Source organism: Oceanobacillus sp. FSL K6-2867 (assembly GCF_037963145.1).
Lineage (GTDB): Bacteria > Bacillota > Bacilli > Bacillales > Amphibacillaceae > Oceanobacillus.
The window spans coordinates 3,862,085-3,919,755 of the sequence record NZ_CP150144.1 but is presented as its reverse complement, the minus strand read 5'-3'; the positions used below and the strand labels follow the sequence as shown (position 1 = coordinate 3,919,755).

Sequence of the window (57,671 nt, the reverse complement as noted above, 5' to 3'; positions counted from 1 at the left end):
CTTTAGAAGCTAATGCAGATGACCTGCTTACCCTTGGATTCACCTCAATAATATAGTAATTAAAACTATCCGGATCAAGTGCTAGTTGCACATTACAACCACCTTCAATGGATAGTGCACGGATAATTTTTAACGAAGCATTTCGGAGCATTTGATACTCGCGATCACTTAATGTTTGTGATGGTGCAACAACAATCGAGTCACCAGTATGAATACCGACGGGGTCTACATTCTCCATATTACAAACGACGATTGCCTGGTCGTTCTTATCTCGCATTACTTCATATTCAATTTCTTTATATCCAGCGATATTTCGTTCGATAAGACATTGATTGGCAGGCGACAATGCTAACCCATTCTTTGTTATCTCTTTTAATTCCAGCTCGTTATAGCACATTCCACCACCAGTACCACCTAGTGTATATGCTGGTCGAACAATTAATGGATAACCAATTTCTGCGGCAAAATCAAGCGCTTGTTCCACCGTATTGACGATACTACTTTCTGGTACAGGCTCCTTTAATTCGTGCATTAAATCTCTAAATTTCTCACGATCTTCTGCCTTTTGAATTGCCTCTAAAGTTGTTCCTAATAGCTCAACATTGTACTGGGAAAGAGCACCACTTTGTTCTAATGCCATTGCTAGATTCAGTCCAGTCTGACCGCCAAGTGTTGGAAGCAATGCGTCAGGCTGTTCTTTACGAATGATTTTTGTCAAAAATTCTACAGTTAGTGGTTCCATATAAACTTTATCAGCTACCGTATGGTCTGTCATAATCGTTGCCGGGTTTGAGTTTGCAAGAATAACGCTATATCCTTCCTCCTTCAATGCTTGGCAAGCCTGTGTACCAGAATAATCAAATTCCGCTGCCTGACCGATTACAATTGGTCCAGAACCGATAACTAATATTTTTTGGATCGTTGTGTTTTTAGGCATATACTTCTTCCCCCCTTTTCACTTGAGCCTCTTCAACCATTTGCAAAAATACATCAAAAAGATCGTTTGTATCCTCAGGTCCTGGTGACGCTTCTGGGTGATATTGTACAGAAAAAGCAGGATAACTCCTGTGTCGGATACCTTCTACGGAATTGTCATTCAACGCTACTTGCGTTAGCTCAAGTGCTGTATGTTCCAACGATTCTGCTTTAACTGCATAACTATGATTCTGTGAAGTAAGGTACGTTCTTTCATTCTTTAAATCTTTCACGGGATGATTCGATCCACGGTGACCAAATATCATCTTCTCTGTATCTGCACCACATGCCAGTGCTAGTAACTGATGACCGAGACAAATCCCGAATAACGGAACCTTGCCTAAAATGTCTTTAATCATGTCAATTGCTTCTGGAACATGTTTTGGATTTCCTGGACCATTTGTCAGCATCAGCCCGTCCGGCTTTAATCGTAAAATTTCTTCCGCACTATAATTATATGGGACTACTGTTATATGGCAGTCACGCTTCGTTAATTCACGTAAGATTCCATGTTTTGCACCGAAATCTACCATAACAATTCGCTTACCACGACCAGGGACGACATATGGGTTAAGTGTAGAAGTCCTTTTCACCTGGTCCGTTGGTAAATTTAATTTTTCTGCTTGCATGATCAGTTCTTCTGTTGAAGTAGTGACATCCGAAATCACAGCTTTCATTGTTCCATACTTCCGAATGATCTTCGTTAACTTTCTCGTATCGACCCCAGTAATTCCCGGGATACCATGTGCTTTAAGAAATTGGTCTAAGTTCTCCTCTTTTCTAAAGTTAGACGGAGCATCACACACTTCTCTTACAATTAATCCGTTAATAAAAGGAATGACTGTTTCAAAATCATCTCTGTTAATTCCGTAGTTTCCCACAATTGGATAAGTCATTGTTACAATTTGACCGTAATAAGATGGATCAGTAATTACTTCTTGGTAGCCTGTCATTCCTGTGTTGAATACAACTTCTCCACTTGATTCACAATCACTTCCAAATGCTTCACCAATAAATACTGTACCGTCTTCTAGAACCAATTGTCTTTTATGCATGAACAGCCTCCTGATACACTACTTTTCCTTCTACAATTGTTACGACTGGTATACCTTTAACAAGCCAACCATCAAATGGTGTATTCTTTCCTTTAGAATAGAAAGTCTCTTTATCAATAACATTTTCTTTTTCAAGGTCGACTACTGTCATGTCTGCAACCTTTCCAACCTCGAGCGTTCCGTATGGAAGGTCAAAAACATTCGCTGGCTTTGCCGTCATCCATTCAACTAGTTGCACAAGTGTAATCTTTCCTGTTTCTACTAAGTGTGTATACAGAAGCGGGAATGCCGTTTCTAGTCCTACGATTCCAAATGGTGCTTGGATAAAACCTTTTGCTTTTTCTTCGGCTGCATGTGGAGCATGGTCTGTTGCAATAAAGTCAATCGTTCCGTCCAGCAATCCGTCAATCAGTGCTTGCTGGTCTTCTTTTGCACGTAATGGTGGATTCATTTTGAAATTCGTATCTACTTCCCGAATGTCTTCTTCATTTAATAATAGATGATGTGGTGTTACTTCAGCAGTAACGTTGATACCTGCTCGTTTCGCATCACGAATGACACGAACGGATTCCTTTGTACTTACATGACAGACGTGATAATGACAATTTGCAGCTTCAGCAAGCAGCACATCCCTTGCAATTTGCACTGATTCACTTAAGGATGGTAGCCCTGGAAGGTTTAATCGTTCACTAACTTCCCCATCATGTGCGACACCACCATATACAATTGAATTGTCTTCACAATGAGCGACAATTGCCGCACCACATGCTGCTGCTTCCTTCATGGCAGATAGCATTTGGTCAGCCGTTTGAATGCCAACACCATCATCGGTAAAAGCAAATGCTCCTAATTCAAGTAATTCCTTAATATTTGTTCGTTCTTCGCCTTTTAGCCCCTTTGTTATTGCTGCATAAGGAAGAACGCGAACTTTCGCATCCGTGTTAATTTTTTCCCAAAGTGCTTCCAATGCTTCTTTACTGTCTGGTACAGGATTTGTATTTGGCATAGCACATACTGTCGTATAACCCCCACGCGCTGCTGCTTCTGTTCCTGTCAGAATCGTTTCCTTATGTTCCCCACCTGGTTCACGTAAATGAATATGCACATCAATAAATCCTGGTAAAACAAGCTTTCCTTGTAAATCAATTATTTCATCTGCTTCTTCAGAAAGACTTGGTGCGATTTTTTCTATTTTATTTCCTTGAATTAAAATTTCACATAGTTCCAACTCATTAGTAGCTGCTAACTTTTTGGCGTTTTTCAATAAAGTTTTCATTCATAATCCCCCATTCATTTAATACGTGTGACATAATTGCCATTCTCACATAGACACCATTTTCCATTTGTTTAAAAATTCGTGAACGCCTGCATTCCACTAACTCGGTATCAATCTCTACCCCGCGGTTAATCGGCGCTGGATGAAGGATAATTGCCTTCTCCTTCATCTTTCTTTCTCTTTCTTTTGTTAATCCATAAAGCTCCAAGTAATCATTTGTTTCATTTTTCTGCACATGTCGTTCATGCTGAATTCGGAGCAGCATCACAACATCACATATCTCTGCTGCCTCATCAATTGAAATATAAGGAAATTCAAGTTCTGGATCTTCAAATCCCGGAGCGGCGCATAAGTATACTTCTACACCTAGTCTAGACAGTGCCTTTGCATTAGAGTGGGCAACCCGGCTATGCTTGATGTCACCGACGATTACTATCTTTAGACCTTCGATACGTCCATATTCTTGATAAATCGTCAATAGATCGAGCATGCATTGGGTTGGATGCTCAGCCTTGCCTGCTCCTGCATTAATCATTGGTATAGAAATCTTTCCTTCCAGATCCTTATACCAATCATCCGACTCATGACGCACAACAAGTAGATTGGCTCCAATTGCTTCAAACGTTTTGGCTGTATCATAAAGCGACTCACCTTTTCTTACACTTGATGTATCCTCATGAAAATCAAGTGATTCGAATCCCATTTTTCTTTGCGCTACGATAAAACTCATCTTTGTTCTGGTACTAGGTTCAAAAAAGAGGTTGGCTGTAAACAATTGCCGGGTTAAGTCCTTCACCTTTTGGCTTCGGTAGCTCTCTGCTTTTTGTAACATAGAATAAATATCCTTTTCTGTTAGCTGATCAACCGATATAAAATGTCTCATTATTTCCACTCCTTTTAGTGAACGTTTTAGGATTTTTTCTGGAACTTGAACTTTAACTTTATGGTTTATCATTCTTCAACTAGCAACAATGGCTCCATTTAAAATTATTTCAAGAGCAATAAAAAAACCTCTTTGCAAAAGGCTGCAAAGAGGTAGACGTGTAGTGTATACACGTATTTCTCAAAAACAACCTTTCAAATCTCTCTGGATTTGATTAAAAGTTGTAGCTATTTATTTTTCAAAGATTGAAACATGTTCTGCTTCATCTGTTTCATCAAGTTGAACGACTATAATTTCCTTATCAGAGGTTGGAATATTCTTTCCTACATAATCTGCGCGAATCGGCAATTCTCGATGTCCCCGATCAACAAGTACACCAAGCTGGATTCTTGATGGTCTGCCGATATCCATCACTGCGTCCATTGCTGCACGTACTGTGCGTCCAGTATAAAGGACATCATCAATCAAAATAACATTCTTTCCTGTTAACTCTACATCTATCGTTGCTGACTTAATTTCTGGTTCATTATCGGCTGTAGTTTTTTCCAAATCATCACGGTATAGTGTAATATCAAGTTCACCAAGCGGTACTTCAATCGCTTCTATTTGTTTAATCTTATCGTGAACCCGCTTTGCAAGTGGGACTCCCCTTGTTTTTATGCCTACAAGGACGATATCTTCGCCCCCCTTATTCTTCTCCAATATTTCGTGGGACATTCTGGTTAATGCTCTATTGATAGCAGCTGTATCTAATATCTCTGTCTTTTTCTTCATTTAAATACACCCCGTTTTTAATACAAACTAAAAACCCTCTTCTCCTGCAGGAAAAAAAGGGTTTTGAACATACGATTCCTAACGAACAAACCGTTCCTTTTTAGCCTCACAGGACTATTATTTAAAGGTCTCAATTCTTAATCTTCATTTATTATTACAAACAAATTATCATCTGTCAATACATACTTTTAATCTTTTCCAATACGGCTTGAAAAACACGTGGCGCTTCTACTTCAAATTCCAGCCATTCTCCTGTTCGCGGATGAGTAAACCCAAGAACTTTTGCATGCAGTGCTTGTCCATCTGCATCAAGTGTTTTGCGCTGTCCATATTTCGGATCACCGACAAGTGGAAAACCAATATACCTCATATGTACCCGAATCTGATGAGTACGACCTGTTTCTAAGCGACATTCTACATGTGTATAGTCCGGAAAATGCTTGATAACACTGAAATGTGTAATTGCTGGTTTACCATTATCAACAATGCCCATTTTTTGCCGGTCCTTTGGGTCTCTGCCAATCGGCGCATCAATGACACCTGATTCATGACCTATCTCTCCATGTACTATCGCCTCATACTTACGTTTTACATGCTTATCTGCTAATTGCTCGGATAGCTTTACATGTGCGTTATCGTTTTTCGCAACTACGAGAAGGCCGCTTGTATCTTTATCAATACGATGGACAATTCCTGGTCTTTCTACCCCATTGATACCAGATAAGTCCTTACAATGATATAATAATGCATTCACTAATGTACCTGTTTGATGTCCTGCTGAAGGATGAACAACCATCCCTTTCGGCTTATTAACAACTAGTAAATCACTATCTTCATAAACTATTTCCAATGGAATATTCTCAGCTTGAATATCCAGTTCTTCAACTTCTGGAATCGACCATGTTAATATATCGCCTGTTACACATTTAAAATTTGCCTTTACTACCTCTTCATTAACCTGCACATGTCCCTTACTAATCCAGCCTTGAATTTGTGAGCGGGATTGCTCTGGATTTATTGCAGCTAAAAGTTTATCAACTCTTGTTTTGTTCTGTTCCTCTGTTACTTCATGTTGAAATTGTGTCATTTTTTTGTCTTTCCTTTCTTTCGTTCATCCATAATTGTTGCAATAATGACGAAAATAACACCAATTGTTAAAGCCGAATCGGCAACATTAAAGATCGGGAAATTATAGTTAAAAATATAGAAATCAGCAAAATCAACTACTTCTTGATGGAATAAGCGATCAATAAAGTTACCAATTGCACCACCAAGAATAAAGCTTAAACCAACCGCAAGGAACATATCATTTTTCGCAAATTTTTGCATATAATAGATGATACCCAAAACAACGATTGCCGTTATAATATAGAAAAACAGCATTTGACCTTGCAAAATTCCCCAAGCTGCGCCTGAATTTCGATGTGATGTTATATAAAAGAAATTTTCAATTATCGTTATCCGGTCGCCAATTTCCATCGTGCTAACAATTATCCATTTAGTAATTTGATCGATTCCAATAATAAAAAGCGCGATGACGTAATACCAAATCATCTTATTTCCCCCGATTCATCCATATTCGTAAAAAAACTATAACCCTTTGCGAAGTCTTTTTTTATAGTATACTTTATTCTTCACTTTTTCAATAATAATAGCCCCCTTATTTCAAGAGGGCTATTATGGGATTTCACATTTGGTTATACGGTGTAATGCTCTTTGACTACATTTGCACAACGTGAACAGAGTTCTGGATGATCATGATCCTCACCAACTGTTTCTGAGGCAACCCAGCAGCGTTCACATTTTTCGCCAGGATGCTTTTCAACAGCAACATCAACAAACTTATATTCTTTTGCAGATGCATCATTCTCACTTAAAATTGCTTCCGATACAATTAAGAATTGATGTAAGTGTTCCATATTTGTTAGAACTTCTTTCGTTTCTTCATCTTTTGGAACAATTGTAATTTTAGCTTCCAATGATTTACCAATAACCTTGTCATTTCGGGCTTCTTCCAAGGCTTTCAGTACATCATCACGAACATTCATAAAATGATCCCATTTCGCGGCTAATGTATCCATGCCAGCGATTTCTCTTGGTTCTGGAATATCCGTTAATTGTACACTCTCTGCTTCCGCACCTGGGATGTATTCCCATACTTCATCTGTAGTATGTGGAATGATTGGTGTGAGTAGCTTAACCAACGTTGTCAAAACTTCATAGTAGCCAGTTTGAATACTGCGACGGCGTTTATTATCAGCTGCCTCGATATATAGAACGTCTTTTGCGAAGTCTAAATAGAAGGAACTTAAATCAACCGCACAGAAATTGTGAATTTGATGGAAAATTGGTGCATACTCATAATTTTCATAGCTTTCACGTACATCAGAAAGCAATTGCTGCAGGCGATGCAGCATGTAACGATCCACTTCTTCTAAATCACGCTCAGCTACTGCATCTGTTGCTGGATTGAAATCAGAAAGGTTCGCAAGCAGGAAGCGGAATGTGTTACGAATTTTACGATATGCTTCCGATGTTTGTTTTAAAATATCGTTCGAAATACGAACATCGGATTGATAATCCACAGAAGCAACCCACAGACGTAAAATATCAGAACCGAGCTGTTTTTGGACTTTGGATGGCACAATGACGTTTCCAAGTGATTTACTCATTTTTCTTCCATTACCATCAAGCACAAATCCATGACTAATAATTGTTTTATAAGGCGCCTTTCCTGTTACTGCTACTGCAGTGGATAGAGATGAGTTAAACCAGCCGCGGTATTGGTCACTTCCCTCCAGATATATATCTGCCGGTCTGCGATGATCATCACGGTTCATTAATACTCCTTCATGAGATGATCCAGAATCAAACCAAACATCCATAATATCTGTTTCTTTCGTGAATGTTCCATTCGGGCTATGCTCTGATGTGAATCCTTCTGGCAGCAAGTCTTTTGCTTCTCGCTCAAACCATACGTTAGATCCGTATTCTTTAAATAATTCAGACACATGGTTAACCGTTTCATCTGTAATAATCGGTGTACCGTCTTCGCCATAAAACACAGGAATTGGAACACCCCATGCACGTTGTCTTGAGATACACCAGTCTTCACGGTCACGCACCATATTGTAAAGTCTCGTTTCACCCCAGTTTGGGTACCAGTTTACTTCCTTAATTTCAGAAAGAATATCTTGACGGAAGTCTTTAATAGATGCAAACCATTGAGCTGTTGCACGGAAGATTGTTGGTTTTTTTGTTCTCCAATCATGTGGATATGAATGTGTAATAAAGTTCATTTTCAATAGAGAACCTGTTTCTTCCAGTTTTTCCGTAACCAATTTATTGGCAGCATCGTAGAATAAACCTTCAAAACCAGGTGCTTCATCCGTAAACACACCTTTATCATCAACAGGACAAAGTGCTTCAATGCCATATTTTTTCGATACATAGAAGTCATCTTCCCCATGACCTGGTGCAGTATGAACACAACCAGTACCAGCGTCAGTTGTTACATGTTCACCAAGCATTACGAGAGAGTCACGATCATAGAATGGGTGTTTTGCAACGATACGATCTGCTTCAAGACCTTTAAATGATTTTATGATCTGCACATTTTCCCATCCAAGTTCTTCAGCAACATCTTCCAGTAAAGCATGTGCCAGAACATATTTTTCACCGTTTACTTCAACAACGTTGTACTCTAGTTCTGGATGCAAACTGATACCAAGGTTAGCAGGAATGGTCCATGGTGTTGTAGTCCAAATGATAATTTTTTCTCCGCCATCTAATAAGTTTTTACCATCCACAACCTCAAATGCAACATAAATAGAAGGTGAACGCTTATCTTGGTATTCAATTTCTGCTTCTGCTAATGCGGATTCAGAAGATGGAGACCAATAAACCGGTTTTAAACCTTTGTAGATATAGCCTTTTTTTGCCATTTCTCCAAATACTTTAATTTGCGCTGCTTCATAATCCTTCGTTAATGTGATATATGGATTATCCCAGTCACCACGAACGCCAAGCTGTTTAAATTGAGTTCGCTGACTGTCTACTTGTCCGAGTGCGTATTCTGCACAAAGCTGTCTGAATTCAGCCACACTCATTTCTTTACGTTTTACTTTCTTATTTTTCGTTAAAGCTGTTTCAATTGGCAGACCATGCGTATCCCAACCTGGAATATATGGGGCATGGTAACCCGACATGGATTTATAACGAGTAATAAAATCTTTCAAGATTTTATTCAAGGCATGCCCGATATGAAGATCTCCATTTGCATATGGCGGCCCGTCATGCAAAACGAATAGTGGTCTTCCTTTTGTCCGCTCAAGACTTTTTTCATAGAGATTTGCTTCTTCCCATTTTTCTTGGCGTTTTGGTTCTTTATTTGGTAAATTTCCTCGCATTGGAAATTCTGTTTTTGGCATTAATAATGTTTCTTTATAATCCATTTAGCCTTCCTCCTTAAATTATATGCTGGTATTTACATTCTTAATTCGGCTACCACCAGGCGCTTTCGCTTTTGAATACAAAAAAGCCTTCTTCATCCCAAAAGGGACGAGAAGACTCGCGGTACCACCCTTATAAATTTAAAATAAATATTTTAAATTCACTCGACATCCGTAACGGGGATAAGCCGTCCATCATTACTAAAGTTCACAATGGATACTCAAGAGTGATTTTCTAAAAGTGTGCTGAACCAGGCTCACACCATTTCCTGGCTCGCTTTTCAGCCACATCCTTTTATACTTTCTCCATCAACGTATTATATGTTAATTATAATTGACGCATATCTTGTATGAATTATATGTAAAATTCTTAAGAACGTCAAGGTTTAAGATTCATTTTCAATCAAATCGAGTTCTTCGCCCAGCTCTGTTTTAAATAATTCTTCCCAATCATCCGTACCAAGCATGTCCAATTGCGCCTGTACAAGCATACGTAATCTTGTCCGGAAAACTTTAGCCTGTTTCTTTAATTCTTCTACATCCATTGAAATACGGCGTGACTTACTTAATGCCTCATTAATAATACGATCTGCATTCTTTTCTGCTTCTTTTATAATAAGCTTGGATTCTTTTGTTGCATTACCTTTCACTTCTTCTGCAGTTTCTTGTGCAACTAGAATGGATTTATTCAAGGTTTCTTCTATATTCGTAAAATGACCTAGTCTTTCATTCAGCTGTTTGACTTTTTCATCCAATTCCTTTTTTTCACGAATAACCGTTTCATAATCCTTAATTACTTGATCCAAGAACTCATTTACTTCATCTTCGTCATAACCGCGGATTTTTCTTGTGAATTCTTTATTATGAATATCTAATGGTGTTAATGGCACAATGGCCACCTCCTCAAGGTATAAATATATTAATATAAAATCGAAAACTTTTCAAAGTTGTATTTAAGGGGTTGTTCAAAAAGTCCGGCAAAATGACGCATCAAGACCCAGCAGACCTTCAACTAGCTGCCAACACGTGCCGGTGTCAGCTTTGCAAAAATCTTTTCAATTGGTCGAGCAATCGCAGACCCAGATTGTTGCATATCTAGCCAACCACTGTCTTTTCATCCTCTTTGAACCCACACTTTCAAGAAGCCGTTTTTAATAATTTCGACAAAAAAATAGAAAATCCTGCAAAACCTGTAATTTATTTTAAAGATGCAACACTAATTTTCCATTTATCCTTTTTTGTCATGCCGTTGATAGCAATTAGCTTGCTGCGCCCTTTCCCGCGCAAAGAAATCATATCGCCCTCTTGCAGCTGAAATTTATTGTCATCTACAACTTTATGATTTACTTTGACCTGCAATTTTTCAATGGAAGTGGATGCATCTTTTCTAGAAATATGATAAATTTCCTTAATTACCGTATCCAATCTTAAAGACGAAACCGTTTTGTCTGCTTCCACCCATCTTTCTTGCTTTTTTTTCAAAAATGCGAATGGCTTTTCTTCAAATGTAACAGCTGCTTTTTTTATTCCTGTCAGATTTGCAGTGACATATGAACTGATTTCATCTGCGAGTACTATTTGAATAAGACCGTCTGCCGCATAAATATCCCCTAGCTTTCTACGCTTTATCCCCATTGATAAAAAAGCTCCCATCACATCTCGATGTTCAATAGTAATAAATTTAGCTGGGTATGTTGCCTGAAGCAAAGTCAATTCGAAAGAGTCATCTGTTATCTCCTCATAGAAAGGAGCAATTACCATTCGTTTACGTTCCGTTTCGGATCCACCGCCATGCTTATCAAGCTTTAATTCGGGGTTATTCAAACCGACGAGCATTTCAACAAGCTGCTGTTCTCGCGGATCAAGAAAGTCTGTAAGTTTTGGCTGAAATGTCTGTTCAACACGTTCCTTCCACGATAATGCTTGATCAATAAAAGGCTGTTCTTCTTTTCTAAAATGCTGGTAAATGTCCATCTTGTTACTTCCTTTAACATATAATTCGTCAAAATCTTCCTGATTGCCGCTGTTCTAAAATAAAAACATTTGGAAGAACTGGAGCAATCCAAACCGTGCTAAATGAAGTACAAATATACCAACGATTGGCGAAATATCAATCATGCCAATTGGTGGGATAAATTTGCGAAATTGCTCTAAGTAAGGCTCACAAATTTTGGTCAATATTTGACCAAATGATGATTCCCTGGCACCTGGAAACCATGACATGAATATATACACAATTAATGCATAACCATAAATCATAAATGCAAAATCTAATACTCTAAATATTTCAATCATCCACTACTACCATCCTTTTTCAAATTCATCTTGCGGGGCAAATGCTTCGGATATTGTTCCAGATACCTCGACATTATCCGGTGTGCATAAAAATGTCTCAGCGCCTAGCTTCTGAATATCGCCATTAACAGCGTAGACCGTGCCACTAAGAAAATCAACAATTCGTTTAGCTTGTTGATGATCGACACGTTGCAAATTAATGACAACTGCACGTCTATTTACAATACTATCTGCTATTTCCTGTGCTTCATTGTAAGTTCTTGGTTCACATAAAACTACTTTTGATGTAGATTGCTGCATGCTCGTCAAGCTCACAACCTTTTGTGTTTGTTGCTTTGTATTATCTATGTTTTCCGGTGTGACTTCTTCCTGTGTGTATTCGTACTCGTATTCATCATCCATGGTGAAATAATTTTTAATTTTATTCTTGATACTCATTTCGATCACCTCTTCACTTAGGTTTCCGATCAATCACCAACTAATTGGGAACCAATTCGGATATGGGTAGCACCTTCTTCGATTGCAATTTCATAATCATTGCTCATTCCCATGGAAAGGAATTCACACGGTGCATGATGAATTTGCTTTGCTTTAATACGGTCTCTTAAAGAAGTTAAGTTCTGAAATACCTTCCGAATCTCCTCTTTGTCTTCGATATGAGGTGCCATTGTCATTAATCCAACTACATGTACTTTTTCGTATCTCTCAATTTCCTCAATAAAGGGAATTACCTCTTCTGCTCGCAATCCATGCTTGGATGCTTCTCCACTGACATTGACCTGTATAAAGCAATTGACCGAAGATGACGCTCGTTTATTTATTTCTTTTGCCAGTGAAACTCGGTCTAACGAATGGAGCATATCTATTTTGTCAATAATGTCCTTTACTTTCCGTGACTGCAAGGTTCCAATAAAATGCCATGTTACTTTGTCACCAATGTTCTGATATTTCTCTAAGAACCCCTCGTTACGATTTTCGCCAAGATTTTTAACCCCTGCTTCCACTGCTTCCTCTGTTCGTTCTATTGTAGCATATTTCGTAACTCCAATAACATTTATTTCGTCAGGCCTACGGCCACTTTTTGTACATGCTTGTCCTATTTTATCTTGAATGACTGCCAAATTTGCTGCGACTTCCATTTTACGTATAACTCCTCCATCATGTAATCCTTCCTGAAAATCCGATGAACCCTAACATTCTTCCAGTTTTACCATGATCTCTTCGATGAGAGAAAAATATATTTTCATCACGGTAAGTGCAATAATTTGTTATCTCTATATTATGACGTAATACCCCAGATTGTAAAAGGATATCTACATTTAATTGCTTTAAATCTAATAAAAATCGATTCTTGCCGAGTGAACGGACCACATTTACTCTATCTGTTTCACGAATCGATTGAACCACTCGCTCATCCACTTCATAATTTTGCTGGGAAATACAAGGACCAATAGCTACTAATAGGTTTTCCGCTTTCACATCCACCTTTATAAAAGCTTCGACCATTTTTTCAGCAATTCTGTTTATAGACCCTTTCCAGCCTGCATGTGCAATTCCAATGTATCCCGTTATCGGATCAAAGAAAAATAAGGGAACACAATCTGCGAAAAATGCTGTACATAATAATCCTTTTTGATTGGTTACGAGCCCATCAGTTCCTTTAATTGAGCTGGCATAAGAAACTGAGCCTTTACTCATATCTCGATCCGTTACATACTTGATTTCCGTTCGATGTACTTGTTCCCCCGACACCCAGTTTTGCAATGGAAAATTCAGCTTATTTGCTAAGAGCTCGCGGTTTTCTATGACATGCTTCTGTTCATCAGCAACATGGAAACCGAAATTCAAGGTATGGTAAGGGTGTTCGCTTACTCCACCATTTCTTGTAGTGAAGCCTGCTACAAGTCCAGGATGTTTTTCCTGCCATTTTTCTATGTTGAGATAAGAGTTATCTTTCTCTTTAAAGACTTCATTCATTGTAAACCTCCTGATTAGAAAACTTGGCATTCGCCAATCTTTAGGCGGATGCCCTCGTTGCACTTTTGCAAGAAAGAAATTATAAAAGTTTCCTTACTTGCAAAAAAATAGACTTGTCTTATTTTATCATATTTTGGTTTTTAATTAAGCTTTTTCATGCAATCTCTATTTTACCGTTCCATATAAATTTGGCCCCTGAACATCGTTGACAAGTATTACATCCGAACCGATTCGAACAATGTGATCCCATGAAATCATTAATTCATCTGCCTTTTTTAACATGCCACTCTTTTTATCTCTCGCTTCCACGACAATAGCAATAATTTTACCCGTGTTACCGTCAATCTCTAAATCTGTAATATGACCGAACCTTCTGCCATCATCCATAATTATAATTTCCTTTAATTGTAACTCTGATAATTTGATCAATATCCTCACCTGCCTTATTAAACTATATGCGAACACATTAATTTATTTCATCTTTCCGCAGAAAAAAATCAGGAAAGGCAGGATTTTCCTGTCTTTCCTGATTTTATATGATTTTTAATTAACTTCATTCAAACATTTGCTTATTCATTTGACTTATAGCAGCTTTCTCTAAACGAGATACTTGAGCTTGAGAGATGCCAATTTCATCGGCAACCTCCATTTGCGTTTTACCTTGAAAAAATCGTTTATTCAAAATCATTTTTTCTCGTTCATTTAATTGGTGCATCCCTTCTTTCAATGAAATTTTATCAACCCAGGTTGAATCCTTATCTTTATCATCACTAATCTGATCAACAACAAATATTGGATCTCCACCATCATTATAAATCGGTTCAAATAATGACACTGGATCCTGAATGGCATCAAGAGCAAACACAATATCGGAATGCGGAATTCCCATTTCAGCTGCAATTTCTGCAGGGGTGGGCTCTTTTGATGTTTTACTGATTAGCTTTTCTCTCACTTGCAATGCTTTGTAAGCAATATCACGTAAGGACCTAGATACTCGGATTGGATTATTATCCCTTAGGTATCTTCTGATTTCTCCAATAATCATTGGAACAGCATACGTGGAGAATCTTACGTTATGTGACAAATCAAAATTATCGATTGACTTCATTAGTCCAATACAGCCAACTTGAAATAGATCATCGACATATTCTCCCCGATTATTAAATCGTTGTATCACGCTTAATACAAGTCTTAAATTTCCATTTACAAGTTCTTCTCGCGCAGAAATATCTCCTTCTTGCTGCATTCTTACAAATAGCTTCTTCATTTCTTCATTTTTAAGTACAGGTAGTTTTGATGTATCAACACCACATATCTCAACTTTATGTCTAGTCATTTAAGTCAACCCTCCCAGTCGGTGATGCTGTTCAAGGACAGTATCTCCCCTGCTGAGGGTTTTTATGCACGTACAGATTTTAGAAAGTCTGTAAAAATATGATGAAAACCTTATAAAATATGGCTACACCATTTTATTAAATTCTTTTTTCAACCTTCGTATAATCTTTTTTTCCAAACGCGAAATATAAGACTGAGAAATTCCTAGCATGTCAGCAACATCTTTTTGTGTTTTTTCCTCTTCACCAATCAGTCCAAAACGCAGCTCCATGATTTGTTTTTCACGGGCATTTAATTTTGATAATGCACTTTTCAGCAATGATTTATCCACATTTGATTCAAGATTTTTAGTAATAATATCTTCTTCCGTACCAAGAACATCCGATAATAAAAGCTCATTTCCATCCCAATCGATATTTAATGGTTCATCAAACGAAACTTCTGATTTAAGCTTATTATTTCTGCGCAAATACATTAGAATCTCGTTTTCAATACATCTTGATGCATAAGTTGCCAGCTTAATTTTCTTTTCTGGATTGAATGTGTTCACTGCCTTTATTAAGCCGATTGTACCAATGCTGATTAAATCCTCAATATTGATACCTGTATTTTCAAATTTGCGTGCAATGTAGACGACAAGACGAAGGTTTCGTTCTATTAGCATTGCTCTTGCTGATTTGTCACCCTTTGGCAAAAGAATTAATAATTCCTGCTCTTCCTGTTTCGAAAGTGGAGGAGGCAATGCTTCACTTCCACCAATATAGTATACTTCCGAAGACTTTAACCCTAATTTAATCAATAATTTATACCAGCGCAATTTTAGCTTAATTTTCCATAGAGCCATACTTCCCCACTCCCTTATGCTGTTTGTATAGTAGCTAATTTAATGATTTGCGGATGCAATAGACAATGATAGCTTTGATCCCTGACTAAAACCCCAAACTGTATGCCAATTAGTAAATTGCTTGTTATAAGCTTTTGACTCTCATACTGGATTTCGATATGATCAGGTCGAATTCCTAAAAGAAAACCACTTTTACCCTCAACACCCTGATACGGAATCATCTGAATTTTGTTCTGCCACTTTTCTGGGATCTGTTCCAGTGCCAAGTAATGATGCACCTCCTCTAATTGCTTCCATTCACCTTCTGAAAACCACTGTTTAAGAAATATTTCATCACATATAACGACCGCTCGTTTCGTTAGTGGATCAATTAGTTGATTGCCACTGTCAATAAATCCTCTTGTCACAAATGAGTGGTCATTCATTTTAATGGTTACTTCACATAACTGGTCGTAACGAATTTTTTCACTTGCATGCTCGTCCATACGTTGCTTTGTAAAATACCAAACAATTGGAAATCCGATTAAGATAAACAGCCAGCTAACTGGATCGCCATACCCCTTATTAAATGTTAAAATTCCATTTCCTGTAAACGTTACAGGGTTTGCAAGCAGAAAGTATATTCCTGTCAATCCACCTCCAATTGCAAATGATGTAAAGTAAAATAATAATAATAATTTCATCATGCGATAAATACCTGTGTATCCGAAGGTACATAGGATAATAAATAATGAATAAATTAACTTGCCCAGTACTCCATTTATGAAGGAATCTGGAAAAAATAGCGTAATTGGTACAATTAATGAAGCTATAAATGCCCCAAAAACGATTCGTATTTTTCCCGCTGCATCCCTTGCTAAAGCTTTTGTAAGCATGAGCAGCATTAAATCGAGAAAAAAGTTCAATAACCAGACGGCATCAAGATATATGGTCAATTTCTCTCTTCCTTCCTGGCAAATCATTTCGGAGTATATATTTTCAAAGGTATTTTCATAGACAATGGAACATCCTAAAGTTTGAGGAATTACTAACGAGTATAGTAGAGTCATGAAGCAAAGTCTGTCACTTCTTGTGTGCGTATAAAAGCTAATTTTCACTATTTGTCTGTAAGTTTGTCGGGGATAATTTGTCTCTTTTAAAGCTAACGTATATTCATACGGATTGTCTGTCTATCGATTTTTGCGTTTTATGTCAAATACTTCTAAAATCAACATGCATAAAAATAACTTTAAACCAATATAACTGGAATTATGTAATCTTCCTAAATAAATACAAAGCCTCCACGTATTTACGCTTTATGATCTGCTTCGCTAACGTAAACAAACACTAATTTAGAAGTTTCATCACATTTAAAAGAAACTCCGAACCAGTGTCAATTATGGATTAAGCGTATACCCGCTCCGGAAATACATTTCGCGCACCTTAGGGGGGTGGTGAGACTCCTCCCGCAGGAGTCTACGTATATTTCCTGCGCTAGTATTGGTTCACTATAAATAACATGATTTTAAAAATAGAAACAGTACTGTATTCTAACCAGTCCGGGTGAGCGGAGGGCGGTGACTCCTCGAAAATAGGATGTAAATGCTGACGAAGCATTCCTTGTCCTGTGGGAACAGCACGTATCTGAAGACTCACAGCAAGTGGTTTTCTTCCGTAGAGGCTGAAGCCGTGCCCACGGAAAGCATCCGCCCGAAGCGATCCCGGACGGCGGGGCTTACTCAAACCTTGGCAGTTAGTTCGAAGTTTATATAAATTATAGAATACAGAATATGCTTATCATGTCTTAAGGGTAGTGTTAAGGATTGTTTTGGTGGAAGTTTTGCTGAGAGATAAAAAGGGGGTTATTGTTATTGAATTGAAAATAGAGCAGATGAATAATCCTCATCTGCTCTATTATGTCTTAATATGAGTTGACTTTTATCGATTACGGTTTCGATTTCTTAAGAATGTAGGAATATCGAGTTCGTCTTCTTCTTGTCTTACTCGAGGCTGCTGCTGTGGCTCACGCTGTTCGCGCTGCTCTCTTTGAACAGGTTCTTCCCTCGTTGCAGCATGCTGACTATGACTTGCCATAGGACGATGCTGTTTTTGCTTTACTTCTGCTTTTGGTTGAACAGTTTCATCAAAACCTGTTGCAATTACTGTAACAACAATTTCATCATTTAAATTCTCATTAATAACAGAGCCAAAAATTACGTTCACTTCTTTGTCTGCTGCCGATGTAACTAAATCTGCAGCTTCCTGTACTTCATAAAGGCTCAGATTCGTACCACCAGTAATATTCATTAGAATACCATGTGCACCATCAATGGAAGTCTCAAGCAGTGGTGAGGAAATTGCCTTTTTAGCTGCTTCAGTAGCACGAGTCTCCCCAGTTGCAATACCGATTCCCATTAATGCAGAACCTTTATCAAACATAATAGTTTTGACATCGGCAAAGTCAACATTAATGAGACCTGGCTTCGCAATTAAATCAGAAATACCTTGTACACCTTGTCGTAATACATTATCTGCTTCACGGAATGCTTCAAGCATTGGAGTATTTTTGTCTACAATTTCAAGCAGGCGATCATTTGGAATAACGATTAATGTATCAACACTTCCTTTAAGTGTATCAATTCCTGAAATTGCTTGGGTAGATCGTCTTCTTCCTTCAAAGGAGAATGGACGTGTTACAACACCTACCGTTAATGCTCCAAGATCTTTTGCAACCTGGGCAATAACAGGAGCAGCACCAGTACCAGTACCACCACCCATACCAGCAGTTACGAAAATCATATCTGCTCCTTGTAGTACTTCTTCAAGCTGTTCTTTACTCTCTTCAGCAGCTTTCTTTCCAACTTCTGGATTAGCACCAGCACCAAGACCACGTGTCAGTTTTCCGCCTATTTGTATTTTCGTTTCTGCTTTAGACAAATTCAAAGCCTGTGAATCGGTATTTACCGCAATGAATTCTACACCTTCCACCCCATGCTCGATCATTCGGTTTACAGCATTATTTCCACCGCCACCTACACCGATGACTTTAATTGTCGCTAATTCCTCCATATTTGTATCAAACTCTAACATATTTCTTTCCTCCTAATGTGCAAAATTACAAGAATTCCAGAAGCTAATTTCAATGTGATCTTTTTTTGAAAAGTTTGGCATGCGCTATAGGCGAATGCCTTAGTTGATTTATGCAAATAATAAAGGTTTATACTTTCTTACCTGCCAAAAAGTTTTTGAATTCACATCAGTTATTCTTAATCAAAGAAATACTTAAACAAATTAGCAAAACCAGAGTCTTTTTTCTTATTTTCTTTCGTTTCTTTTTTGACCTTTGGCTGTTTTTGTGCTCTTTTTGGTTTTGGTTCAATTGTATCTTCAACTACAGATGGGTATAAATCCTTACCTTGTATCTTCGCGTTATGATAAGCAAACTGCAAAATTCCAATTCCTGCTGTGTATTGTGCTTCTCTTACACCTATGTAATCCGGGATAGCTACGCGAACGTTCGAACGGAATAAGTCCCCTGCAAGCTCAAGACTACCTGGCATCGAACTCGTTCCACCTGTCAACACATACCCGCCTGGAAGCTCTCCGTAACCCATTTTTCTAATTTCTCTTTCTACATAAGCATAAATTTCTTCCAGTCTTGCCTCAATCATATCAGAAATTTGCAGCTGATTATAGGTTTCTTTCGTGTTGCTTCCAATAATGGAAACTTCAAACGCTTCTTCCTCAGAAGCATGATCGTAAAAAGCATGTCCATAATTTAGCTTAATATCTTCAGCTTCTTCTGTGGAAGTTCTTAGCCCAATAGACAAATCTTTTGTTATATTATCTCCACCTAAACTAATAACACTTGTTGAAATGAGATGGTCGTTTCCAAATACCGATACGGTAGTACATCCACCACCAACATCAATTAGTGCAACACCCATATTTTTCTCATCTTTTGAAAGAGCAATGGTTCCGGCTGCAAGAGGCTGGAGGCATATATCGGATACTTGCAAGTTAGCACGTTCTACACATTTTAAAATGTTATGCAGTACTGTTTTTGAACATGTAATAATAGTACCTTCCATTTCCAAGCGAACACCAATCATACCACGCGGATCAGTAATCTCATCCAAACCATCCACAATAAACTGCTTTGGAATGACATCAATAATTTCCCGTTCAGGTGGTATTGAGATTACTTGTGCTCCATCAATGACTCTTGTAACATCCTCATCACCAATTTCGCGATTTTCACTTTGAACCGCGACAACACCATGACAAGGCTGTAATTGAACATGACTTCCGTTTATACCGACGACAACACTTTCAATCTGCATCCCTACCATACGCTCAGCCTGCTCAACCGCGTTTCGAATTGAATGTACCGTTTGATCAATATCAACAATTGCACCTTTTTTCATACCAAGAGATTTAGCGGTCCCGACCCCAATAATGTTCAATGAATCGTTCAATACTTCTCCAATAATAACTTTAATCGTTGTTGTACCTATATCAAGACTTACTAATATTTCACTATTATTCAACGAATGGCACCTCCAGAATCAGAAACATCCAGTATTACTGGAGTTTCTATGAACTTACTTTTTATCTATTGTAATCTACTATTTTATAGGAAATCAGTAAAAAAATAAAACATATATAGGTTATTCCACATAAGATGGCAATATCCCTTCTTCACGCTTTAAAAAAACTAAATTCCTCTAAAAATGTGTTCAAACGATGCTGAAAAAGACCATGGCCGACTATCGCAAAGCTACTGAGGTTTTCTTAACCACCGTAAAGCTTTATAGCAATGCAGCTACGTTTTCTTTCTCAGCGAAAGTCGGTAAGTCAATTTCACCAGTTTTTTGAACAACCTTTTATGAATTTCTTTTATATCTTTCGTAACCATAGCTATTTATATGACTTTCCTACCACAACATTTATTTATTCGGATTCTGTTGATTCCTCATTGTCTGGAATTCCTTCTATTTCTGTCATATTCTCGTCCTCTTCTTGATTAAAAGACTCAAAATAGATTCCAACTCCAATATGAATAATCCCTTTTTCTTCTGGGTCAAGCTGTGCAACAATTGATGGATAAACTTCCATTTTTTTTGCAAAATCACGAATCGTTCCCTTTACAAGGTAGCCATCAGTCATATACAAAAGTACTGTATTTTTATTATCTTCTGAAGGAACCCAATGGATTTCCGAGATAACATTCATAATGCTGCCAGGCAGTTTCTTTAGCTCCTCAGCCATTCTATGTAGATATTTATCATCATCAAACCCATAAATTAGCGGAGCCTCACCATTAAACGTGTTATTCGTAACATTTAGAACTTTACCATTTCCCATTACAGGCTTATATGATGTATCGTTACGGATGTATCCAATGATTTTTTGTTCTTTTACTTGGATATCAATTGTCCATGGTAGTTTTCTGCTTACTTTAACAGACTCTAAAATTGGGTTCTTTTTTATTAATTGTTCTATTTCTGAACGGTTAATTGTCCATATATTTGTATCAGTCGTTAAATTGCTGTTTTCAATAATCTCTTCATCTGTCACATACCTGTTTCCATTAACGTCAATCGTTTTTATATGACTCAATGGTGATTGTAAATATACAATTATAGATATCAAGAAGAAAAAGATTGAAAGATAAAATATAAGACGTCGATTCGCTTTTTTCTTACGTGCTTGTTTCAATTTTGGAATGCGATCCTCGATTGAAACAATATTTTTTTTGCTCATCTCCATTTCTTCCTTTTTACATGTATTTACGTTAGCAAAAGAATAAAACGGCAAATCTTAAAGCCGTTTTTATCTGTTAATTGAATTATATCATAAAACACGGTGGAAGATGTAGTGTACTTATCATACTTTATCAAGTTTTTCCAGTTATAAAGCTGTGAATTTTTTCCAAGTTAGGGGCTTATGAGCTATTTACTTTAATACTTTAAATCTTAGAATATATACTAATATTTAACAAAATGCCTACAGAGCATAGTGTCAATGTTAGTGATGAACCTCCATAGCTTAAAAAAGGTAATGTAATTCCAGTAACAGGAATCAGACCAATTACAACACTTATATTAATCATCGCTTGTATTGCAAGCATCCCTGCAATTCCTAATGCTAAAAAACGTCCAAAAAGATCTGGTGCTTCAAGGGAAATTTTAATTCCTCTCCACAAAAGCAGGAAAAACATGATGATAATTACAGTTCCCCCAATAAAGCCGAGCTCCTCACCTAATATAGCAAATATAAAATCAGTTTGCGGCTCAGGTAGATAAAAATACTTTTGCAAGCTATTCCCTAAACCTAATCCCATTAATCCGCCTGGACCAATTGCATAGAGAGATTGAATAATTTGAAAACCATCTCCAAGTGGATCTTCCCATGGATTGAGAAATGCCGTAATTCGACTGATCCGATATGGCGCGGATGCAATCAAGCCTATAAAACCGAGCATCCCAATAGCAGCAAGACCAAAAAAATGAGATAACCTGGCCCCAGCAGCAAAAATCATAATCATACAGGTAAGAACAAGGACCATTCCAGTGCCAAGATCTGGCTGCAGCATAATAAGGCCAAAAGCACTAAAAACAAGTAAAACACATGGGAAAAAGCCTTTTTTAAATGAAGCTATATACTTTTGATTTGCCGATAGAATTGCAGCAAGAAAAATAATTAAGCCCAGTTTCATAAATTCAGATGGTTGAATACTAAATGCTCCAACCCCAATCCAACTCTGCGCTCCCCCACGCACTAAACCGATCCCAGGGATTAATACTAGCAGTAACAATAAAAAGCAGATTAAAAGAATAATATTCGCGTATTTTTTCCAAGTATAATAAGGAATAACCATAAAGAAAAACATTGCCACTACTCCTGCTCCAGCAAACAGCAGTTGTCTTTTTAAGTAATAAAAGGAATCATCAAATTTGTAATCAGACCACACGTAAGATGAACTGTATACCATGATAATGCCTACTACTAACAAAATAACGATAATAAAAAGCAAAGGAAGATCTGGCTTTCTTTGCTCCTTTAATAGTTTGTTTAACAAAAAAACACCCCTTTTCCAGTATTGGACTAGGGGCATTTGCAATTTGCACTATATTGTTTTTCGAAAATGAAAATACTAATTATAGATAACTTCTTTTTGTTCAGCTTCTGACCAGCTGAACCATATTTGTATTTGCCCCTACATTAGCTTATGCACGGCTTGTACAAACATGTCTCCTCTTTCTTCAAACGTTCGATATTGATCCCAGCTTGCACATGCCGGGGACAAAAGAATAACTTCATTTTCCATTGAAATCGAATATGCAGCGTTTACTGCTTCTTCAACATTCTGAGATTCAATTACAGTATCTATCCCAGCATCATCTGCCAGCTCTTTTAGCTTGCTTGCAGTTTGACCGAAGACGACCATTGCTCGAACATGCTTCAGATGTGGCTGCAGATCGGTAAATGCATTCCCGCGGTCAAGTCCGCCTGCTAAAAGAATTGTTGATTGCTTAAATGAATCTAATGCTTTTTGAGTTGCCAGTATATTTGTTGCTTTTGAATCATTGTAAAAAAGTCTTCCATTAACATTTTCAACAAATTGTAAACGATGCTCTACACCTGAAAAGGTTGTTAACACCTGGTAAATACCTTCGTTAGTCGCACCGTTTAACTTTGCAGCAGCGATTGCAGCTAAAATATTTTGTAGATTATGCTCTCCGACTAATACGATTTTATTCAACTCAATTATTTTTTCATTCCTGAAATAAACATACTTGTCATCAATCCAGGCACCTGTTTCCAGTTTTTGCTGAACTGAAAAAGGAACGAGCTTTGCACGGGCATCCTTTACTTCCTCTGTAATGGCCTTATCCTCTGCATTATAAATCAGGTAGTCGTTTTCAGTCTGGTTTCTAAAGATATTAAATTTCGCCTGTTTATAATTGGTTAACGTTTTATGGTAATCCAAATGTGCTTCAAATATATTTAATAAAATTGCTGTTGTCGGTCTGAATTTTTCAGTACCTTGCAATTGAAATGATGATAGTTCAAGCACAAGTCTTTCATTATTTTCCATCGATTGCACAGCTTCTGTAGCTACAATACCAATATTTCCAGCTACTCTAACTGGTTGGTCGCTTTTCTTGAGCATATCCGTAACTAATGTAGTCGTTGTAGTTTTTCCATTTGAGCCCGTCACTCCGATGATTGGTCCATCAAATAAATGATAGGCCAATTCAATTTCCGTAATAATAGGAATATTACGCTTCATCGCTTCCGCAACAATCGGATTATCGTAGGAAATACCAGGATTTTTAACAACAATGTCCATACCATCTAAAACGGAAATAGGATGGGAGCCAATAATAACTTCAGCACCCATCTCTTTTAATTGTATAACAACGTCATCCTGCTCTGTTGCTTGTTTATCATTAACGCGAATTGTCCTATTGTTTGCTAGCAAGATTTGTGCTGCTGCTGTCCCGCTTCGTGCAAGACCTAAAACAACTACGTTAGAATATGGAAAGTCTTTCAGTTTTCTCATAAGCCCACCTCAATGTAAATGCCAAGCGCGGCAAATAAAAGTCCTACTAACCAAAATGTCGTTACAACTCGCCATTCTGACCAACCAAGCAATTCATAATGGTGATGTAATGGACTCATTTTAAATACACGCTTTCCTGTTGTCTTAAAGGAAATCACCTGAATAATTACGGAGAGTGTTTCAATTACAAAGACACCACCAATAATTACTAACAGAATTTCCATTTTCAATAGAATTGAAATAGCTGCAATAGCTCCTCCAAGTGCGAGTGACCCTGTATCTCCCATGAACACCTTTGCTGGGTGTGCATTAAATACTAGAAATCCGAGTAATGCTCCAACGACAGCCAACGCAAAAACAGCTGCTTCATTTTGTCCGGTGCCGTACCAAGCAAGTATAGCAAATGCTCCAAATGCAATTGCGGCTGTACCTGCTAATAGTCCATCTAGACCATCTGTTAAGTTTACAGCGTTGGATGCCCCGACAAGCATAAATATAATTAACAGTGCATATCCCCAACCAAGCTCCCATTGTATATCCGTTCCAGGTATTTGTACTGCAGTTGAGAACCCTTGATTACGTAAAATAAAGTAAAATACAAGTGCAATAACGATTTGACCAAACAGCTTTTGAAGTGAAGTTAACCCAAGGTTCCGTTTCATTGCTACTTTAATGAAATCATCAAGAAATCCAAGTAAACCATACCCAAAGATAACAAATACCAGCAGCCATAATTCATAGCCGATGCCAGATTCACTTACTCTTGAAGCCATTATAATCGATGTAATAATTACACTAAATATAATCATGATACCACCCATTGTAGGTGTACCAGTTTTTTTCAAATGTGATTTTGGTCCTTCTTCTCTAATGCTTTGCCCAAACTTTAATCTTCTTAAAAATGGAATAAATATTGGAGATAAAAGAACGGTAATGAGAAATGCAATCGCTAATGTGATTAATAAAACAGTTAAATTCACTTTCTTTCCTCCTCATACATAACCGTCCAAATAGATTGGATGAATCAATACGTTTGTTTATTTTAATAAATTTATCTATTGCTTTACTGCAATCTAATTTTCATTTGTACTAATAGCTTCGATCATTTCTTCAAATTTTAATCCTCGAGATGCTTTAAACAATAATAACGAATTTTTTGTTAAATATGGATCAAGCTCATGAACTAACTCTTCCTTAGAGGCAAAATGTTTGCATACTATCTTTTGATCCTTCGCTTGAACCGCTGCTTGAATCCATTTTGCATGATCTCCATATGTAAAAAGTACCGTAATAGGCTCTTCAATGACTTCGGCAACCGACTCATGGAATTCCCTTGCATGATCACCTAATTCTAGAATATCACCAAGCACTAATACTTTCTCTTGGAACCCGCTCATTTGTTTTACCACTTCAATCGCTGCCTTCATGGAAGTAGCCGATGCATTATAAGCATCATTTATAATAGACACATTATTTTTCCCTTTAACTAGTTCAAACCGCATTCCTGTAAGCTTCAGATTTTGTAAAGCTTGCTTGCTTTTTTCAGTAGGAATGTTTAGAAACTTTCCTAAAGCTAATGCAAATGATGCATTTTTTGCATGGTGCTTGCCAAACAGTGGGATGTGATAAGAGATTCCATCCGAAAACACAAATTCTGTTTCCGTTGTATGTATCTTTACCTCTGAAATGTTATAATCATTTTCTTCACTGAAGCCACATGTAATTTTTTTCTGCTCAATGTTTTTTTCGCGTAGTAATGGTTCGTCGCCATCAATAATCAGGATGCCATCTTTATCCAAGCCATTTACAATTTCAAGTTTTGCCTTGGCAATCCCCTCACGCGATCCTAGGAATTCAATATGTGACTCACCGATATTCGTAATTATTGCAATGTCTGGTCTGGCAATACGTGTCAATAAATCAATCTCTTCGAAGTTACTCATACCCATTTCTACTATTAAAGCTTCGGTATTTCGATCCATTGATAAAATTGTCAGTGGCAATCCAATATGATTATTGAAATTCCCCTTTGTAGCATGCGTACGATAAGTTGTTTTAACGACAGCAGAAGCCAAATCCTTTGTTGTTGTTTTGCCATTAGAGCCGGTTATTCCAATTACAATAGGATCAACCTCAGTTCTATGAGCAGATGATAAATCCTGAAGTGCTTTCAGGGTATCTTTTACAAAATAGATAGGAAGGTTATTCGGGATGCTATCTGGTAGATACTTGCTTTCATCCCAAATGATAGCACATGCTCCATTTTCTATCGCTTGCTTTACAAAGTCATGCCCATCAAAGTTCTCTCCAACAAGCGGTACAAATAATAGACCTTCACCCTTAGTTCTGCTATCGGTCGTTACTTGCTTTATTGTTATATTTTCCTGTCCCCTCCCTTGATAGGAAGGGAATTGTTTTGCTAGCCAATTAGTAGTAAATAGCATCAATATTTCTCCTTATTGCGAATCGCATTTCTTGCTACTTCCCGATCATCAAAATCATATTTCGTATGTCCAATAATCTGATATGTTTCATGCCCTTTTCCAGCAATTAGAATAATATCATCTGAAGCAGCCTGCTTGATAGCTTGTGAGATCGCGGCTTTGCGGTCAACGATTACTTCATAGCTACTACTTTCATCTAACACATCTGTCATATCATTTAAAATCAACTGTGGATCCTCTGTTCTAGGATTATCAGACGTAAAAATTGCATGGTCAGCATATTGCACCGCTATCGATGCCATTAATGGACGTTTCGTACGATCGCGGTCCCCACCACAGCCAACGACAACATAAACCTTATTTTTCGCAAATTCTCTTGCAGTCTGCAATACGTTCTCTAAAGAATCGGGTGTATGTGCATAATCAACAATAACAGCATAGTTTTGACCTTCTGCAACTGGTTCAAACCGGCCATTTACACCTTCAATTTGCTCAAGCGCTGTTTTAATCATTGTTAATGATACATTTGCAGCAATTGCTGCTGTACTTGCAGCGAGCATGTTATACACATTAAACATACCAATTAACCGGCTTGAGATTTCGATATCCCCTAAAGGCGATGTTAACGTAAAGGACGTTCCTGCAGCGTCAAGGTGAATATCTTTGGCCATTACAGTTGCCTCATGATGGCATCCATAGGTCATTACATGCTGTGCAGTACTTCGTTTCAATAGATTGCTTGCCTCATCGTCGGCATTTAAAATAGCAAATTTTCGATTCATTTCATCATAGCTATTTCCAAGTTGCGCAAACAAAAGGCTTTTAGCTCGGAGATAGTCTTGTAAATCTGAATGGTAATCTAAATGATCTTGAGATAAATTCGTGAAGATGGCAATATCATAATCACATCCGTGTACTCTTCCCATATCCAGTGCATGTGAAGAAACTTCCATAATAGCCTGATCTACACCTTCATCAAGCATCTTATGGAATGTTCGCTGCAGGCTGAGAGAATCGGGAGTTGTATTCGAGATCGGATATATTTCTTCACCGATTTTCAGCTGAATCGTTCCAATAACACCTGTTTTCTTTGTCTGTTGTTTGAAAATCTCATCCAATAAATACGTAACCGTAGTTTTCCCATTCGTACCAGTTACACCAATTAGTGGCAGTTTGGATGTTGGGTAATCGAAAAACTTGCCCGCAAGTACAGATAACGCTCGATTTGTATCGTCTACCATAATAACTGGAACAGGGGCCTCAACTTGTTTTTCGGCAATGATTGCAACGGCTCCCTGCTTTACCGCATCGTCAATAAAATCATGTCCATCAACCGTATAACCGGAAATGCAAACAAAAACATTTCCTGATTTTACTTTCCGTGAATCCATTTCAATAGCATTAACTTCTATTTTATCAATCGGCATTGATGTTTTATAAAAAGGTAACACATGTAGTAATTCATTTAAATTCATAACAAACACCCTATCTATTTTATATCCAACATATGTATTCTACACAACTGCATTTTTTAAGAGGGTGCACTCCCACCCTCTTTTATTAAATTGTTTCTTTTTCTGCAGCATTCACTTATTTTTACTTCCCTTATTATAGCAAATTTCCTTCCAATTAACGATGTTTTTCATCAGATAAATAAATTCTGACTGTTGAGCCAGGCTCTAACTTCGTTCCTGGTTTTGGAGACTGGTCTGTAATATAATCGCCCTCTCCATTTGTTTCAATTGTCAAATCAAGCAAATACTCTGCCAGCTCCTGTTTCGTTTGACCAATCATATCTGGAACTTCAACTTTGGGTTCCTCTGGCCATACATATTCTTTTTCCAAACCGTCGTCCCTTGGTGCAACACCCATTGCTCTTAAACTATCTCCAATGATTGTTCCGACAATCGGTGCTGCAACCACACCACCAAATTGTATGGTGTTTTTCGGATTATCCACTGCAACATAGACGACAATTTCCGGATCATCTGCAGGAGCAAAACCAATGAATGAAACAATATAATTATTTTCTAAATAGCCGCCATTTGGACCAACCTTCTGCGCCGTTCCAGTTTTCCCGCCAACTCGGTATCCATCCACATATGCAGGTCTTCCTGTACCTTGGGCAACCACACTTTCAAGCGCATGGCGTACCTCATCGGAAGTACCACTTGAGATTACACGCTGTTTCATATTCGGCTCTATTTTTTCAACAGTTTCCCCTGTTATCGGATCCAGCCATTCTTTCGCAATATAAGGTTCATATAAATAGCCGCCATTAATCGCAGCTGCAACTGCCATTACCTGCTGTATCGGTGTTACGGATACCCCTTGTCCGAATGAAGTGGTGGCTAACTCGACTGGGCCAACATTTTCGGGATTAAAAAGAATTCCATTGCCTTCACCTTGTAAATCTATTCCTGTTTTCTTTCCGAATCCAAATGCATCAATATACGAAAACAGCTTTTCTGTTCCAAGGAGTTGGCCAAGATTAACAAATCCTGGGTTACACGAATTTTGGACAACTTCCAGATATGTTTGGTGCCCATGCCCTCCGCTTTTCCAGCAACGAATTTTTGCGCCGCCCACAGTAATATGTCCAGTATCATGATAAGTGTCTTTTTCAAGGTCAACCACTTTCTCTTCTAATGCGGCTGCAAGTGTAATTATTTTAAAGGTTGAACCAGGTTCATATGTGCTCCAAATAGGCAAATTCCTGCCAAAAATCGATGCATCCACATCTTGATAATTTTCCGGATGGAAATTTGGCCGTGTTGTCATACCGAGAACACCACCTGTTTTCGGGTTAACAGCAATTGCCAACGCTCCATCTGGATTGTATTTTAAAACAGCTGCGTCTAATTCCCGCTCCATTATAGCCTGTACTTTGGAGTTAATGGTTGTTTTTAAATTTAATCCATCTGTGGGAGGTGTATAAACATCTGCAAGAGCATCCAGCCTTTGCCCTTTTGCATCTGAATAGAACGAAAGACTTCCAGGCTTCCCTGCGAGCTTATCCTCATAGGATAACTCAAGCCCCATCAGCCCTTGATTATCAATTCCGGTAAAACCGAGAACATGCGATAAGTCATCCCCATACGGGTAATGACGTTTGGAATCTTTCGCCAGATAAATTCCTTTCATATTTAATTCTCGTATTGCTGTTTCTTGTTCTTCCGAAATCTTAATTCCTTGTGGTCGGAAGCTCACACTCGATTCATTTTTCGTTAGATTCTCTAACACCTTGACTTCAGACATCTCCAATATTTTTGCCAGCTTACCAGCAGCACCCTCAGGGTCCTCTATTTGTCTTGGAATCGCGATTACAGACGGAGCAGTAACATTCTCAGCTAAAATTTCTCCTTCTTCATCCAATATATAGCCACGTTCTGCCTGAAAACTAATATCCCGCGTCCAAAGGTCATGAGCTTGTCCAGTTAGTTGTTCACCCATTACAAATTGAACATACCCAAGTCGAACAATAATGATCGCCAATAAAAGAAGCCCCAAAAGAAAAACAGTGACGATTCGCTTTTTTACTGTAATAGTGGATACACGTTTCATTCTCCATCCCCTTTTCTCAGGCTGGTTTGTAATCACTATATGAGTAAAAAAAACTGAATAGAACACTGTTTATCTTCATAACTATTATTAAAGACTGAATCTACTCTTCTTCAGCCGATGACTCACCCGTCGCTTCTGTCTGCTCTTCATTGTTATTTGTTTCTTCATCTGCTTCTTCATTTGGAGGTAATAATTCAATCCCCAAATAATCATTCTCTTTAAGCGGAGTTCCCTCCGGTATATTCTGCGTTACTACATAACCACTGCCAAATGTCTCTGTTTTTAATTGCATCAGCTCTGCTAATTTCATTACATCTCTTAAAGACCAGCCGATTATATCAGGCATTACAGGTTCATCTGTAACCAGAATAACACGCTCATTTGGAAAGACCGTTTCACCCTCAGCTGCACTTGCCGAATCAATCGACTTTCCATCCCCTACCAGAGAAACCTCCAGGCCTTGTTCTTTCAATTCTGCAACTGTTTCTGATGTGCTCTCCCCAACTATTTTTGGCACGGTTAGTTGTTGGACAGTGCCTTCCTTATCGTTACTTGGGTCGATATTTAGATAATGCAAACTATTTTCCATTACATTATTAAAAACGAAGGACACCGGAGCAGATCCCGTTTCTGTCGGTTCCAGCTCAGGCTGCTGTACAGAAACATACATCATTAGCTGGGGGTCTTCAATTGGTGCCATTCCAAGGAATGAAAATACATAATTCTCTCTTCCTGTTAAATAGCCAGGTCCATCCGGATTTGGTATTTCAGCTGTACCACTTTTTCCGCCAACCTTATAATCTGCCAACTGATATGGTTTTCCTGTACCATTTTCTCCATTAACTACCGATTCTAGTAATTTTAGCACTTGCTGTGCGGTATCTTCTGATATTGGCTCACCGACAACTGTTGATTCTTTCTGTTCGATTGTTTCACCAGTTGATGAGTCGACAATTTTATCGATGACATAAGGTTGGAGCATCTTTCCGCCGTTTGCAATTGCTGTTGCTGCTTTCATTTGCTGAATTGGTGTTGTTGTACTTCCTTGACCAAAAGCAGTTGTAATTTTTTCCAATGGCCAATTGTACAAAATCTGTCCACTTACCTCTCCCGGCAAATCGATACCTGTATCTTCTCCAAAACCAAAGGCATGCAAGTACTCTAAGAATGTATCTGCACCTAATTTTTCCCATGCAAGCTTTGCAGCTGCAACATTGGAAGACCGCTGGAAGCCTTCATTATAAGAAATTGATCCCCAGCCTTTACCACCGTTATGATCATTAATCTTTGTAATCTTTTCATTTGGCTGATAGCTTCCTGATTTAAATTCTTCTGAACCATTATAAACCCCTTCTTCAATCGCGGCTGCCCACGTAAACATTTTAACCGTAGAGCCAGGTTCAAATGGGGTTGAAATTACATCATTATACCAGTTCTCCACATTTGATGGATTGTTAGGATCATAGCTTGGACGACTGCTCATCGCTAATACCTTTCCAGTTTTCGGATCCATAACTATAGCAGTCATTTTCTTAGGATTATACTTCTCATCAACTTGAGATAATGCCTCTTCCATTAGAGTTTGGATTTTTTGGTCGATTGTTAAATATACATCGTCCCCATCTTCAGGCAGGTGAATGATTTCTTTTGGATCCAATAGTTTTTTGTTATATCTATCCCGCTGATAAGAAATATAACCCTGTTTTCCGCTTAGAAGATCATTCATTTCGTTTTCCATACCAGCTATCCCGACAATTTCATTCCTGATTCCTTCATCCGTTTCAACCTCGGTTTCCCGAGCAAAGCCAATGATATGAGAGGCGAACATGCCATTGGGATAGTACCTTAAGGCTTCCTCTTCAAATTGAATACCAGGTATATTTAGTTCTTCAATCTCATCCTTTTTCTTTTGGGGAATCTCTTTGCCGATTTTGCCAAATTCTACTTGGAATCTATTATTCTCGATACCTCTTTTTAAAGGCTCTAATATATCACTTACCTCAACATCTAAAAGAGGCGCCAATATTTCTGCAGTTTTTTGTGGATCTTCTACATGCAGCGGCGCCTCTGATTTTTCAGAATAGGTATCATCAATAATTGCATACATCTTATAAGTCGGTCTATCGTACGCAAGAACCATTCCATTGTTATCGTAAATTTTCCCTCTTTCCGCACTTAGCGTAAATGAAGAGGTCCGCTTCTGTTCTGCCCATTCCTCCAATGAGACACCGTTTATTTCGCCTGTTGCCTGGATATACATAAACCTTCCAGTTAGGACCAAGAAAACAGCGACAAAGATAATGATGAATACTCCTGCCATCAAATGCGTTGTCTTGTTTTTATTCATATGTCAAGCCCCTTGCTTAGTTGTTAAACGTCTGCGCTTGCTTCACTTCCGCATTCTGGATTTTCAATCCATTTTTATCTGCAATCTCGATAATTCTTTCAGGTCTTGACAATTCCTTCACTTCAAACATCAGACCTTCATTCGTTACCTGTTGCGTATTCACGGTTTGTTCAAGCTGCTGAAGTTCCCTATTTATTGTATCAGTTGACGATGAATATGACACCATAAAAATCCCTGAAATGAGAAGACACGCGCCGATAAAGGAGTAAATAAGCTTCTCGCCTTTGGTTATCCAGCCATTTTTTTTAACTTTAACGGAAACTTTTTTTTCTGTGTTTGGAGTATATTGTGGATTAATTTGCTGCCAATTACGGGCCTCGTTAGCACTCATTATTTCTTCCACCCTTCTTCATAATTAAATTCATTTTTCCATTCAGTTACCTTCTCAACAACACGCAATTTTGCAGATCGTGATCTGCGATTTTCATCCAACTCGGTGTCTTCTGGTATAACTGGTTTTCTGGTTATTAACTTAAATGGTGCTTGATGTTCCATTGGAATAACTGGTAAATTTCTTGGTGTATCCTTTTCGGTACTCCATTTTTTAAATGCTTGTTTACAAAGTCTGTCTTCAAGTGAATGGAATGTAATAACAGCGACTCTGCCTCCAACATCCACCATTCTTGCTGCTTGATGAAGTGCATCATTAAAAGCCGCTAATTCATCATTGACAGCAATACGCAATGCTTGGAAAATCCGCTTTGCAGGATGCCCGCCTTTACGTCTTGCAGCTGCAGGAATCCCTTCTTTAATAATCTCTACCAATTGATGTGTTGTACTAATTTCCTCTTTTTCACGGTATGCCTCAATTTTCCTAGCAATTTGCTTTGAAAACTTCTCTTCACCATAATTGAAAAAAATAGAGACCAATTGGCTGTATGACCATGTATTGACAATCTCATAAGCAGTCAGCTCTTCTGTTTGATTCATGCGCATATCAAGCTTAGCATCGTGTTGATAGCTAAATCCTCTTTCTCCCCTATCTAACTGTGGTGAGGAGACACCAAGGTCAAATAAAATACCATCTACTTGAGATATCTGTCTGTTTATCAGCTCTTTTTCCAACCCTCGAAAATTAGAGTGAACAAACAATATTCTATCCTCATATGCTTTTAACCTTGATTTCGCAGCTTCCAATGCATCGAGATCCTGGTCAAATGCAATAAGTAATCCTTTTTCATTTAGTCTTTTGGCGATTTCTAACGAGTGACCACCACCGCCTACCGTGCAATCTACATATGTGCCACTCGGATTAATAGCCAACCCTTTTATTGTTTCATCTTTTAATACACTATAATGTTCAAACATGCTTACACCCACTTTATTGATTTACAACTTCAGTCGTTCTGTGAAAAAGGTTTTCCAAGAAGATCAAGTATAAGTTTTAGTTTAAATATCTCTTATACCGAAACAGCCAAGCCCAGCTCCAGCACCCAGCGACTTTCTCCGGCTCATTTCAGTCCGTAAATCGCTAACCTGGCACCAACGCCTTCGTAATTATCAAAGATCAAAATCCATTAGATTTTCAGCAATCTCTCCAAAGGATTCCTCAGAATCTGTAACATATTCTTCCCAGCTGTCACTTGCCCAGAACTCTACACGGTTTGAAACACCGATAACATTACAATCCTTTTCTAGATTTGCATACTTGCGAAGAGTTTGAGGAATATTTATTCTTCCCTGTTTATCCACTTCGCATTCAACTGCTCCAGAAAAGAAAAAACGAGTAAACGCTCTGGCATCCTTTTTAGTAAGTGGGAGCTTCTTTAACTTTTCTTCTAAAATCTTCCATTCTTCCATAGGGTATGCGAATAGACACTTATCCAGTCCGCGTGTCACCACGAAGCTAGCCCCGAGGCCTTCACGAAACTTGGAAGGGACAATAATTCTACCTTTTGTATCAATGCTATGTAGGTATTCGCCCATAAACATCTAGTCCGCCCCACTTTCATATTTTTTATATTACCACATCCCTCCACTATCCTCCACTCTATTTATTAAAAAATATGCTCCACACTATAAAATAGGTCTTTATACCTATTATTAAACAATAAGAAAAAGCTGTCATACCAACGGTTAACAGCTTTTTCTTATTGTTTATTAAAATGGTGGGAGATAGTGGTGAAGTTTTCCCAAAACGAACTAAATATAAATAATATAGTGACCCTTTTCAAAAATGTAAGGTTTGTGAGTTAGCTCTGAAATAATCTCCATCCCACAGGCATTCATCCACGGCAAAGGATTCCATACACGTTCCTGCAGCCCACCTTGCGGATGAAGTGTCATTTCTATTTCATCGAAAGCTTGTAATTCTTTTTCATACTTCTCTTTTAAAACTTTCACAATTCGATCTGTTAAAAAGTCAATATCGCGGTATAAATAAGCCAGATTTTTTTCGCTCAAATCGCCGAGATCAGCGCGAATGCTCTTAGCTACTTCCCTTAATGGCTGATGTGCCGTTTCAACAACTTCTTTCATTTGCACAGATAACGTTTCAACTGGAGGATTACTTTTTGATTGCAGCCATTTTTCCTTCGTTATTCGCACACCATCATTGATTGCATCTGTTATATCGATATCAAACCTTTCCAATAGCTTCTTCACTTTATCTTCAACTATTGTAAACGAAAGCCTGGGAACAACTGGTGGCATTTTGATTGCTAACGTATGGAATGCAGGTTGCAATGCAGCCCAATAACCAATTTCACCTGGGCCTCCAATAAATGCTAATGTTGGAAATAGCAGCTCCTGCATCAATGGACGAGTCACTACATTATTACTTAACCGTTCTGGGTATTTTTCAGCAATAGAGATTAATTCATTTGTTTGAAAACATACTTCGTTCTGCTTTCCAACCCATTCCCCTTCTTCATTCCTGAAAAGAAGGGTGCGTTCTTGGTCTTTATGATAAAACAGATGACCATTTGTTTCACTTAGCTCTAAAGAGATAGCATACCCATCCTCGGCAAGTCGTTGAGAAGCTTGATATACTCCTTCACTGATTTCCCTTTGGTGTCTTATCATTTTTTTAAATTGTTTTGTTTCCAGCTGCCTTGTCTTTTCACTGCCTGAATCAATAAGAACAAGCCCATCTTCATTAAACAGTCGGAAGATTACTCGAGCAAAAAAATCTGCATAAGTATTCGATAACTCGATAGTGTCTTGAATGGAAGCATATAATCGTTTCGTGAACTTCGTCTCTTGCAATTGTTCAAATAATTCATCCACCCATTCAGCAAGGGCAGACCGGTCGAGAGATATGTTCGATACAGAACGTTTATCCATTAAATGATGACGAATTTTATATTTTTTCATGTTAGAACCATATGGCAAATAAACATGATTAATTTCGTCAAAATCATGATCTTCTCCAGCAATCCAGAAAACAGGAATTACCGGGATTCCTAGTTTTTCCTCCTGCTGTTTGGCAAGTTGTATGATTGAGACAATCTTATTTATTGTGTACATGGGGCCAGTTAATAGTCCCGCTTGTTGTCCACCAATCACTACAACACTTTCTGCTTCTCTTAGCCTTTCAATATTATTCAAAGTTGACGCTGGTGCATCCCACTCCTCATTCATCGTAATTAATGTTTCTGTCAACTGCTTCCGCTCAAAGGTACGTTCTCGCAGATCTCTGATTCGTTGATGATAATTATCATAAGGTAAATAATCAAAATAATCCATAATAGCACCTGTATGATTACGGTAATCCGTTATCAGCTGACTTTGAGTCCTTAATTGTATTGGGTTGATTTCCATGGATCCCGTTCTCCTTCTATATATCATTATGTACAAATGTATTTTACATAAAAACTACATCTATTTCACCAAATCTGTTTATGCTTCATTATTTAGCTTGCTAATTGTTGAATAATCCCTATAAACACAAGCAATATGTAAACCATAAAATACAACAAAAAAGCGAATCGCCAAATGATTTTTACAGCTTTTCGAAAAACTACCTCATTTTTATACTTCCATTGAGAAATGATTACACTAGTAAGAGCAATTAAAAATAAAACAACCATCCACCCTGTAAAACTACTTCCAACAATAAGATTTAGCATAATCGAAACAGCAATAATATATAATATCGTTGTCCAATTAACAGCTTGATGGAGTGCTCGAAGTTTGACTCGGTGAATTTTTACGGAAATTATATAGGTGAGTGCCGTTGCAATCAGTGGAATTGTAATAAAAAATGCAATACTATAAATGAAATATTCAAGCATGTGCTTTCTGTTTTCTCCTTTTCTATTATCTGGACTTATTTTTTTAATTGTACCAAATAAGCTTGCAAGATGCTTTAAAAATTTCTAGTTATTTTGCAGCTTGGAGGTCGCTGATTTACAATTTATTTAAAAATTATCATTTTTGTATTATACTGTATTTATAAAGATAATTTACTCACAAGAAGTAAACGCTTTATTTCGGGTTCAGATAGCAACACAAGGTATATTGGTACTAACTTCAGATCGGGGGAGAAAGTTAATGGAACAATTAAAAGTCGAAAATCTGTTAGTCAATTATAAGACACTTGAAAAATTTAAGCGATTTAAAGAATATGGAAATCAGGAATTAACGATGATGGAAGATTTACAAAATAACATTATTGAAAATGATAGTAAATCTCCATTTTACGGAATTTACTATGGTGAAAATCTGATTGCAAGAATGAGTTTATATGAAGTTAATAAAAAGTACGATTATTATTTTTCACCGCAGCAGGACTATTTAACACTATGGAAGCTCGAAGTTCTACCAGATTATCAAGGTAGAGGTATCGGAAAGTTAATGGTTGATTTTGCAAAAGGTTTTGAACTGCCGATTAAAACAAGTCCAAGAATTAATTCCCATGGTTTCTGGGAAAAAATGGGATTTGTAAAAGCGCATTATGAAATGGAAAGAGATTTAGGAGAAAATCCGCTTATCTGGTTGCCTGCAGGAGTACAGGAAAAGGAAAGTAATCCTAACTAAAAAAACAGACATGAATGGGTCATCTCCATTCATGTCTGTTTTAAATATTTATAAAATTATAATCAGATCGCGTTTCACTTTTTGGATTTAATTTTGAATTAATGATGCTTTCCCTCTCTAACCCAAGTCCAAAGCTTATTCATCTCATGCCATGCATTATCATAACGTGATAATTGGTTTTTCAGTTTTTCATTTTCTTCTTCTATATCCTTTAATTTCTGTTGATACTCCTTGTCTAACTCCATTTTTTCTGCATCTTCAAAATTAGACTTCATTTTTTCAAGTAAAAGTATAGCTGACTCTATCGTATATCGCTCTGCAGATTCATTATGATTAGAACTAGACGCGGTTTTCTTTAACCCGCTTTTTCGTTCTTCTTTAGCTAATTGAATGGCATTTTGATATTGTTTACGGATAGTAGCATTCCAGCGAAATCCACATGCTGCTGATGTACGAGAAAGCTGTGCTGCAACCTCCTTAAATGCTTCTAGCTGCGTTCTACCTTCACGAATAAAGCGCAACACTGTCTCAGCAAGAATAATATCTTCATCCTTTGTCCATGCATCCTGCCTTGTATCGTTCATAACACCCCTCCTAATACGTTTGCTATAATGTATGCAAAAAATAGGGGTGCTAGAATAGGATTCTTGTTTCTGCACAATTTTTTTCACAGCATGCCTATTATGTATCACCAAAATACACCTTCTAAGATTTGACTAAAATTGTAGTTATCTTTTCAAAGATACTTAGCACTTATTCCTAATTACTTGCTTTGGCTACTCACATCATCCAAGATTGGTCTGGGAGAATGCGCCCTTAGGGCACCTCGCGAAAACGATTCTTTTCAAGAGATGGAAACATGCTGTTCCAGATTCAAAATAAAAAAACAGATCACTTCAATCTGTGATCTGTTTCTTGTATATCCTGATATTAGTTGCTCACTACTTCTTTTCCATCATAGTGACCGCAAGATTTACAAACATGGTGCGGTTTAGTTAATTCACCACAATTAGAACATTCTACCATGCCAGGTACGTGTAATTTTTTATGAGTACGACGTTGATTTTTAACTTTTTTAGACGTTTTTTGTTTAGGTACTGCCATGACTTACACCTCCTTCAAATGAAAGTAAAACTTGAATGTAATTCTTATTTTTCTTTCTTATTATTTTTAAGCAAAGACTCCAATTTTTTCAAACGGGGATCTACTGTCTTTTCTGTTTTCACTTCTGAAATAAATTCCCAACCATTTCCCTTAGAAGGGGCACCTTCCTCCGGATTTGGCTCTTCAGAAAATACACGATATGGGACTTCCAATAGAATATTTTCCTTGATAATCGGAGTTAAGTCAAGCACTTCACCATCAATTAGATGGATTTCTTGATCTTCATCCCTATCATCATAAGAAGAAGTTGAAAACATTTCATTTGCTTTAATTGTAAATGAATATGGTACATCAACCAATGTTCTCGCACATGGCAATACCATTTCCCCTTCAATCAGAAAAGAGAAAAAGAATTGATTTCCATGAATGTCTACTTTCCCGTGAACACGAACAGGTTTAATTTTACGTATGTCATTGTTCATTGTTTCCAGTTCACTAACATCCACAATTTCATCGAATTCAAACGGCCTATTGACAGCATTTTTTCTGATTTGGCTTAATGTAAATTTCAATATTATCACCTCTAGGCAACAAGAGTTATTTTAAAAGAAAAATGAGTTTTTGTCAACATTTTTTCTTTACACGTAAGTGTATTCTTCCCGTTAACAATTTTACTAACCATTATAGCATGGAAGATGCGATAAAGACTATATTTTGTTACAATATAATCCACTAATCTCTTGGGAGCTGAAGAAATGAATGCATGTGGTCTAATTGTTGAATACAATCCGTTCCATAATGGTCATGTCTACCATCTGGAGGAAGCAAAAAAAACAGCAGCTGCTGATTGTGCAGTTGCTGTAATGAGTGGATCCTTTTTACAGCGTGGCGAGCCTGCCATCATCGATAAATTTCATCGCACAAAAGCTGCATTAAATACTGGTATTGATGTTGTTCTTGAACTCCCTTTTGTATATGCAGTACAGCATAGCGATATTTTTGCTGCTGGGGCTGTAAAAACACTCTCTGAATTCGGTGTCAACAGTATCTGTTTTGGAAGTGAATCCGGCTCGATAAATAGCTTTATATCAAGCTATCATATATTTAAAGAAAAAACATCAACTTATAATCATATACTTAAACATTATTTAGATGCTGGATGCTCCTTTCCCGAAGCTAGTACATATGCGTACAAAGAAATAGGGCTTACAGATTCCAATATGGATTTATCGAAACCAAATAATATTCTCGGATACAGCTATGTAAAAGCAATAATAGAAAACAAGCTACCAATCACTCCATTAACAATAAAAAGAAAAGCGAATGCCTTTCACGATGAAACAATCACTGGTACGATTGCCAGTGCAACAAGCATTCGAAAAGAACTGATGAAACAACATACATTAACATCTGCGATTATCGACAGCCTTCCAACAGAAACTGTCAATCAGCTGCAACAATACAAACACACTGCCTCACAGTGGCATGATTGGGAAAAATATTTCACACTATTACATTATCGAGTAATGACGATGTCAACAGAAGAGCTTGCAAGTATCCATGGTGTTGATGAGGGAATTGAATACAGAATTAAAGCTACAGCTAAAACAGCTAGTACTTTTCAAGACTGGGTTGAAGCTATTAAGACGAAGCGTTATACATGGACAAGAATCCAGCGAATGTTTGTCCATATATTAACAAATACAAAGAAAGCTGATGTAGAGATGGTACCAAGAGCTTTAACCGTTCCATATGTGCGTGTGATCGGTTTAACAAAGAAGGGAAGGGAATATTTAAATAAACAAAAAAAGCAGATAAATGTCCCAGTTATATCAAGATTAGGAAGAAATCAACATCCTATATTATCTATTGAGGAAAAAGCAAGTAATGCCTATTACAGCATCCTTCCACCACAAACCAAGCAAAAGCTGTTTAAACAGGAATTACAAGCACCAATCATGCTTTAAACAGCTCCGCTTACGATGTTTTGCAATGCACTTGAATGCTATGCTGTAAAAAATAGATCTTTTGCAAGATCTATTTTTTACAGCTTTTTTTCAGAGCATGCTTATTTTAATGTCGTTTCAACCGTAATTATTCTTTCATTTCTTCTAAATAACTTAATGCATCTTCAAACGTATCTACGGGGATAATCTGCATTTCGGTTCCAATTTCTTCGGCTGTTTTCTTAGCAATTTCATAATTGGAGTCAGCAGCTCCATTTTCATTTGGTGCAAAGAAAATATCGATCCCTTCTTTATCTGCAGCAACTATTTTCTTATCAATTCCACCAATTCGGAGTACATTTCCATCATAATCGATTTCTCCAGTACCGGCAATCTCATAACCTTTTGTAATATCTTCTTCTGTTAATTGATCGTAAATTTCCAAAGTAAACATTAATCCCGCGCTCGGTCCGCCAATATTTCCGCTTGAAAATTGAATGTCACGATCAACCGTTACATTACGGTCTGTAACAAGGCTAATTCCGATACCTACCCGATTGTCTAAATTACTAAATTCTTCAAGCATAATTTCCGTTTCCATCGTCTTATCTTCACGAACAAATTCAATTAGGACAGTATCCCCTGCTTTTTTATCATCAACATACTGAATTAAATCTGTGGACTCACGAATTTCCTGACCATCAATTCCAATTATCCGGTCACCTGTCTCCAACTTACCATCTGCTGGCATATTTTCAACCACAGAAACAACATAGACGCCTTGATATTCAATGGTTATATCTTCACCTGCTGCTTCATAGGCTACTACAGTTGCAGCTTCCTGTGAGCTCTCCATGACTTGCAGCTGGGCTTGCATATAATCATCTTGTGAAATCCCTTCTGGAAACACTTCATCCAATGGCAGGATATCATGATAATCGAAAAGTTTAGCTAGTACATATTGAATCGGTGTTGCCTGAAGGCCGCTTACCGTCACAAGGTGCATGTCTCCCTCACTTTCAGACCCGTCTGCAACTTCAACAATTGGGTTTAGCGCGTTCGCTCCACCTGGTTTCTGGATATAATATGGTAATTGATATGTACCAAGAAAGTAAACGAGAGCAATTATAATAATAAAAAACAGTATATTTCTTTTTGTCATTCTCATCGTAACTTATGGCCCCTTCCTTCTTTCCAAACATTTCTTTAACATGTCTATGGAATATTTGCCTAATGTATGAGCGTATATTGTACAGACACGTACTTTTTCATGGTATTTAGTACAAGCTAGAATAATTCTACTACTAACGAAATAAGTTGTACAGAGCTAGGTTCATTTCGTAGGAGGCTTTCGATTGGGACAATTACTTAAAACCTTTATTTATTCAACTCTTACCATTTTCTTAACGTTTTGTTTAATCCGCTTTCCTGATCAGGCTTTAGAAGCAGGCATTCGCGGATTAAATATGTGGTGGGAAGTAGTATTTCCTTCTTTGCTCCCTTTTTTTATTACTGCCGAACTTTTGCTGGCATTTGGGGTTGTGAATTTTTTTGGTATATTGTTTGAGCCAATTATGCGACCCTTATTCAACGTTCCAGGTTCCGGGAGCTTCGGCTGGATGATGGGAATGGCAAGCGGTTACCCAACTGGCGCTAAAATCACAGCACGTTTACGAGAAGAAAAGCAACTATCGAAAATAGAAGCAGAGCGACTCGTATCATTTACCAACAATTCCAGTCCATTATTTATTTTCGGAGCAATTTCTGCTGGTTTTTTCCATGATTTGAAGCTAGGGGCACTTTTAGCAGTTTGTCATTATACAAGCAATGCTATGGTTGGCATTTGCATGCGCTTTTATGGAAGAAAGCAGGAAATAACAAAGCGCAGAGAAAAAAAAAGCAAGCAGATATTCCCTCTTGTAAAAGCTTTTCGAGAAATGCATGAATCCCGGATGAAAGCGAATAAACCTCTGGGGGAAATTCTCGGTGATGCTGTTTTGAATTCCATAAAAACATTGGTTATGGTTGGCGGATTCATTATTCTTTTTTCCGTCCTTATAAAACTGTTATTTCTAGTGGGTATCTCGTCTGCTATTGCCGCAGTTTGGGAACAGTTTTTTATACTTATCGATTTCCCTGCGGATTTAGCGCTTCCCATTTTTTCAGGTTTATTTGAAATTACTATTGGAGCAAATATGATCTCACAAACGATGACAGATAGCTTTTTACAGCAAGCAATTGTTATTAGCTTTATTCTTGGCTTTAACGGGCTTTCCATTCATGCACAAGTAGCCAGCATTCTTTCAAAAACAGATATACGTTATCTCCCATATTTTTTTGCAAGGATTTTACATGGATGCTTTGCTGTCATATTAACCATCATACTGTATAAACCGCTATATTTGGACAGGCAGACAATTGACTTGAATGAAATACCTGTTTCTCATTTAGATATAACTGAAAACATGTGGGGAATGATTCTTTACTATCTGAAAGATATTGGACCAATTGTGACGATTGCCTGTTTAGCATTCTCTGTGCTTATTCTTTACAAAAGAAGTTTCAAATAAAACTTTATAAAAATAGAAAACCAGCTTCTGAAAAACAGTATTTCAAGAAGCTGGTTTTCTATATCTTTAAATATGATGATATTTTTCTTTTAATGCTTGCTCGACAAAATCAGGTACGAGTCCGCTGATATTTCCATTAAATTTAGCTATTTCCTTTACCATGCTAGAGCTAAGGAAGGAATATTGATTATTTGTCATCATAAAAAATGTTTCAATATTTTCATTTAGTTTTCGATTCATTGAAGTAATTTGCATTTCATATTCAAAATCACTCACAGCACGAAGACCACGGATAACAGCATGTGCGTTTTTCTCCTGTGCATAATCCATTAGCAGGTGATCAGAGGCGTCTATGGTGACGTTTGGGATATCCTTTGTGGATTCCTGTAATAATTGAATTCTTTCTTCTACTGTAAAGAGTGGAGATTTAGCCTGGTTATTAAAGACAGCTACAATAACGCGATCAAACACCTTCGCTCCCCGGCTAATAATATCCAAATGTCCATTTGTAATCGGATCAAAGGTCCCTGGACAAATCGCTAACTTTCCCATCGATAACTTCCTTCCTATTTCAGTTTGTAAAGTGTAACTTCATTATTCGGGTTTCCTTTCTATCTAAAATAATGTTCTAAATACAAGGGCATAACACATAGCCCTACCATTTTCAGATTTTGCTTTGCTCTCATTACGAGATGGAGTTAACAGTATGAACGATAAATAGTTATTCCAATTGTTCCGCCATAATTTTCTTGTCTTAACAAGGTTAAACCTGTCTGTTCTTTAGGGAGCTTCTCTGTTGGATCATGTTCACAATAAATGATGCCACCAGAGTTAAGTAAATCGATCTTTATCATTTCGTCTATAAGCTCTGCGTAATCCACTTTTCCATACGGTGGATCGATTAAAATAAGATCAAATTTCAACAATCTTTTCGCTGCTGCTTTTATTGCACGATGAGCATCTGCACGAAATACTTCAGCATATTGATCCAGTTTCAATGTTTGGATATTCTCCTGAATTGTATGTATTGCTTTTGGATGTTTATCAACAAATATACCATAATCCATTCCACGGCTTAGCGCTTCGATTCCGAGCGATCCGCTTCCGGCAAATAAATCCAGCACCTTTCCTCCCTCGAAAAAAGGGCCTATCATTTGAAATACTGCTTCTTTCACTTTATCCGTTGTTGGGCGCGTTGATTTACCTGGAACCGCTTTTAATTGCCTGCCTTTATAATCACCTGCAATAACTCGCATGAATTCACCTCAATTTGATGCTATTCGACATATATCCTACCATAAAATAATACATTAGAAAACAATGATCTCACCAGGTTGCACCTAATCATATGTATATATTTATTTTCATTGTCCATACTATCATTATGAATCAACTAGTTATTAGCTTGGTTGTTTCAAACGGAGTAGACTTACACTTCCCCATAAGTTCTTGCTCCGGTTTCTCCTCTCCCTTTGCCTTTTTGTTTTTCAGGAGGAAAAACAAAGGGACCTGCAGAAGTTATTTCTGCAGGTTTTTCTTTTATTCTCAGAAATAAAAAAAGCCTTATAAGAATATTAATCCTATCAAGGCTTATCTAGATTCCCATTTTATAATCATATTGCTTTGCTTTATCTGGTTTCGCATTTTCATAATCTGTACGGACGAAAGGTTTATACGATCTTTCTATCTTGGAAACAAACGAATGCTTCAGTATTTTAGCTTCTATTTTTTCCAGTTCATCCTGGTTAACATAAATTACAGCATACTTTAATCTTTTTGAAGCATAGACCAAATTTCCATATCGCTTCAATTGCTTAATGTTCTTCATATGCTGAAACCAGACAACAATACCTTGTCTATTTGTTCTCACTCAAAAAACCCCACTATCCGTTTAGTTCTTAATTAAAAATCAATACGGCTGAATTTTTGTTCGTCTCTAGGGGTAACCTAAAGACGAACATGAATTGGCTAGGAAGCACACCCACATGCTCCACCACTGCCACAACCACAGCCACTATCTGTAAGTGCAGCACCATCTTTTGGAGCTTTTATTTGCATGCTGACACTCTCAGCAACATACTGACTAATTTCATCCAATAAGTTCTGGAGATTTCGTTCAGCCATTTTAAATGCTGCTACTTTATCATTCATATCCATTTCTCTTTTTACAACACGGATATTTTTCATGATATCATAGTAGTCTGGGTGATAGCGACCAAACCGCTGGACATCCTCGTATTGGTCCTTCATATCTAAAAAAGCTTGTATGAGCTTTTGAGCATCCTCATCCTCATGAAGTGCAGCACGGGTTTGCTTATAGGCTTCCATCGTATCAGATGCCATAACCATTTTGCCAAGTTGCTCAGAACGGTCAAGTATATCCACATATTCTAATGTAGCTATCATTAATACACCCCCACTACTATATAGTATCATTTAATTGGGCAGTTGAAAATAAATTAGATTCTAATCTTTCATTGCTTTTGCTACTTCAGCTAGCATACTGATCATTTGGATTCGGTCATTTAATGTATTTATTTGCTGTGGCAGTGTCTTGCCATAGAAAATTTTAGCTTCTTTCTCCATCTCTTTAATTCTTTCTGGTCCCCTCGATAAATAGCGATACCATTCTGGATTATATCGGACAAATTCTGCGAGCTTTGGATTTTCTCTTAAATATTGCATACTTTGCTGATCCAATGTTTGTCACCTCAGTCTTTGACCCAACTGAATGGATCCTTTTGCGGCTGATTGTTATTCTGTGTTTTTTTAAATTGTGATACTATTTCCTGGATTGCTGTAACTGCTTTACTCAATTGTTCAACCTGACCTTGCATTTTATTAACGTCTAAGTTAGACGTATATTTCATTAGCTGACTGACAAGTTCTGTATTTTTTATAGTGGATTTTTCTTCACTTAAATTTTCTTCATGCTTATCCACTTTAAATTCATCCCAATACGGGTCTTCCTCGCCCAACAACGCCCATTTTTCATAATATTCCTGCCAAGACCTGCCACTCCTTCTGATTTCCTTTATTAAAGCAGGATGCGCATTGATAAATTTTTTAAAAGAAACTACTGACGGATGTAAATCGCCCATATGATCACCCCTTACAATATATAGTCATTTGTACTAACTAATTTATGCATCGGCAATTCATATGTGAAAACCGGAGGCAAAAATTGCACGGAAAAAATATACACTTCGAACTAACCTCCAATTGGAGCATGCCTCGCCGTCCGGGGTCGCTGAGGGCGGATGCTTTCCGCGGGCACGGCCTCAGCCTCTACGGAAGAAAATCACTTCCTACGAGTCTTCAGACACGTGCTGTTCCCGCAGGAGTCACCGCCCTACGCTCACCCAGACTGGTTAGAATACAATACTGTTTTTATTTTTTAATCCATATCATTTATAGTGAACCAATACTAGCGCAGGAAATATACGTAGACTCCTGCGGGAGGAAGGGCGGCATCGGTGAGACCATGCAGTGCGATAGCACAAGGTGGCTCACCAGCCCCCTAAGGTGCATGAAATATATTTCCGGAGCGGGTTAACGCATAATCCATAATTGCATATTAATCCGCAGTTTCTTTAAACTACAATTAATCTTGAATTTTGTTCATGTTAGTTATAGATGCAGCAGTTACAAAAAATGTCCTAAGCGTATTTCTCGCTTAGGACAATCTGCGTTATAATGGCTTATCAAGAAAATTTTGTGTGTAATATAGCCGGTACACGCCGACTCCAATGTGGGTATAGTCGTCACTTAACAAAGCTTCACGATGTCCTTCACTATTTAACCAGCCTTCCATCGCAGCTGGTGCATCCGGGTATTGAGCTGCGATATTTTCACCCGCTGCAAGATAAAAAACATCCTCTGCTTCTAAACGTTCTTTCAACCCATCTCCATTTAAACTGTAATGGGAAAAATAATTATTTTCTTCCATATCCTTACTATGAAGAAATGCTACATTGCTTACACTTTCTTTCCAATCTAACATACTCTTGCCATGTCGATGTCTTATTATATTCGTCAGATCATAAATCTGTTGTTCCATCCCCTCTTCAATTTCTTGCCATTCACCATCAGTAAAGTTAGGTTCATCTGGCAGCTTGCCCCGATATTCAATTTCATATGGACGATGCTTTAACAGTGTATCTGCGGTTAAAACGCGAACGGACGATAGCTTATCAGTAAATGTATCAAAATAAAGCTGAATAAACGTGCTATCATTTAACTTTACAAGTGGCCTTACTCCTATATCCTCTTCCGAAATTCTAAATGTATACGATGATATGCCATTATTATAGGAAACTTCATCCGTAAAGCCGAATTTCTGATTAACTTCCTCATACGGCTGCCCTATGTTAATAGGCTCTGTATCCAAATTTTCTCCTGTTGCAAAAATAGTTTTAACAACATCATCTTCTATCCCAAATTGTACATATTGATTAGTGGAATTCGTATACACCCACCATTCGTAATCATATGCACTTTTGTCGATCCTTATTGGTTCACCAAAATCCTTTTTCAGTTCATCACTCGATTTGCCTATCCATTGAAATATATTCCCTTCTAATGGAACAGGCTCAATGTTCACTTCTTCAGGTGAAATTTTTGATTCTAATACATGTCGTTTTTCTTTTACAATATCTGTAACTTGCTGAACAACTTCTTTTGGTGAAGTTTCCGTTCGATCCAGTACATAAAAACCCGCGATTGCTAGTAACGATAATAAAAATAGATTTCGAATTATTCGCATCGGCAACTTCTCCTTCTTTATACGTAGCTTTTTATAATTACTTCTTTCCTTTTCAAATAAAAGACATCCCATCTTAAAATAAATTCAAAAAACTAGTTCATCATTAAAAACTTGGGTAAGTAAAACTCGATCTACCTATTTATAGAATTTAAGTGATAAAGTTATTCATATTCTCTTTACCCTATTATTATATTTATTATCACAATTATATACCTATTCAATAGATAATAATCGGTTTTTAATTGCATATTAAGCGTTTTCGTACTATCATTATACAATGAGGACTAATATATGAGGTGAAAAAAATGAGATTGGAAAATACGGGTATTGAAGATTCAATTGTAGATTTAAGACCTCTTGATCATTTAACTGGCAAACATGCATTCATTCGTGCAGGACAATGGGACTATGAAAGAGTTACTTATGATTACAGAATTGGATCACAAGAGAAGAACGTTACATATTACATTCGTATCCAAGGACATGCTATTGAAGGTGATGTTGATAAAGGTGACGCTGTCATTAAATTACTAACACCACTACTTGGCAAACATTACTACCCACATGGAGTCGAGTATGGAGAAGCTGAAAATTTTCCTGAAAGTTTAGTGGAAAGAGCGCACACACTTGTTGCAAAAGTCGCTGATGAAATTCAACATTATAAAAAGTGATTTTCGCTTTGCTAAAGCAATAAGAAACCAGCTGGTAATTTACCAGCTGGTTTCTTTCCATTTAAAAGCCTAAAATTGCCTTAATCATACTTGTTGTTTCTCCACCATCATAGATAACATACAATAGTAAGTATACTGCAACACCGGTAATAGCAGTGAAGAACCAAATAATACTCGTTACAGGTCCTATTTTTTCATGTTTCGTTATATTTCTCTTTAAAGCTAATACAATCGTAACAATTCCAAACACAGCACCGGTTGTAGCTAAAATAATATGGAAAATGAGGAAAAGGGTATAATAGATTTTAATATCATCCGGTCCCCCAAAACTCGTATTTCCAGCAAAAATTGTACGTGACATATAAATAATAAAAAACAGAATCGCACTGAATGCAGCTGAAAGCATCACTTTCTTATGTGCATTTTTCTTTCCTTTTATAATTAATATCCAACCAATTGCAACTAAAATTGCACTGAGGACAATAAAAAAAGTACTTAGTGTTGGTAAAAATGGCATAACTCACGAATCCTTTCTAGATAAAGTAAAACTTTGTTCAGCAGGAATTTCCGTACCCCGACTGAATGTCAATAAGGCAAGGCTATCATCTAGAACCCTTGGAACAGACTCAGGAACTAGTTGGATGTTTAAACGTTTCTCTTCCTATTCTGCAGTTGTTGGAAGAGGGTCAATCGTCTGACTTCCTTTTGAGAACCATTTAAAGAATATGATTGCAAGTACGATTCCATACGTAATTTCCTGCATGATTTTCATAATAATGCCGCCGAGTTGTTGATCCTCAACTGTATCCATGCTCGTAAACATTTCAGGGCCGGAAAGAGCTGGCGTTAAACCTTGAAGTACATCACCTGGTACGCATAACGCTAAAGCTTGAAGCCAAGAACCATCTTGTGTATACGCTGCAAATAGTGGCTCTGGTGCAAAAATAATAAGTACACAGGCTGGTGTTATCAAAACACTGTTACCAATGATATATGCCATTTTCATCAATGGGTGCAGCTTGTCCAATTCCTTTATTGGAGATAGTAAAGGGAACCATACAATAAAAGCTGAAATAAACAAAATCAGCGATGTAGATGTATGCATAATCTGTGATTCTTTCGCAAAATTGAAAACTACTGGCATGTGATAAAAAGAAAATAAAACGTTAAATAACAGTAATGAAATTAGCGGCTTCGTTAAAAACTTGAATATAGGTTTAATAACCGGTGTATAAACAGCTTTTTTCCATAGCCATTCTGGGATCCCTTTTAACATAAAAATAGGCACAACGAGTAAGTAAATTGCCATTTGTATCATATGTGCTGTCAATGTAATATGTGAAAGCAAGTCTATTGGAGATCCTTTTACAATGTAAAGCAAGACAAGCGAAAGATAAAAGAGACTTTGCTGCTTAACAGTTGGTCTGGCATCCCCTCCAAATTTATGACGGTATGGGCCTGTAATTAAATAATATAAAATAGCAAGACCAACAATAAAAAGGAAATAATAGGGACTCCACAATGCCCGAAAACCAAAAATTTGTAATTCTAACCACATCATTAATCACTCCATATACTGGACTATCTTTATATTATAACGTATAAACCAAATAAATTCTTTTGTTATTGTGACAAATTTGTTAGAGAACTTAGTACACATTGAATTCATAAAAAAACTTTACATAGGTTAGCCAGCTAAGTTATTATACTTCCCTGAAAAAAAAGATCGGGATATATACATCCCGATCTTTTTCTATTTCAAATTACAGAGTTTTTACCACCAAATAATGGTTGCAAAAGTAACTCCGACTAAAAATGTAACCCATATTCCACCAAAGATTAATAGCGCTGGGAATTCATGTCCCTTATCCTTCAAGTGCATGAAATAATAAAATTGGAATCCCACTTGGACAATAGCCAAAATGAGTATTAATGGAATTACAAACATAGAATTGATTCCCATACCAACTGCAAAAAAAGCAATCAACGTGAAGAAAATCATTAATGCGAAAGAAACGATTTGTTTTCTCATTTCATCTCGATTTTTTTCTCTTTGGAACGAATTAATTTTGCTGGTACTTGTATTTTCCGTCATAAATTAACTCACCATCCCCATTAGATATACTACTGTAAAGATGAATACCCATACAACGTCAATAAAGTGCCAATATAATGCAAACGTATTGAATTTCGGGGCATTATATAGGTTTAATCCTCTTTTAGCATTTCGTACCATGAGGGTAATCAGCCAACTCAGTCCGAAAATAACGTGTCCTCCGTGGAAACCAACTAATGTATAGAATGCTGATCCAAATGCAGAGGAACGGAATGTAAACTCATAATCATGAATATAGTGAGCAAATTCATAAATTTCACAAGCTAAGAAACCAATTCCTAATAGTGCTGTAATCCCCATCCAAAGCATCATCTTTTTAAAATCATTATTCTTCATATGATATATAGCATACACACTAGTAAGTGAGCTTGTTAATAACAAAACAGTCATTAAGAATACTAATTCTAATCCAAATAAATCTTGTGATGTTGGACCACCAGCCGTTGAATTTCTTAAAGCTAGATACGTTCCGAAAAAACAAGCAAAAAGAACTGTTTCTCCTCCAAGGAAGAACCATAAACCTAGAAATTTATGTTTTCCTTCCGTTGTTGCTTTTGCAGGATCTTCTGGCATCGTTTTCGGATTTAAGGAATGATCATGACTCATCTCAGTCAGCCTCCCTTTCTAGTTCTTCTTTGGAAATATGAAATCCAAGATCATCTTTCAATGAACGGATTACCATAGAACCAATCGCAATCGCCATACCAGCATATATTGCTATTAACCAAGCTTTATGATCAGTCTGATAAATGAAACCGAAAGCAGCGATAAAGAAACCAGCTGTCATAATTAATGGAAGAATAGATCCGTTAGGCATATGAATTTCATCCAATGGCTCTGCGGGAGTCATTTTTCCATTTCCTTCTGTTTTCTCAATCCATAATGGATCAAGTCCTCTTACTAAAGGCATTTGTTTAAAATTATAAAACGGTGGTGGTGAAGGAATTGTCCACTCTAATGTACGAGCATCCCATGGATCTGCAGGTGCTTTTTTGCCTTTAGCAGCAGTATAAACAATGTTAACGAGAAAAACTAATGTACCAAATGTCATAAAGAAAGCACCGATTGTACTGATCAGGTTTCCAGTATCAAGTCCTTGGTTTTCCAAGAAGACCCAATAACGACGCGGCATTCCCATTAGTCCAAGAAAATGCTGGATAAAAAACGTTAAATGGAATCCAATAAAGAATGTCCAGAACGATAGTTTACCCATACCTTCATGAAGAATTCTACCGAACATTTTTGGCCACCAATAATGACAAGCAGCAAATAAACCAAATACAACCCCACCAACGATTACATAGTGGAAGTGTGCAACGACGAAGTAGGAATCATGATATTGATAATCCGCAACGTTTGACCCGAGCATAACCCCTGTCATACCCCCAATTGTAAATGAAGGAATAAATGCAAGCGCCCAAAGCATTGCTGAATTAATGACAATACTTCCGCCCCACATTGTAAATAGCCAGTTAAATATTTTTATACCTGTCGGAACAGCAATTGCCATCGTTGCAACAGCAAATATCGAGTTAGCTACCGGTCCTAAACCTACTGTAAACATGTGGTGTGCCCAAACCATAAATCCTAAAAATGCAATCAAAAAGGTTGCAAATACCATTGCTGAATAACCAAATAATCGCTTTTTAGAGAACGCAGGCAAGACTTCACTAAACACCCCGAATACAGGTAAAATCAGTATATACACTTCAGGGTGACCGAAAATCCAGAATAAATGCTGCCATATGACTGAGTTTCCGCCAAGTGCTACATCAAAGAACGCTGAACCAAACATACGGTCGAACATTAATAAAAACAATCCAACAGTTAATGCAGGAAACGCGAACAAGGTTAGTACACTTGTTACAAAAGTAGTCCATGTAAATAATGGCATACGCATATAAGTCATCCCAGGTGCACGCATCGCTACAATGGTAACAAGAAAGTTAATACCACTCATTAATGTTCCTGCACCAGATAGCTGTAATCCCATGACATAAAAGTCAGTTCCATGTCCAGGTGATTGAATTGATAATGGAGCATATGCAGTCCATCCTGCATCAGGCGCTCCTCCCAAAAACCAACTACAGTTTAATAGGATACCACCTGAAAAGAACAACCAAAATCCGAGTGCATTTAAAAATGGAAAAGCAACGTCACGTGCCCCGATTTGCAGTGGCATGATATAGTTCATAAGACCGAATAACAATGGTGTCGCTGCAAGGAATATCATGGTTGTTCCGTGCATTGTGATCATTTCATTGTACAAACCTGCACTAATAAAATCATTTTCAGGCTTAATTAACTGAATTCGAATAATAAGAGCTTCTAGTCCACCTAGCAGGAAAAAGAACCCACCACCTATTAAGTACAAAATTCCAACCTTTTTATGGTCAACGGTGGTTAAGTAGTCCCATAGCACAGCACTAAAAGCTCTCTTTTGAGTAGCTGCATTACTCAAAGCTTAAACCTCCCTTTTGTGTCTTTCATCCCAATTATATATTTTTTTAATTCCCAGCGCTTTCAGGTGTTACTTCAGAAGGCTTTAATTGCAGTAAATATTCAGCAATGCTATTCGCCTCTTCTTCAGAAATACTAGGATATGCACCTGTCATTTTATTTCCAGGCTTAATTGACTCAGGATCCAAAATCCAATCAACCAGGTTTTCTTTAGTTGGTTCTAGAATACCAGCAATTGTAGAGCGGTTCCCAAAGTTTGTTAAGTTAGGTCCAGTTGCAGCAGGTGAAGATCCAATTGCATGACATGCCATACAGTTATTTGCTTCAAACAATTCTTTACCTTCTTGAGCTACAGCATCTTGTGGTTCTTGTTCTGGATCAACTGCTTGCATATCAGCCACCCATTGCTCATATTCTTCCGGACTGACTGCAATTACTTTAAAGTCCATCAATGAATGCGATGGTCCGCAAAGCTCAGCACATTTACCCCAGTAAACGCCTTCTTCATAGGCTTCAATGTACATTGTGTTTACGTTTTCCGGACTAACATCCATTTTCCCAGCAATGGTTGGTACCCAAAACGAGTGAATAACATCTGAGGATTGCATGTTCAGGTATACTCTTTCACCTGTAGGAATATACAAATCCTGACTTGTTACAATTTCTTCCCCATCATAATTAAAATGCCACCAATATTGATTTCCTGTAACCTCAATGTTGATGTGTTCACTTGCATTGGATGTATCTGCTAAATCAAACGTAGCAATTACAGTCGGTACACCCATAATTAAAACTAGCACTATCGGTATGATTGTCCAAACCGTTTCCAGTGTGTGGTTTCCTTCTACTTGCTTTGGAATGTAATCTTCCTGCCCTTTCTTTCTTCGGAAACGGACTAAAGCAATAACGTAGATAATCATAACGACGACAAAAACTCCAACCATAATTAATGTTGTAAGAATAATTAAATTCATCGAGCTTTCTGCTCCATACCCTTTTGGCGCGAGCGCTGTTAAATTTTCTTTACCACACGCGGTCAAAAATAGAGACAACATTGTAAACAGTAATAGTGCCTTAGTTTTTCCCATCCAACCTTCCATGTATTAATACCTCTCTTTCTTCTTGTTGTTTCCTTATATATATTTATTTAAGGACAAACGGTTAGTTAAATATAGGCAATGTCACGATAATCATTAATGGAAATAAAATGATCAGGTAGTTTAACGAATAGATAAACATGATATTTGCCCATTTTAAATCATCTTTCATAAAGAAGCCTCTAAATCCTAATACAAGCCAACCAATATTAAGTAATACCGCAATAACTACAAATGTCGTTCCCAGTGTGACGAGTAAAAATGGCAGTGGAAGCAGACAGGCAGTATAAACTACAATTTGGCGTTTTGTAAATTCAAACCCGTAGACGACAGGTAACATAGGTACCCCCGCAGCTCGGTAATCCTCGGTTTTTTTCATTGCCAGAGCAAGAAAATGAGGTGTTTGCCAGATGAACATAATTAAAAACATAACAACTGGAACAATATGCAAAGAAGGATCAAATGCTGCCCATCCGATCAGCGGCGGCATAGCACCTGAAATACTTCCGATTGCCGTGTTTAATGTATAACGACGTTTTGACCACATTGTATACAGTACGACATAAACAAACCATCCAATAAAAGCAAAAAGTGCAGCTAATGCAGTCGTAAACAATAACATTATAAGTCCTGCCGCAGTAGTCACAAGTCCAACAATTAATGCTGTTTTAAGAGATATAAACCCAGTAACCGTCGGGCGTTTTTTTGTTCTGTTCATTTTGGGATCAATGTCTGCATCATACCAATTATTAATAATACAGCCACCAGCAATAACGAGCACACTACCAACCATTGTGAGTAAAAAAGTTCCCCAATGGGATATAAAGGAAGAGTTCGAAAAATGGACTGCTAACCAAAAACCGGCAAAAACAGTAATCATATTCGAGTTTACAATACCTATTTTTATAAGCGCTTTTATTTCATTAAAAAACACTCCGATTTTCCCTTTGTTGGATAATGCTGCATCACCGATCATTTCAGAATATGATGTTTCCGCTTTATTCATTAATTTCCCCCCTTTAACCCCCGCAAAAAGACACGTTAAATAACCAGAAGTCTTATTCATTCCATGAATTCTGATTCTAAGTCCTATTGTATCACGGAATTAATTTACAATCTAATTAACTTACCAATTCACTAAATAGTTTACAACATAATTGCAGTGGATATGTGACAATTAAGTGAAATTTTCGAGGTTTATTAACACCAATTGAAATATGTATAATGCCAATTATTTGGGATGGCTGCAAACATCCCTATATTATTTCTAGCAAACAACGTAAATTAATGCAAGCTTTTTTCCTATTTGCATAGTGAAAACGCATGTAAAACATGATACTATTACAATTGTATGTATATTAGTAGTTTCGAAGCAATTTTCATTGCAATAAAAGTTAATCTGATATTATGATTAACCTATTAATAGTTTTTAATCATTAGAAGTGAGGCTGTCGAGTATATGATTAAATTTTTACGAACCTTATCATTAATTGCAACAATTTCAATGCTTTTTCTTCTATTAGGAGGAGCATTGGTTACAAAGACTGGCTCTGAGGATGGCTGTGGGGATAGCTGGCCGCTTTGTGAAGGTGAATTAATACCATCTGAATTTACTTTTGAAATGGTAATTGAGTTAAGCCATCGCGCTGTTTCTGGAGCAGCTGGAATCGTTGTACTAACACTAGCAATTTTATCCTGGATTAAAATTGGTCATGTCCGTGAAGTGAAATTCCTGGCATTTTCTTCTGTTTTCTTTATTATCCTGCAGGCATTAATTGGTGCAGCAGCTGTAGTTTGGGGACAGTCCGATTTTGTACTTGCTGCCCATTTCGGTATATCTTTATTATCGTTTGCAGCAGTCTTCCTGCTCATGCTGCTAATTTTTGAATTAGATAAGAAGTTACATACCGAATCACTATTTATTAAAAAAAATCATCGCTTGCAGATTTACGCGCTATCCATCTATACAATGGTTGTAGTGTACACAGGTGCGCTGGTACGACATACTGAATCCAATCTTGTTTGTGGTGACTGGCCATTCTGTACAAATACCACTCCACTTTCTTTTTCTGATTATGATTTTAATCAGTGGGTACAGATGGGACACCGATTCGCGGCAGGTATACTGTTTATTTGGACATTAATCTTAATGATTAACATGATCAAAAACTATCGTTCCAACAATGTAATGTATTGGGGATGGATTATTACATTTATTTTGATTTCCCTGCAGGTTTTATTTGGTGCATTGATTATATTTACTTTACTAAACCTTGGTGTAGCACTAATGCATGCATTAGTAATCTCCTGCTACTTTGGAATGCTAAGTTATTTTATCCTCCTATCAAACAGGAGTGCTAAAAAAGAAAAAACAGGAATGGCTAAATAGCCATTCCTGTTTTTTTCTGTTCATCAAATAATTATTCAAATTCAATCAGCAAATCATTTACTTCTATTGAATCTCCAGCATTCACGTGAATTGCCTTAATTACGCCTTCGTATGGTGCTTGAATAGTTGTTTCCATTTTCATTGCCTCTGTTGTTAGAATATGTTCTCCCTTGGCAACAGTATCTCCCTTTGCACAATTAACAGCAAGCACAGTTCCTGGCATTGTAGCACCAATTTGCCTATCGTTTGACTTATCGACTTTCGGTCTTGCAGAAAGCAGGGACTCAATACTATTATCTTTAACTCTGATTTCACGTGACTGTCCATTTAATTCAAAATAGAAAACGCGCGTACCATCATCCTTTGGTTCAGAAATTGAAACAAGTTTCATAATTAACGTTTTACCCTTTTCAATTTCTACTTCAATCTCTTCACCTAAGTTCATACCATAGAAGAATGTAGGTGTATCTAAGACAGACATATCTCCATATTGCTCACAGAAATGATGATAATCCATAAATACCTTAGGATACAATGCATATGCAATTACATCAAAGCTCGTCACTTGACGATCTAATGAATTAAATAATTCATCTCTTAATCCTTTGAAATCAACCGGTTCCAATAACTCCCCTGGTCTCACTGTGATTGCTTCTCTTCCTTTAAGGATAATCTTCTGCAGCTCTTCTGGAAAACCTTGATATGGCTGACCAATAAAACCTTGGGCAAACTCGATAACAGA

General features: G+C 37.3%; 57 protein-coding genes and 1 other annotated feature (2 of these 58 running past the window's edge). Of the genes, 5 read left to right on the top strand and 52 right to left on the bottom strand.

Going from position 1 to position 57,671, the window contains the following annotated elements; genetic code table 11:
* From carB to NSQ77_RS18775, 33 genes are all read right to left on the bottom strand, one after another.
* Nucleotides 1-937 carry the beginning of a carbamoyl-phosphate synthase large subunit gene (gene carB / locus NSQ77_RS18935; protein WP_339227629.1) on the bottom strand. The gene continues 2,264 nt to the left of window position 1, outside the view, so 937 of the gene's 3,201 nt are visible here — the first part of the coding sequence; its start codon is at nucleotides 935-937; its stop codon lies off the left edge, out of view.
* Nucleotides 930-2,030, bottom strand: coding sequence for a carbamoyl phosphate synthase small subunit (locus tag NSQ77_RS18930; protein WP_339227628.1), 1,101 nt, complete (start codon nucleotides 2,028-2,030; stop codon nucleotides 930-932). The genes carB and NSQ77_RS18930 overlap by 8 nt, the downstream gene beginning before the upstream one ends.
* Nucleotides 2,023-3,306, bottom strand: a complete 1,284-nt coding sequence (locus NSQ77_RS18925; RefSeq protein ID WP_339227627.1) for a dihydroorotase — start codon at nucleotides 3,304-3,306, stop codon at nucleotides 2,023-2,025. Before NSQ77_RS18925 ends, NSQ77_RS18930 begins: the two co-directional genes overlap by 8 nt.
* Nucleotides 3,263-4,189, bottom strand: a complete 927-nt coding sequence (locus tag NSQ77_RS18920; RefSeq protein ID WP_339227626.1) for an aspartate carbamoyltransferase catalytic subunit — start codon at nucleotides 4,187-4,189, stop codon at nucleotides 3,263-3,265. Before NSQ77_RS18920 ends, NSQ77_RS18925 begins: the two co-directional genes overlap by 44 nt.
* 231 nt (nucleotides 4,190-4,420) lie before the next feature.
* Nucleotides 4,421-4,963, bottom strand: coding sequence for a bifunctional pyr operon transcriptional regulator/uracil phosphoribosyltransferase PyrR (gene pyrR, locus NSQ77_RS18915; RefSeq protein WP_339227625.1), 543 nt, complete (start codon nucleotides 4,961-4,963; stop codon nucleotides 4,421-4,423).
* Nucleotides 4,964-5,138: 175 nt separating this feature from the next.
* On the bottom strand, nucleotides 5,139-6,050 hold the full coding sequence (locus NSQ77_RS18910) for an RluA family pseudouridine synthase (protein WP_339227624.1): 912 nt from the start codon (nucleotides 6,048-6,050) through the stop codon (nucleotides 5,139-5,141).
* Nucleotides 6,047-6,517, bottom strand: coding sequence for a signal peptidase II (lspA, locus tag NSQ77_RS18905; protein WP_339227623.1), 471 nt, complete (start codon nucleotides 6,515-6,517; stop codon nucleotides 6,047-6,049). The genes NSQ77_RS18910 and lspA overlap by 4 nt, the downstream gene beginning before the upstream one ends.
* A 143-nt stretch (nucleotides 6,518-6,660) precedes the next feature.
* Nucleotides 6,661-9,417 (bottom strand): isoleucine--tRNA ligase, encoded by a 2,757-nt coding sequence (ileS, locus tag NSQ77_RS18900; RefSeq protein ID WP_339227622.1) that lies wholly within the window; start codon nucleotides 9,415-9,417, stop codon nucleotides 6,661-6,663.
* Between the two features lie 99 nt (nucleotides 9,418-9,516).
* Nucleotides 9,517-9,736, bottom strand: a binding site (T-box leader).
* 64 nt (nucleotides 9,737-9,800) lie between these two features.
* Nucleotides 9,801-10,304: a DivIVA domain-containing protein gene (locus NSQ77_RS18895; RefSeq protein WP_339227621.1), complete on the bottom strand. Its 504-nt coding sequence runs from the start codon at nucleotides 10,302-10,304 to the stop codon at nucleotides 9,801-9,803.
* 307 nt (nucleotides 10,305-10,611) lie between these two features.
* Entirely contained in the window at nucleotides 10,612-11,388 is a 777-nt protein-coding gene (locus tag NSQ77_RS18890; RefSeq protein WP_339227620.1) for a YlmH/Sll1252 family protein, read from the bottom strand.
* Between the two features lie 54 nt (nucleotides 11,389-11,442).
* Nucleotides 11,443-11,709, bottom strand: coding sequence for a YggT family protein (locus tag NSQ77_RS18885; protein WP_339227619.1), 267 nt, complete (start codon nucleotides 11,707-11,709; stop codon nucleotides 11,443-11,445).
* A 6-nt stretch (nucleotides 11,710-11,715) separates the two neighbouring features.
* Complete coding sequence (locus NSQ77_RS18880) at nucleotides 11,716-12,147, bottom strand: cell division protein SepF (RefSeq protein WP_339227618.1); 432 nt, start codon at nucleotides 12,145-12,147, stop codon at nucleotides 11,716-11,718.
* Between the two features lie 29 nt (nucleotides 12,148-12,176).
* Complete coding sequence (locus NSQ77_RS18875) at nucleotides 12,177-12,848, bottom strand: YggS family pyridoxal phosphate-dependent enzyme (protein WP_339227616.1); 672 nt, start codon at nucleotides 12,846-12,848, stop codon at nucleotides 12,177-12,179.
* Between the two features lie 19 nt (nucleotides 12,849-12,867).
* Complete coding sequence (pgeF, locus tag NSQ77_RS18870) at nucleotides 12,868-13,686, bottom strand: peptidoglycan editing factor PgeF (RefSeq protein WP_339227615.1); 819 nt, start codon at nucleotides 13,684-13,686, stop codon at nucleotides 12,868-12,870.
* A gap of 165 nt (nucleotides 13,687-13,851) precedes the next feature.
* The gene (locus NSQ77_RS18865) at nucleotides 13,852-14,115 is read right to left on the bottom strand and encodes a YlmC/YmxH family sporulation protein (protein WP_339227614.1); all 264 of its coding nucleotides are present in this window, start codon (nucleotides 14,113-14,115) and stop codon (nucleotides 13,852-13,854) included.
* Nucleotides 14,116-14,239: 124 nt separating this feature from the next.
* The gene (sigG, locus tag NSQ77_RS18860) at nucleotides 14,240-15,022 is read right to left on the bottom strand and encodes an RNA polymerase sporulation sigma factor SigG (protein WP_095308508.1); all 783 of its coding nucleotides are present in this window, start codon (nucleotides 15,020-15,022) and stop codon (nucleotides 14,240-14,242) included.
* Between the two features lie 123 nt (nucleotides 15,023-15,145).
* Nucleotides 15,146-15,865 carry an RNA polymerase sporulation sigma factor SigE gene (gene sigE, locus NSQ77_RS18855; RefSeq protein ID WP_339227613.1) on the bottom strand — a complete coding sequence of 240 codons (720 nt, stop codon included), beginning with the start codon at nucleotides 15,863-15,865 and terminating at the stop codon, nucleotides 15,146-15,148.
* A gap of 14 nt (nucleotides 15,866-15,879) precedes the next feature.
* Nucleotides 15,880-16,800: a sigma-E processing peptidase SpoIIGA gene (spoIIGA, locus tag NSQ77_RS18850; protein ID WP_339227612.1), complete on the bottom strand. Its 921-nt coding sequence runs from the start codon at nucleotides 16,798-16,800 to the stop codon at nucleotides 15,880-15,882.
* Nucleotides 16,801-17,782: 982 nt separating this feature from the next.
* Complete coding sequence (gene ftsZ, locus NSQ77_RS18845) at nucleotides 17,783-18,934, bottom strand: cell division protein FtsZ (protein WP_339227611.1); 1,152 nt, start codon at nucleotides 18,932-18,934, stop codon at nucleotides 17,783-17,785.
* 176 nt (nucleotides 18,935-19,110) lie between these two features.
* Nucleotides 19,111-20,394: a cell division protein FtsA gene (gene ftsA / locus NSQ77_RS18840; RefSeq protein WP_339227610.1), complete on the bottom strand. Its 1,284-nt coding sequence runs from the start codon at nucleotides 20,392-20,394 to the stop codon at nucleotides 19,111-19,113.
* A 403-nt stretch (nucleotides 20,395-20,797) separates the two neighbouring features.
* Entirely contained in the window at nucleotides 20,798-21,610 is an 813-nt protein-coding gene (locus tag NSQ77_RS18835) for an FtsQ-type POTRA domain-containing protein (RefSeq protein WP_339227609.1), read from the bottom strand.
* A gap of 205 nt (nucleotides 21,611-21,815) precedes the next feature.
* Nucleotides 21,816-22,928, bottom strand: a complete 1,113-nt coding sequence (spoVE, locus tag NSQ77_RS18830; RefSeq protein WP_339227608.1) for a stage V sporulation protein E — start codon at nucleotides 22,926-22,928, stop codon at nucleotides 21,816-21,818.
* 138 nt (nucleotides 22,929-23,066) lie between these two features.
* On the bottom strand, nucleotides 23,067-24,416 hold the full coding sequence (gene murD, locus NSQ77_RS18825; RefSeq protein WP_339227607.1) for a UDP-N-acetylmuramoyl-L-alanine--D-glutamate ligase: 1,350 nt from the start codon (nucleotides 24,414-24,416) through the stop codon (nucleotides 23,067-23,069).
* Entirely contained in the window at nucleotides 24,413-25,396 is a 984-nt protein-coding gene (gene mraY / locus NSQ77_RS18820) for a phospho-N-acetylmuramoyl-pentapeptide-transferase (RefSeq protein ID WP_339227606.1), read from the bottom strand. Before mraY ends, murD begins: the two co-directional genes overlap by 4 nt.
* 93 nt (nucleotides 25,397-25,489) lie before the next feature.
* Entirely contained in the window at nucleotides 25,490-26,860 is a 1,371-nt protein-coding gene (gene murF / locus NSQ77_RS18815) for a UDP-N-acetylmuramoyl-tripeptide--D-alanyl-D-alanine ligase (protein ID WP_339227605.1), read from the bottom strand.
* The gene (locus NSQ77_RS18810; protein WP_339227604.1) at nucleotides 26,860-28,335 is read right to left on the bottom strand and encodes a UDP-N-acetylmuramoyl-L-alanyl-D-glutamate--2,6-diaminopimelate ligase; all 1,476 of its coding nucleotides are present in this window, start codon (nucleotides 28,333-28,335) and stop codon (nucleotides 26,860-26,862) included. Before NSQ77_RS18810 ends, murF begins: the two co-directional genes overlap by 1 nt.
* 154 nt (nucleotides 28,336-28,489) lie before the next feature.
* Nucleotides 28,490-30,424, bottom strand: a complete 1,935-nt coding sequence (locus NSQ77_RS18805) for a stage V sporulation protein D (protein WP_339227603.1) — start codon at nucleotides 30,422-30,424, stop codon at nucleotides 28,490-28,492.
* Between the two features lie 100 nt (nucleotides 30,425-30,524).
* Nucleotides 30,525-32,771 (bottom strand): penicillin-binding protein, encoded by a 2,247-nt coding sequence (locus NSQ77_RS18800; protein ID WP_339227602.1) that lies wholly within the window; start codon nucleotides 32,769-32,771, stop codon nucleotides 30,525-30,527.
* A gap of 16 nt (nucleotides 32,772-32,787) precedes the next feature.
* Nucleotides 32,788-33,162: a cell division protein FtsL gene (gene ftsL, locus NSQ77_RS18795; RefSeq protein ID WP_339227601.1), complete on the bottom strand. Its 375-nt coding sequence runs from the start codon at nucleotides 33,160-33,162 to the stop codon at nucleotides 32,788-32,790.
* On the bottom strand, nucleotides 33,162-34,139 hold the full coding sequence (rsmH, locus tag NSQ77_RS18790) for a 16S rRNA (cytosine(1402)-N(4))-methyltransferase RsmH (protein WP_339227600.1): 978 nt from the start codon (nucleotides 34,137-34,139) through the stop codon (nucleotides 33,162-33,164). The genes ftsL and rsmH overlap by 1 nt, the downstream gene beginning before the upstream one ends.
* Before the next feature lie 192 nt (nucleotides 34,140-34,331).
* Nucleotides 34,332-34,763 carry a division/cell wall cluster transcriptional repressor MraZ gene (gene mraZ / locus NSQ77_RS18785; RefSeq protein ID WP_339227599.1) on the bottom strand — a complete coding sequence of 144 codons (432 nt, stop codon included), beginning with the start codon at nucleotides 34,761-34,763 and terminating at the stop codon, nucleotides 34,332-34,334.
* Between the two features lie 210 nt (nucleotides 34,764-34,973).
* On the bottom strand, nucleotides 34,974-36,593 hold the full coding sequence (gene bshC, locus NSQ77_RS18780) for a bacillithiol biosynthesis cysteine-adding enzyme BshC (RefSeq protein WP_339227598.1): 1,620 nt from the start codon (nucleotides 36,591-36,593) through the stop codon (nucleotides 34,974-34,976).
* A gap of 92 nt (nucleotides 36,594-36,685) precedes the next feature.
* A complete protein-coding gene (locus tag NSQ77_RS18775; RefSeq protein ID WP_339227597.1) occupies nucleotides 36,686-37,066 on the bottom strand; it encodes a DUF3397 domain-containing protein in 381 nt (126 codons plus the stop codon).
* Between the two features lie 259 nt (nucleotides 37,067-37,325).
* Between NSQ77_RS18775 and NSQ77_RS18770 the strand changes: the two genes are divergently transcribed.
* On the top strand, nucleotides 37,326-37,811 hold the full coding sequence (locus NSQ77_RS18770; RefSeq protein WP_339227596.1) for an N-acetyltransferase: 486 nt from the start codon (nucleotides 37,326-37,328) through the stop codon (nucleotides 37,809-37,811).
* A gap of 98 nt (nucleotides 37,812-37,909) precedes the next feature.
* Here NSQ77_RS18770 and NSQ77_RS18765 read toward each other — a convergent pair whose 3' ends face one another.
* The 3 genes from NSQ77_RS18765 to NSQ77_RS18755 form a co-directional block, all read right to left on the bottom strand.
* Entirely contained in the window at nucleotides 37,910-38,395 is a 486-nt protein-coding gene (locus tag NSQ77_RS18765; protein WP_339227595.1) for an RsfA family transcriptional regulator, read from the bottom strand.
* 346 nt (nucleotides 38,396-38,741) lie between these two features.
* On the bottom strand, nucleotides 38,742-38,915 hold the full coding sequence (rpmF, locus tag NSQ77_RS18760) for a 50S ribosomal protein L32 (protein ID WP_339227594.1): 174 nt from the start codon (nucleotides 38,913-38,915) through the stop codon (nucleotides 38,742-38,744).
* 44 nt (nucleotides 38,916-38,959) lie between these two features.
* Nucleotides 38,960-39,487: a YceD family protein gene (locus tag NSQ77_RS18755; protein ID WP_339227593.1), complete on the bottom strand. Its 528-nt coding sequence runs from the start codon at nucleotides 39,485-39,487 to the stop codon at nucleotides 38,960-38,962.
* A gap of 183 nt (nucleotides 39,488-39,670) precedes the next feature.
* On the opposite strand from NSQ77_RS18755, the gene NSQ77_RS18750 reads away from it, so the two are divergent.
* The gene (locus NSQ77_RS18750) at nucleotides 39,671-40,882 is read left to right on the top strand and encodes a nucleotidyltransferase (RefSeq protein ID WP_339227592.1); all 1,212 of its coding nucleotides are present in this window, start codon (nucleotides 39,671-39,673) and stop codon (nucleotides 40,880-40,882) included.
* Between the two features lie 127 nt (nucleotides 40,883-41,009).
* On the opposite strand, the gene NSQ77_RS18745 is transcribed toward NSQ77_RS18750, so the two are convergent.
* Entirely contained in the window at nucleotides 41,010-42,029 is a 1,020-nt protein-coding gene (locus NSQ77_RS18745) for a SepM family pheromone-processing serine protease (protein WP_339227591.1), read from the bottom strand.
* A 187-nt stretch (nucleotides 42,030-42,216) separates the two neighbouring features.
* Between NSQ77_RS18745 and ylbJ the strand changes: the two genes are divergently transcribed.
* Nucleotides 42,217-43,431, top strand: coding sequence for a sporulation integral membrane protein YlbJ (gene ylbJ / locus NSQ77_RS18740; protein ID WP_339227590.1), 1,215 nt, complete (start codon nucleotides 42,217-42,219; stop codon nucleotides 43,429-43,431).
* A gap of 66 nt (nucleotides 43,432-43,497) precedes the next feature.
* On the opposite strand, the gene coaD is transcribed toward ylbJ, so the two are convergent.
* The 7 genes from coaD to NSQ77_RS18705 form a co-directional block, all read right to left on the bottom strand.
* Nucleotides 43,498-43,983, bottom strand: coding sequence for a pantetheine-phosphate adenylyltransferase (gene coaD, locus NSQ77_RS18735; protein WP_339227589.1), 486 nt, complete (start codon nucleotides 43,981-43,983; stop codon nucleotides 43,498-43,500).
* A gap of 146 nt (nucleotides 43,984-44,129) precedes the next feature.
* On the bottom strand, nucleotides 44,130-44,687 hold the full coding sequence (gene rsmD, locus NSQ77_RS18730) for a 16S rRNA (guanine(966)-N(2))-methyltransferase RsmD (RefSeq protein ID WP_339227588.1): 558 nt from the start codon (nucleotides 44,685-44,687) through the stop codon (nucleotides 44,130-44,132).
* Nucleotides 44,688-45,025: 338 nt separating this feature from the next.
* The gene (locus NSQ77_RS18725) at nucleotides 45,026-45,301 is read right to left on the bottom strand and encodes a DUF2129 domain-containing protein (protein ID WP_339227587.1); all 276 of its coding nucleotides are present in this window, start codon (nucleotides 45,299-45,301) and stop codon (nucleotides 45,026-45,028) included.
* A 98-nt stretch (nucleotides 45,302-45,399) separates the two neighbouring features.
* Nucleotides 45,400-45,837 carry a YlbF family regulator gene (locus NSQ77_RS18720; RefSeq protein ID WP_339227586.1) on the bottom strand — a complete coding sequence of 146 codons (438 nt, stop codon included), beginning with the start codon at nucleotides 45,835-45,837 and terminating at the stop codon, nucleotides 45,400-45,402.
* A 60-nt stretch (nucleotides 45,838-45,897) separates the two neighbouring features.
* A complete protein-coding gene (locus NSQ77_RS18715; RefSeq protein WP_339227585.1) occupies nucleotides 45,898-46,131 on the bottom strand; it encodes a YlbE-like family protein in 234 nt (77 codons plus the stop codon).
* 11 nt (nucleotides 46,132-46,142) lie between these two features.
* Nucleotides 46,143-46,532, bottom strand: coding sequence for a YlbD family protein (locus tag NSQ77_RS18710; RefSeq protein ID WP_339227584.1), 390 nt, complete (start codon nucleotides 46,530-46,532; stop codon nucleotides 46,143-46,145).
* Nucleotides 46,533-47,122: 590 nt separating this feature from the next.
* Nucleotides 47,123-48,196 carry a CAP domain-containing protein gene (locus NSQ77_RS18705; RefSeq protein WP_339227583.1) on the bottom strand — a complete coding sequence of 358 codons (1,074 nt, stop codon included), beginning with the start codon at nucleotides 48,194-48,196 and terminating at the stop codon, nucleotides 47,123-47,125.
* 305 nt (nucleotides 48,197-48,501) lie between these two features.
* On the opposite strand from NSQ77_RS18705, the gene NSQ77_RS18700 reads away from it, so the two are divergent.
* Entirely contained in the window at nucleotides 48,502-48,867 is a 366-nt protein-coding gene (locus NSQ77_RS18700; protein ID WP_339227582.1) for a YugN family protein, read from the top strand.
* 61 nt (nucleotides 48,868-48,928) lie between these two features.
* On the opposite strand, the gene NSQ77_RS18695 is transcribed toward NSQ77_RS18700, so the two are convergent.
* From NSQ77_RS18695 to cyoE, 7 genes are all read right to left on the bottom strand, one after another.
* Nucleotides 48,929-49,384 carry a DUF420 domain-containing protein gene (locus NSQ77_RS18695; RefSeq protein WP_339227581.1) on the bottom strand — a complete coding sequence of 152 codons (456 nt, stop codon included), beginning with the start codon at nucleotides 49,382-49,384 and terminating at the stop codon, nucleotides 48,929-48,931.
* A gap of 144 nt (nucleotides 49,385-49,528) precedes the next feature.
* A complete protein-coding gene (ctaG, locus tag NSQ77_RS18690; RefSeq protein ID WP_339227580.1) occupies nucleotides 49,529-50,425 on the bottom strand; it encodes a cytochrome c oxidase assembly factor CtaG in 897 nt (298 codons plus the stop codon).
* 216 nt (nucleotides 50,426-50,641) lie between these two features.
* Nucleotides 50,642-50,962: a cytochrome c oxidase subunit IVB gene (gene ctaF, locus NSQ77_RS18685; RefSeq protein ID WP_339227579.1), complete on the bottom strand. Its 321-nt coding sequence runs from the start codon at nucleotides 50,960-50,962 to the stop codon at nucleotides 50,642-50,644.
* A 3-nt stretch (nucleotides 50,963-50,965) separates the two neighbouring features.
* Nucleotides 50,966-51,589: a cytochrome (ubi)quinol oxidase subunit III gene (locus NSQ77_RS18680; protein WP_339227578.1), complete on the bottom strand. Its 624-nt coding sequence runs from the start codon at nucleotides 51,587-51,589 to the stop codon at nucleotides 50,966-50,968.
* 1 nt (nucleotide 51,590) lies between these two features.
* Nucleotides 51,591-53,444: a cytochrome c oxidase subunit I gene (ctaD, locus tag NSQ77_RS18675; RefSeq protein ID WP_339227577.1), complete on the bottom strand. Its 1,854-nt coding sequence runs from the start codon at nucleotides 53,442-53,444 to the stop codon at nucleotides 51,591-51,593.
* 46 nt (nucleotides 53,445-53,490) lie between these two features.
* The gene (gene coxB / locus NSQ77_RS18670) at nucleotides 53,491-54,543 is read right to left on the bottom strand and encodes a cytochrome c oxidase subunit II (protein ID WP_339227576.1); all 1,053 of its coding nucleotides are present in this window, start codon (nucleotides 54,541-54,543) and stop codon (nucleotides 53,491-53,493) included.
* 61 nt (nucleotides 54,544-54,604) lie between these two features.
* Nucleotides 54,605-55,546: a heme o synthase gene (gene cyoE, locus NSQ77_RS18665; protein WP_339227575.1), complete on the bottom strand. Its 942-nt coding sequence runs from the start codon at nucleotides 55,544-55,546 to the stop codon at nucleotides 54,605-54,607.
* A gap of 453 nt (nucleotides 55,547-55,999) precedes the next feature.
* On the opposite strand from cyoE, the gene NSQ77_RS18660 reads away from it, so the two are divergent.
* Nucleotides 56,000-56,929 carry a heme A synthase gene (locus NSQ77_RS18660; RefSeq protein WP_339227574.1) on the top strand — a complete coding sequence of 310 codons (930 nt, stop codon included), beginning with the start codon at nucleotides 56,000-56,002 and terminating at the stop codon, nucleotides 56,927-56,929.
* Nucleotides 56,930-56,960: 31 nt separating this feature from the next.
* On the opposite strand, the gene pyc is transcribed toward NSQ77_RS18660, so the two are convergent.
* Nucleotides 56,961-57,671, bottom strand: the end of a protein-coding gene (gene pyc / locus NSQ77_RS18655) for a pyruvate carboxylase (protein ID WP_339227573.1). It continues 2,733 nt past the right edge of the window; 711 of the gene's 3,444 nt are visible here — the last part of the coding sequence; the start codon falls outside the window, past its right edge; the stop codon is at nucleotides 56,961-56,963.

Bases quoted from the DNA above. Each gene is read 5' to 3' on its own strand.
- ftsL (WP_339227601.1), bottom strand. From the start codon at position 33,162: ATGAGTGCTAACGAGGCCCGTAATTGGCAGCAAATTAATCCACAATAT.
- NSQ77_RS18745 (WP_339227591.1), bottom strand. From the start codon at position 42,029: ATGAGAATGACAAAAAGAAATATACTGTTTTTTATTATTATAATTGCT.
- bshC (WP_339227598.1), bottom strand. From the start codon at position 36,593: ATGGAAATCAACCCAATACAATTAAGGACTCAAAGTCAGCTGATAACG.
- NSQ77_RS18925 (WP_339227627.1), bottom strand. From the start codon at position 3,306: ATGAAAACTTTATTGAAAAACGCCAAAAAGTTAGCAGCTACTAATGAG.
- NSQ77_RS18890 (WP_339227620.1), bottom strand. From the start codon at position 11,388: ATGGACATTTACCAGCATTTTAGAAAAGAAGAACAGCCTTTTATTGAT.
- rpmF (WP_339227594.1), bottom strand. From the start codon at position 38,915: ATGGCAGTACCTAAACAAAAAACGTCTAAAAAAGTTAAAAATCAACGT.
- coxB (WP_339227576.1), bottom strand. From the start codon at position 54,543: ATGGAAGGTTGGATGGGAAAAACTAAGGCACTATTACTGTTTACAATG.
- NSQ77_RS18885 (WP_339227619.1), bottom strand. From the start codon at position 11,709: ATGATTGAAATATTTAGAGTATTAGATTTTGCATTTATGATTTATGGT.
- NSQ77_RS18930 (WP_339227628.1), bottom strand. From the start codon at position 2,030: ATGCATAAAAGACAATTGGTTCTAGAAGACGGTACAGTATTTATTGGT.
- ftsZ (WP_339227611.1), bottom strand. From the start codon at position 18,934: ATGTTAGAGTTTGATACAAATATGGAGGAATTAGCGACAATTAAAGTC.
- NSQ77_RS18835 (WP_339227609.1), bottom strand. From the start codon at position 21,610: ATGAGCAAAAAAAATATTGTTTCAATCGAGGATCGCATTCCAAAATTG.
- NSQ77_RS18775 (WP_339227597.1), bottom strand. From the start codon at position 37,066: ATGCTTGAATATTTCATTTATAGTATTGCATTTTTTATTACAATTCCA.
- coaD (WP_339227589.1), bottom strand. From the start codon at position 43,983: ATGGGAAAGTTAGCGATTTGTCCAGGGACCTTTGATCCGATTACAAAT.
- pyrR (WP_339227625.1), bottom strand. From the start codon at position 4,963: ATGAAGAAAAAGACAGAGATATTAGATACAGCTGCTATCAATAGAGCA.
- NSQ77_RS18710 (WP_339227584.1), bottom strand. From the start codon at position 46,532: ATGGGCGATTTACATCCGTCAGTAGTTTCTTTTAAAAAATTTATCAAT.
- cyoE (WP_339227575.1), bottom strand. From the start codon at position 55,546: ATGAATAAAGCGGAAACATCATATTCTGAAATGATCGGTGATGCAGCA.
- ctaG (WP_339227580.1), bottom strand. From the start codon at position 50,425: ATGTGGTTAGAATTACAAATTTTTGGTTTTCGGGCATTGTGGAGTCCC.
- NSQ77_RS18750 (WP_339227592.1), top strand. From the start codon at position 39,671: ATGAATGCATGTGGTCTAATTGTTGAATACAATCCGTTCCATAATGGT.
- NSQ77_RS18660 (WP_339227574.1), top strand. From the start codon at position 56,000: ATGATTAAATTTTTACGAACCTTATCATTAATTGCAACAATTTCAATG.
- lspA (WP_339227623.1), bottom strand. From the start codon at position 6,517: ATGATTTGGTATTACGTCATCGCGCTTTTTATTATTGGAATCGATCAA.
- NSQ77_RS18695 (WP_339227581.1), bottom strand. From the start codon at position 49,384: ATGCCATTTTTACCAACACTAAGTACTTTTTTTATTGTCCTCAGTGCA.
- NSQ77_RS18705 (WP_339227583.1), bottom strand. From the start codon at position 48,196: ATGCGAATAATTCGAAATCTATTTTTATTATCGTTACTAGCAATCGCG.
- pgeF (WP_339227615.1), bottom strand. From the start codon at position 13,686: ATGAATGAAGTCTTTAAAGAGAAAGATAACTCTTATCTCAACATAGAA.
- murD (WP_339227607.1), bottom strand. From the start codon at position 24,416: ATGAGAAAACTGAAAGACTTTCCATATTCTAACGTAGTTGTTTTAGGT.
- NSQ77_RS18800 (WP_339227602.1), bottom strand. From the start codon at position 32,771: ATGAATAAAAACAAGACAACGCATTTGATGGCAGGAGTATTCATCATT.
- NSQ77_RS18720 (WP_339227586.1), bottom strand. From the start codon at position 45,837: ATGATAGCTACATTAGAATATGTGGATATACTTGACCGTTCTGAGCAA.
- NSQ77_RS18765 (WP_339227595.1), bottom strand. From the start codon at position 38,395: ATGAACGATACAAGGCAGGATGCATGGACAAAGGATGAAGATATTATT.
- NSQ77_RS18770 (WP_339227596.1), top strand. From the start codon at position 37,326: ATGGAACAATTAAAAGTCGAAAATCTGTTAGTCAATTATAAGACACTT.
- NSQ77_RS18680 (WP_339227578.1), bottom strand. From the start codon at position 51,589: ATGAGTCATGATCATTCCTTAAATCCGAAAACGATGCCAGAAGATCCT.
- sigG (WP_095308508.1), bottom strand. From the start codon at position 15,022: ATGACTAGACATAAAGTTGAGATATGTGGTGTTGATACATCAAAACTA.
- NSQ77_RS18700 (WP_339227582.1), top strand. From the start codon at position 48,502: ATGAGATTGGAAAATACGGGTATTGAAGATTCAATTGTAGATTTAAGA.
- sigE (WP_339227613.1), bottom strand. From the start codon at position 15,865: ATGGCTCTATGGAAAATTAAGCTAAAATTGCGCTGGTATAAATTATTG.
- ileS (WP_339227622.1), bottom strand. From the start codon at position 9,417: ATGGATTATAAAGAAACATTATTAATGCCAAAAACAGAATTTCCAATG.
- rsmH (WP_339227600.1), bottom strand. From the start codon at position 34,139: ATGTTTGAACATTATAGTGTATTAAAAGATGAAACAATAAAAGGGTTG.
- NSQ77_RS18880 (WP_339227618.1), bottom strand. From the start codon at position 12,147: ATGAGTATCAAGAATAAAATTAAAAATTATTTCACCATGGATGATGAA.
- NSQ77_RS18875 (WP_339227616.1), bottom strand. From the start codon at position 12,848: ATGGAAGTCGCAGCAAATTTGGCAGTCATTCAAGATAAAATAGGACAA.
- murF (WP_339227605.1), bottom strand. From the start codon at position 26,860: ATGCTATTTACTACTAATTGGCTAGCAAAACAATTCCCTTCCTATCAA.
- NSQ77_RS18810 (WP_339227604.1), bottom strand. From the start codon at position 28,335: ATGAATTTAAATGAATTACTACATGTGTTACCTTTTTATAAAACATCA.
- NSQ77_RS18920 (WP_339227626.1), bottom strand. From the start codon at position 4,189: ATGAGACATTTTATATCGGTTGATCAGCTAACAGAAAAGGATATTTAT.
- NSQ77_RS18910 (WP_339227624.1), bottom strand. From the start codon at position 6,050: ATGACACAATTTCAACATGAAGTAACAGAGGAACAGAACAAAACAAGA.
- mraZ (WP_339227599.1), bottom strand. From the start codon at position 34,763: ATGTTTATGGGCGAATACCTACATAGCATTGATACAAAAGGTAGAATT.
- NSQ77_RS18805 (WP_339227603.1), bottom strand. From the start codon at position 30,424: ATGAAACGTGTATCCACTATTACAGTAAAAAAGCGAATCGTCACTGTT.
- ctaF (WP_339227579.1), bottom strand. From the start codon at position 50,962: ATGACGGAAAATACAAGTACCAGCAAAATTAATTCGTTCCAAAGAGAA.
- rsmD (WP_339227588.1), bottom strand. From the start codon at position 44,687: ATGCGAGTTATTGCAGGTGATTATAAAGGCAGGCAATTAAAAGCGGTT.